The sequence below is a fragment of the Salmonella sp. SAL4457 genome (assembly GCF_046548235.1).
GTDB classification, from domain to species: domain Bacteria; phylum Pseudomonadota; class Gammaproteobacteria; order Enterobacterales; family Enterobacteriaceae; genus Salmonella; species Salmonella enterica.
Genome location: NZ_JBGDZO010000003.1, coordinates 343,686 through 401,356, shown reverse-complemented (window position 1 = coordinate 401,356; position 57,671 = coordinate 343,686). Strand labels below are relative to the sequence as shown.

Annotated in this window: 51 protein-coding genes and 2 pseudogenes (2 of these 53 cut by a window edge); 40 read left to right on the top strand and 13 right to left on the bottom strand. The window is 53.2% G+C overall.

Going from position 1 to position 57,671, the window contains the following annotated elements:
- The 6 genes and pseudogenes from ACLJNW_RS13060 to foxA all read left to right on the top strand — a co-directional run.
- Nucleotides 1-895, top strand: partial view of a cytochrome ubiquinol oxidase subunit I gene (locus ACLJNW_RS13060; RefSeq protein ID WP_000393711.1) — the 3' portion only. It extends 509 nt beyond the left edge of the window; only the last 895 of its 1,404 coding nucleotides appear in the window; its start codon lies beyond the left edge, outside the window; the stop codon is at nt 893-895.
- Nucleotides 892-1,902 carry a cytochrome d ubiquinol oxidase subunit II gene (gene cydB, locus ACLJNW_RS13055; protein ID WP_000151049.1) on the top strand — a complete coding sequence of 337 codons (1,011 nt, stop codon included), beginning with the start codon at nt 892-894 and terminating at the stop codon, nt 1,900-1,902. Before ACLJNW_RS13060 ends, cydB begins: the two co-directional genes overlap by 4 nt.
- Nucleotides 1,848-2,033 carry a DUF2474 domain-containing protein gene (locus tag ACLJNW_RS13050; protein WP_305954967.1) on the top strand — a complete coding sequence of 62 codons (186 nt, stop codon included), beginning with the start codon at nt 1,848-1,850 and terminating at the stop codon, nt 2,031-2,033. Before cydB ends, ACLJNW_RS13050 begins: the two co-directional genes overlap by 55 nt.
- A pseudogene (locus ACLJNW_RS13045) lies at nt 1,952-2,144 on the top strand (hypothetical protein). Before ACLJNW_RS13050 ends, ACLJNW_RS13045 begins: the two are co-directional and overlap by 82 nt.
- Before the next feature lie 95 nt (nt 2,145-2,239).
- Entirely contained in the window at nt 2,240-3,244 is a 1,005-nt protein-coding gene (gene foxR / locus ACLJNW_RS13040) for a ferrioxamine uptake transcriptional regulator FoxR (protein ID WP_000074605.1), read from the top strand.
- Between the two features lie 145 nt (nt 3,245-3,389).
- A complete protein-coding gene (gene foxA, locus ACLJNW_RS13035; protein WP_001127725.1) occupies nt 3,390-5,498 on the top strand; it encodes a ferrioxamine B receptor FoxA in 2,109 nt (702 codons plus the stop codon).
- Between the two features lie 40 nt (nt 5,499-5,538).
- On the opposite strand, the gene ACLJNW_RS13030 is transcribed toward foxA, so the two are convergent.
- Entirely contained in the window at nt 5,539-6,171 is a 633-nt protein-coding gene (locus tag ACLJNW_RS13030; RefSeq protein ID WP_000433131.1) for a LysE family transporter, read from the bottom strand.
- 231 nt (nt 6,172-6,402) lie between these two features.
- On the opposite strand from ACLJNW_RS13030, the gene yahO reads away from it, so the two are divergent.
- Nucleotides 6,403-6,678: a DUF1471 family periplasmic protein YahO gene (gene yahO, locus ACLJNW_RS13025; RefSeq protein ID WP_000848026.1), complete on the top strand. Its 276-nt coding sequence runs from the start codon at nt 6,403-6,405 to the stop codon at nt 6,676-6,678.
- A gap of 135 nt (nt 6,679-6,813) precedes the next feature.
- Here the strand turns inward: yahO and prpR are convergent, their stop codons facing one another.
- The gene (gene prpR, locus ACLJNW_RS13020) at nt 6,814-8,439 is read right to left on the bottom strand and encodes a propionate catabolism operon regulatory protein PrpR (RefSeq protein WP_000205278.1); all 1,626 of its coding nucleotides are present in this window, start codon (nt 8,437-8,439) and stop codon (nt 6,814-6,816) included.
- Nucleotides 8,440-8,704: 265 nt separating this feature from the next.
- Between prpR and prpB the strand changes: the two genes are divergently transcribed.
- From prpB to prpE, 4 genes are all read left to right on the top strand, one after another.
- On the top strand, nt 8,705-9,592 hold the full coding sequence (prpB, locus tag ACLJNW_RS13015) for a methylisocitrate lyase (RefSeq protein WP_000052224.1): 888 nt from the start codon (nt 8,705-8,707) through the stop codon (nt 9,590-9,592).
- 122 nt (nt 9,593-9,714) lie between these two features.
- Entirely contained in the window at nt 9,715-10,884 is a 1,170-nt protein-coding gene (prpC, locus tag ACLJNW_RS13010) for a 2-methylcitrate synthase (RefSeq protein WP_023222809.1), read from the top strand.
- A gap of 37 nt (nt 10,885-10,921) precedes the next feature.
- Entirely contained in the window at nt 10,922-12,373 is a 1,452-nt protein-coding gene (locus tag ACLJNW_RS13005; RefSeq protein ID WP_023256699.1) for a bifunctional 2-methylcitrate dehydratase/aconitate hydratase, read from the top strand.
- Between the two features lie 40 nt (nt 12,374-12,413).
- Nucleotides 12,414-14,300, top strand: coding sequence for a propionate--CoA ligase (prpE, locus tag ACLJNW_RS13000; protein WP_001616265.1), 1,887 nt, complete (start codon nt 12,414-12,416; stop codon nt 14,298-14,300).
- Between the two features lie 103 nt (nt 14,301-14,403).
- On the opposite strand, the gene hemB is transcribed toward prpE, so the two are convergent.
- Nucleotides 14,404-15,378 (bottom strand): porphobilinogen synthase, encoded by a 975-nt coding sequence (gene hemB, locus ACLJNW_RS12995; RefSeq protein ID WP_000130728.1) that lies wholly within the window; start codon nt 15,376-15,378, stop codon nt 14,404-14,406.
- A 512-nt stretch (nt 15,379-15,890) separates the two neighbouring features.
- On the opposite strand from hemB, the pseudogene ehaB reads away from it, so the two are divergent.
- Together ehaB and iprA are read left to right on the top strand one after the other, a co-directional pair.
- Nucleotides 15,891-18,905 (top strand): annotated as a pseudogene (gene ehaB / locus ACLJNW_RS12990) (autotransporter adhesin EhaB).
- An 85-nt stretch (nt 18,906-18,990) separates the two neighbouring features.
- A complete protein-coding gene (iprA, locus tag ACLJNW_RS12985) occupies nt 18,991-19,614 on the top strand; it encodes a hydrogen peroxide resistance inhibitor IprA (protein WP_000950242.1) in 624 nt (207 codons plus the stop codon).
- 44 nt (nt 19,615-19,658) lie between these two features.
- Here the strand turns inward: iprA and ampH are convergent, their stop codons facing one another.
- Complete coding sequence (ampH, locus tag ACLJNW_RS12980; protein WP_000830783.1) at nt 19,659-20,816, bottom strand: D-alanyl-D-alanine-carboxypeptidase/endopeptidase AmpH; 1,158 nt, start codon at nt 20,814-20,816, stop codon at nt 19,659-19,661.
- A 346-nt stretch (nt 20,817-21,162) separates the two neighbouring features.
- Here ampH and sbmA point away from each other — a divergent pair, with 346 nt between their 5' ends.
- A complete protein-coding gene (gene sbmA, locus ACLJNW_RS12975; protein ID WP_000477023.1) occupies nt 21,163-22,383 on the top strand; it encodes a peptide antibiotic transporter SbmA in 1,221 nt (406 codons plus the stop codon).
- Between the two features lie 14 nt (nt 22,384-22,397).
- A complete protein-coding gene (yaiW, locus tag ACLJNW_RS12970; RefSeq protein ID WP_001271416.1) occupies nt 22,398-23,492 on the top strand; it encodes a surface-exposed outer membrane lipoprotein YaiW in 1,095 nt (364 codons plus the stop codon).
- Between the two features lie 37 nt (nt 23,493-23,529).
- Here the strand turns inward: yaiW and ACLJNW_RS12965 are convergent, their stop codons facing one another.
- The gene (locus ACLJNW_RS12965) at nt 23,530-23,838 is read right to left on the bottom strand and encodes a YaiY family protein (RefSeq protein ID WP_000763139.1); all 309 of its coding nucleotides are present in this window, start codon (nt 23,836-23,838) and stop codon (nt 23,530-23,532) included.
- A gap of 267 nt (nt 23,839-24,105) precedes the next feature.
- Between ACLJNW_RS12965 and ACLJNW_RS12960 the strand changes: the two genes are divergently transcribed.
- Nucleotides 24,106-24,321: a DUF2754 family protein gene (locus ACLJNW_RS12960; RefSeq protein ID WP_001239240.1), complete on the top strand. Its 216-nt coding sequence runs from the start codon at nt 24,106-24,108 to the stop codon at nt 24,319-24,321.
- A 25-nt stretch (nt 24,322-24,346) separates the two neighbouring features.
- On the opposite strand, the gene ddlA is transcribed toward ACLJNW_RS12960, so the two are convergent.
- Nucleotides 24,347-25,441: a D-alanine--D-alanine ligase gene (ddlA, locus tag ACLJNW_RS12955; protein ID WP_024154474.1), complete on the bottom strand. Its 1,095-nt coding sequence runs from the start codon at nt 25,439-25,441 to the stop codon at nt 24,347-24,349.
- 77 nt (nt 25,442-25,518) lie between these two features.
- On the opposite strand from ddlA, the gene ACLJNW_RS12950 reads away from it, so the two are divergent.
- The 5 genes from ACLJNW_RS12950 (at nt 25,519) to adrA (ending at nt 30,041) form a co-directional block, all read left to right on the top strand.
- On the top strand, nt 25,519-26,232 hold the full coding sequence (locus ACLJNW_RS12950; protein WP_000480794.1) for an extensin family protein: 714 nt from the start codon (nt 25,519-25,521) through the stop codon (nt 26,230-26,232).
- 168 nt (nt 26,233-26,400) lie between these two features.
- Complete coding sequence (locus tag ACLJNW_RS12945; protein WP_000446768.1) at nt 26,401-27,612, top strand: multidrug efflux MFS transporter; 1,212 nt, start codon at nt 26,401-26,403, stop codon at nt 27,610-27,612.
- Nucleotides 27,613-27,908: 296 nt separating this feature from the next.
- Nucleotides 27,909-28,169: an anti-adapter protein IraP gene (gene iraP / locus ACLJNW_RS12940; protein ID WP_001518423.1), complete on the top strand. Its 261-nt coding sequence runs from the start codon at nt 27,909-27,911 to the stop codon at nt 28,167-28,169.
- Between the two features lie 347 nt (nt 28,170-28,516).
- On the top strand, nt 28,517-28,837 hold the full coding sequence (gene psiF, locus ACLJNW_RS12935) for a phosphate starvation-inducible protein PsiF (RefSeq protein ID WP_000705165.1): 321 nt from the start codon (nt 28,517-28,519) through the stop codon (nt 28,835-28,837).
- A 91-nt stretch (nt 28,838-28,928) separates the two neighbouring features.
- Nucleotides 28,929-30,041: a diguanylate cyclase AdrA gene (gene adrA / locus ACLJNW_RS12930; protein WP_024154475.1), complete on the top strand. Its 1,113-nt coding sequence runs from the start codon at nt 28,929-28,931 to the stop codon at nt 30,039-30,041.
- Nucleotides 30,042-30,055: 14 nt separating this feature from the next.
- Here the strand turns inward: adrA and proC are convergent, their stop codons facing one another.
- The gene (gene proC / locus ACLJNW_RS12925; RefSeq protein WP_000412195.1) at nt 30,056-30,865 is read right to left on the bottom strand and encodes a pyrroline-5-carboxylate reductase; all 810 of its coding nucleotides are present in this window, start codon (nt 30,863-30,865) and stop codon (nt 30,056-30,058) included.
- 139 nt (nt 30,866-31,004) lie between these two features.
- On the opposite strand from proC, the gene ACLJNW_RS12920 reads away from it, so the two are divergent.
- The 5 genes from ACLJNW_RS12920 to ppnP all read left to right on the top strand — a co-directional run bounded on the left by ACLJNW_RS12920 (nt 31,005) and on the right by ppnP (nt 33,691).
- Nucleotides 31,005-31,460, top strand: coding sequence for a YaiI/YqxD family protein (locus ACLJNW_RS12920; RefSeq protein ID WP_000158137.1), 456 nt, complete (start codon nt 31,005-31,007; stop codon nt 31,458-31,460).
- Between the two features lie 184 nt (nt 31,461-31,644).
- Complete coding sequence (gene aroL, locus ACLJNW_RS12915) at nt 31,645-32,190, top strand: shikimate kinase AroL (RefSeq protein ID WP_000983565.1); 546 nt, start codon at nt 31,645-31,647, stop codon at nt 32,188-32,190.
- Between the two features lie 26 nt (nt 32,191-32,216).
- Nucleotides 32,217-32,408: a protein YaiA gene (yaiA, locus tag ACLJNW_RS12910; RefSeq protein ID WP_001143161.1), complete on the top strand. Its 192-nt coding sequence runs from the start codon at nt 32,217-32,219 to the stop codon at nt 32,406-32,408.
- A gap of 250 nt (nt 32,409-32,658) precedes the next feature.
- Nucleotides 32,659-33,336 (top strand): AroM family protein, encoded by a 678-nt coding sequence (locus tag ACLJNW_RS12905; protein WP_001276437.1) that lies wholly within the window; start codon nt 32,659-32,661, stop codon nt 33,334-33,336.
- Nucleotides 33,337-33,406: 70 nt separating this feature from the next.
- Nucleotides 33,407-33,691 (top strand): pyrimidine/purine nucleoside phosphorylase, encoded by a 285-nt coding sequence (gene ppnP, locus ACLJNW_RS12900; RefSeq protein ID WP_000941953.1) that lies wholly within the window; start codon nt 33,407-33,409, stop codon nt 33,689-33,691.
- A 37-nt stretch (nt 33,692-33,728) separates the two neighbouring features.
- Here ppnP and rdgC read toward each other — a convergent pair whose 3' ends face one another.
- Nucleotides 33,729-34,640 carry a recombination-associated protein RdgC gene (gene rdgC, locus ACLJNW_RS12895; protein WP_000964305.1) on the bottom strand — a complete coding sequence of 304 codons (912 nt, stop codon included), beginning with the start codon at nt 34,638-34,640 and terminating at the stop codon, nt 33,729-33,731.
- A gap of 125 nt (nt 34,641-34,765) precedes the next feature.
- On the opposite strand from rdgC, the gene mak reads away from it, so the two are divergent.
- On the top strand, nt 34,766-35,674 hold the full coding sequence (mak, locus tag ACLJNW_RS12890) for a fructokinase (protein WP_001219277.1): 909 nt from the start codon (nt 34,766-34,768) through the stop codon (nt 35,672-35,674).
- Nucleotides 35,675-35,693: 19 nt separating this feature from the next.
- Here the strand turns inward: mak and araJ are convergent, their stop codons facing one another.
- The 3 genes from araJ to sbcD form a co-directional block, all read right to left on the bottom strand.
- Entirely contained in the window at nt 35,694-36,866 is a 1,173-nt protein-coding gene (araJ, locus tag ACLJNW_RS12885) for an MFS transporter AraJ (RefSeq protein ID WP_024154476.1), read from the bottom strand.
- Between the two features lie 172 nt (nt 36,867-37,038).
- Nucleotides 37,039-40,179 carry an exonuclease subunit SbcC gene (gene sbcC / locus ACLJNW_RS12880; protein ID WP_058663537.1) on the bottom strand — a complete coding sequence of 1,047 codons (3,141 nt, stop codon included), beginning with the start codon at nt 40,177-40,179 and terminating at the stop codon, nt 37,039-37,041.
- Entirely contained in the window at nt 40,176-41,378 is a 1,203-nt protein-coding gene (sbcD, locus tag ACLJNW_RS12875) for an exonuclease subunit SbcD (protein ID WP_001221261.1), read from the bottom strand. The genes sbcC and sbcD overlap by 4 nt, the downstream gene beginning before the upstream one ends.
- 214 nt (nt 41,379-41,592) lie before the next feature.
- Here sbcD and phoB point away from each other — a divergent pair, with 214 nt between their 5' ends.
- From phoB to malZ, 5 genes are all read left to right on the top strand, one after another.
- Nucleotides 41,593-42,282 (top strand): phosphate response regulator transcription factor PhoB, encoded by a 690-nt coding sequence (gene phoB / locus ACLJNW_RS12870; RefSeq protein WP_000113921.1) that lies wholly within the window; start codon nt 41,593-41,595, stop codon nt 42,280-42,282.
- A 69-nt stretch (nt 42,283-42,351) separates the two neighbouring features.
- Nucleotides 42,352-43,647: a phosphate regulon sensor histidine kinase PhoR gene (gene phoR / locus ACLJNW_RS12865; protein WP_000893645.1), complete on the top strand. Its 1,296-nt coding sequence runs from the start codon at nt 42,352-42,354 to the stop codon at nt 43,645-43,647.
- Nucleotides 43,648-44,055: 408 nt separating this feature from the next.
- Nucleotides 44,056-45,375 carry a branched-chain amino acid transporter carrier protein BrnQ gene (gene brnQ / locus ACLJNW_RS12860; RefSeq protein ID WP_000149625.1) on the top strand — a complete coding sequence of 440 codons (1,320 nt, stop codon included), beginning with the start codon at nt 44,056-44,058 and terminating at the stop codon, nt 45,373-45,375.
- A gap of 74 nt (nt 45,376-45,449) precedes the next feature.
- Complete coding sequence (proY, locus tag ACLJNW_RS12855) at nt 45,450-46,820, top strand: proline-specific permease ProY (RefSeq protein WP_001555879.1); 1,371 nt, start codon at nt 45,450-45,452, stop codon at nt 46,818-46,820.
- Between the two features lie 161 nt (nt 46,821-46,981).
- Complete coding sequence (gene malZ / locus ACLJNW_RS12850; RefSeq protein WP_000930727.1) at nt 46,982-48,799, top strand: maltodextrin glucosidase; 1,818 nt, start codon at nt 46,982-46,984, stop codon at nt 48,797-48,799.
- 71 nt (nt 48,800-48,870) lie between these two features.
- On the opposite strand, the gene ACLJNW_RS12845 is transcribed toward malZ, so the two are convergent.
- Together ACLJNW_RS12845 and acpH are read right to left on the bottom strand one after the other, a co-directional pair.
- Nucleotides 48,871-49,473 (bottom strand): peroxiredoxin, encoded by a 603-nt coding sequence (locus ACLJNW_RS12845; RefSeq protein ID WP_000244731.1) that lies wholly within the window; start codon nt 49,471-49,473, stop codon nt 48,871-48,873.
- A gap of 209 nt (nt 49,474-49,682) precedes the next feature.
- Nucleotides 49,683-50,264, bottom strand: coding sequence for an ACP phosphodiesterase (gene acpH / locus ACLJNW_RS12840; RefSeq protein ID WP_001009858.1), 582 nt, complete (start codon nt 50,262-50,264; stop codon nt 49,683-49,685).
- 93 nt (nt 50,265-50,357) lie between these two features.
- Here acpH and queA point away from each other — a divergent pair, with 93 nt between their 5' ends.
- The 8 genes from queA to yajD all read left to right on the top strand — a co-directional run.
- Nucleotides 50,358-51,422, top strand: a complete 1,065-nt coding sequence (queA, locus tag ACLJNW_RS12835) for a tRNA preQ1(34) S-adenosylmethionine ribosyltransferase-isomerase QueA (protein WP_001266530.1) — start codon at nt 50,358-50,360, stop codon at nt 51,420-51,422.
- A 196-nt stretch (nt 51,423-51,618) separates the two neighbouring features.
- Complete coding sequence (gene tgt, locus ACLJNW_RS12830) at nt 51,619-52,746, top strand: tRNA guanosine(34) transglycosylase Tgt (protein ID WP_000667305.1); 1,128 nt, start codon at nt 51,619-51,621, stop codon at nt 52,744-52,746.
- A 22-nt stretch (nt 52,747-52,768) separates the two neighbouring features.
- A complete protein-coding gene (gene yajC / locus ACLJNW_RS12825; protein ID WP_000007628.1) occupies nt 52,769-53,101 on the top strand; it encodes a preprotein translocase subunit YajC in 333 nt (110 codons plus the stop codon).
- A 27-nt stretch (nt 53,102-53,128) separates the two neighbouring features.
- Nucleotides 53,129-54,976, top strand: coding sequence for a protein translocase subunit SecD (gene secD, locus ACLJNW_RS12820; protein ID WP_000934811.1), 1,848 nt, complete (start codon nt 53,129-53,131; stop codon nt 54,974-54,976).
- Nucleotides 54,977-54,986: 10 nt separating this feature from the next.
- Complete coding sequence (gene secF / locus ACLJNW_RS12815) at nt 54,987-55,958, top strand: protein translocase subunit SecF (RefSeq protein ID WP_000046629.1); 972 nt, start codon at nt 54,987-54,989, stop codon at nt 55,956-55,958.
- A 147-nt stretch (nt 55,959-56,105) separates the two neighbouring features.
- Complete coding sequence (locus ACLJNW_RS12810) at nt 56,106-56,471, top strand: VOC family protein (protein ID WP_000793035.1); 366 nt, start codon at nt 56,106-56,108, stop codon at nt 56,469-56,471.
- A gap of 25 nt (nt 56,472-56,496) precedes the next feature.
- Nucleotides 56,497-57,189 carry a helix-turn-helix transcriptional regulator gene (locus ACLJNW_RS12805; RefSeq protein WP_000198318.1) on the top strand — a complete coding sequence of 231 codons (693 nt, stop codon included), beginning with the start codon at nt 56,497-56,499 and terminating at the stop codon, nt 57,187-57,189.
- Between the two features lie 169 nt (nt 57,190-57,358).
- Nucleotides 57,359-57,671: the 5' portion of an HNH nuclease YajD gene (gene yajD, locus ACLJNW_RS12800; RefSeq protein ID WP_024154478.1), read on the top strand. It continues 35 nt past the right edge of the window; only the first 313 of its 348 coding nucleotides appear in the window; it begins with the start codon at nt 57,359-57,361; its stop codon lies off the right edge, out of view.

The window sequence follows — 57,671 nt, the reverse complement described above, 5'->3', positions numbered from 1 at the left end:
GTTCGCGGTGATTTTCAACCCGTCGTTCCCGTATCGCCTGTTGCATATGTCCGTTGCGGCGTTTTTAAGTAGCGCGATGTTTGTCGGCGCGTCCGCTGCCTGGCATTTACTGAAAGGTAACGATACGCCGGCTATCCGCCGTATGTTCTCGATGGCGTTATGGATGGCGGTCGTGGTGGCGCCCGTTCAGGCATTGATTGGCGATATGCACGGCCTTAACACCCTGAAGCATCAGCCGGTCAAAATCGCCGCGATTGAGGGGCACTGGGAAAATACGCCCGGCGAGCCAACGCCGCTTACGCTGGTAGGCTGGCCGGATATGGAGGCGGAACGGACCCGCTATGCGCTTGAGATCCCGGCGTTGGGCAGTCTGATCCTGACGCATAGCCTGGACAAACAGGTGCCTGCGCTAAAAGATTATCCCAAAGAGGATCGCCCCAACTCTACCGTGGTGTTCTGGTCTTTCCGTCTGATGGTGGGCATGGGCGTACTGATGATCTTCCTGGGGCTGGCCAGCCTGTGGCTACGCTACCGACGCCGCCTGTATCATTCGCGGCCCTTTATGCACTTTGCGCTGTGGATGGGGCCGTCCGGGCTTATCGCCATCCTTGCCGGATGGGTGACGACTGAAGTAGGACGTCAGCCGTGGGTGGTCTATGGCCTGCTGCGAACGCGTGATGCGGTTTCCGCGCACAGCACCTTGCAGATGAGCATCAGTTTGCTGGCCTTCTTTGTGGTCTATTCCCTGGTCTTTGGGGTTGGCTATATTTATATGATTCGCCTTATCCAGAAAGGGCCGCAGCCGGCGGAGACACCGACCGCTGAAACCGATGGCAGACCCGCGCGTCCTATCTCTGCCGTGGGAGAATCGCTTGAGCAGGAGAAACGCGAATGACCATCGATCTTCCGGTTATCTGGTTTGCTATTATCGTGTTCGCCACGCTGATGTATATCGTAATGGATGGGTTCGATCTGGGCGTCGGTATCCTGTTTCCGTTTATTCGCGATAAACACGATCGCGATGTTATGGTGAACTCGGTCGCGCCGGTATGGGACGGGAACGAAACCTGGCTGGTGCTGGGCGGGGCCGGGCTTTTTGGCGCGTTCCCGTTGGCTTATGCCGTCATCACCGACGCGCTGACTATCCCGCTGGTGGTTATGCTGCTTGGTCTTATCTTTCGCGGCGTCGCTTTTGAATTCCGTTTTAAAGCCACCGAGTCGCATCGCGCGTTCTGGGATAAATCCTTTATCGTCGGGTCAATCCTGGCGACCTTTGCCCAGGGGGTTGTGGTGGGGGCGGTGGTGAGCGGTTTTCAGGTGGAAGGGCGAACCTTTAGCGGTTCGCAGCTTGACTGGCTGACGCCGTTTAACCTGTTCTGCGGCGTCGGTCTGGTCGTCACCTATGCGCTGCTGGGCGCTACCTGGCTGATTATGAAAAGCGAAGATCCACTGCATAGCCGGATGTGCGCGCTGTCGCGCCCGTTGTTGATCGTCTTGTTGTTGGTGATGGGAGGCGTCAGCGTGTGGACGCCGCTCACCCACGACGACATCGCCGGGCGCTGGTTCACGCTGCCCAATTTATACTACTTCCTGCCGGTGCCTGTGCTGGTGTTGGCTTTTAGCGTCTGGCTATGGCGCAGCGTGAAAAAACCAGAATCCCATGCGCGTCCATTTATTCTCACGCTAGGGTTGATTTTTCTGGGGTTCAGCGGGTTAGGCATCAGTATTTGGCCGAATATTATTCCACCGGATATTTCGCTGTATGCCGCCGCCGCGCCGCCGCAAAGTCAAAGCTTTATGCTGGTTGGGGCGCTGATAATCATCCCGATTATTCTGGCTTATACCTTCTGGAGCTACTACGTCTTCCGTGGAAAAGTGCGACATGGAGAGGGATATCACTGATGGTTAAAGTGAAAAAATGGTCGCGGCGAGTCGTATGGATGGTCGCGATATGGTGCGCCAGCGTGCTTCTGCTGGCGGGCGTCGGAATGTTGTTCAGACTGCTCATGACCTCCGCAGGATTTCGCTCCTGACTGATATCCCCCGGACGCGCTTTCGTCGCTGGCGAAAGCGCGTTTTTATCGACAGATCGGCGTTTATCGATCACCTTTGCTCGCCTTATCTCTCCCCTCAATAGCGGTTGATAATTATTCTCATCTTTATTGTCGTTCCCGGGCCGCAGTGATATGGTTACACAGTGGCTAACGCTCTGGTATAACGCAGATAAACGGTATTGATAATGTCTCCGATCTCCTGTCACTCTTCCGCCGCCCCGGCGATGAAAAAGATCTTTTCCGTCAGCGACTTCATCGCGTTTGGCGAGCGTTATGGCATTGATTACCGCTTCCCTGCGTTACCGCAGTATACGCAGAGTAGTCCCGTACTTCATGGCGATATCGAAGAGATAGCGCTTCCCGGCGGGATTTGCATTACACGCTCGGATGTTCACGTGTTACAACCTTATGAAACCACCTCTCGCCATAGCAGTCCGCTGTATATGCTGGTGGTGTTGGAAGGTAACGTCGCGCTGGCTGTCAATGAGCAGACCTTTTTGTTGAGCGCGGGGATGGCGTTTTGCTCGCAACTGAGTGAGCAGCAGACGATACGCGCCCATCACGGCGCAGACAGTAAATTGCGCACCTTGTCGCTGGGAATGTACCCGGACGGCGGATGGCGGGAGCGTTTGCCTGTCTCGCTGGCAGACGAGTGGGAAAATAGCGCAACCTCGGCGAGGGTCTGGCAGGTGCCGGAGTTTCTGCTTTCGGGGCTACGTTATGCGCAGCAGCCCGGACCTCATGCGGCGTCACGCCAGTTAATGCTGGAAGGCATCATGCTGCAATTGCTGGGCTATGCGCTAAATCTATGTCAGCCGGCAACGCAAAAACGCGGGCTTCCCGTCACCGGTGAATACCAGCGGCTGGAGCTCATTCGGCGTTTACTGGAGCAGACGCCGGAAAAAGCCTACACGCTGAACGAACTGGCGCGTCGGGCGGCAATGAGTCCAAGTAGCCTGCGGTGCAAGTTTCGCCATGCCTATGGGTGTACCGTGTTTGATTATCTGCGCGATTGCCGCCTGGCGCGCGCGCGTCGTTATCTGATGGAGGGATACAGCGTGCAGCAGGCCGCCTGGATGTCAGGCTATCAACATGCCACTAACTTTGCGACGGCATTCCGTCGGCGTTATGGCTGCTCGCCCGGCGAGCTGCGTGACGCGTCTCTTACGGCGTCCCGCCACTGTGCGTAACGCGCCCCGCCAGAGCGGTAATATCCGCCGCTAACCCGGTTTTCTGCCGCTTTGGGTGATTTTTTATCATTGCGCATAGGCAATCTGGCGTTACGCATAGTGGTCCGTCATCTCTAAAAGGTAATAATTCTTATTTACAATAAAGATGCCTTTGGAGATGTTCATGTTTGCGACAACGCGTATGGCGCTATTGATAGGCGGAGCTATCGGCGGCGCGACTTTTCCTCTTTTTGCCCAGGAAACCACAAAAAATGATACCGTCATTGTCACCTCGCCCGTTCAGAGTGGCGCGACCAAGCTGGCGACGCCAGATATTGAAACGCCGCAGTCGGTATCCATTATTACCCGCCAGCAGTTTGAAGAGCAGGGCGCAACCAGCGTGCGTCAGGCGGTCAGCTACACCCCAGGCGTATACAGTAACCAGATAGGCGCCTCTAACCGCTTTGATTACATCGTATTGCGTGGTTTTTCGGACGGTAGTCTGGATAACGTCTATCTCGACGGGTTAAAAATGATGGGCGACACCAATTCGCACAGTTCGTTGGTGGTTGACCCCTGGTTTCTGGAAGATATCGAGGTGGTACGCGGCCCGGCGTCCGTTCTGTATGGACGTTCATCGCCAGGCGGCATTGTCGCGCTGACGTCGCGAAAACCGGCGTTTGATGCCGGAGGAGAAGTGAAGCTGTTTGCCGGCAATAACAACCAGCGCGGGGCGGCTTTTGATGTGACCGGCCCACTGGATGACAATGAACGTGTGGCGGCGCGTCTTAGCGGCATGACACGTTACGCCGATTCGCAGTTTACCCCCTTGAAAGAGGAACGTTATGCGCTGATGCCGAGCCTGACCTGGCGAATTACCGATCGGACGCGTCTTGATCTTATGGCCTATCTGCACCGTGATCCGGAAGGCGGTAGCCACTCCGGACTGCCTTATCAAGGCACGGTTGTACCTTATAACGGCGGAAAAATTTCTAACACTTTCTTTGAAGGTGAAGATGACTACGACAAATACGATCGCCGTGAAAATATGGTGGGTTATAACATTGAGCATCTGTTCGATAACGGCTGGTCGGTACGGCAAAAATTGCGCTATTTGCATACCAAAGTGACGTTGAATCAGGTCTATGCCGCAGGTTGGTTGAATGAAACGGCGCTGAATCGCGGCTATTCCGGCTCCGGGGAGAAAATGTCGGCTATCGCGCTGGATAATCAGCTCGACGGCAGCGTGGATACCGGGGCGATTAATCATCGTCTGCTGGTGGGGATCGATTATCAGGATCGCAGTAACCATACTACTGGCTATTATGGCGCGTTTCCGCCGATTGACGCTTTCAACCCTGTTTATGGCGCTCAGCCGGATTACATTACGTTGTATAGCCGTGAAAAACATAAGCTGCGGCAGACCGGATACTATTTACAGGATCAGATGTCATGGGATCGCTGGCGCTTTACGTTGGGCGGTCGTTACGATCGGGTCAGCGTGTCTAACATCGACAAACTTCATGATTCACGCAGCGATCTCGATAAAAACAACGTCAGTACCCGTGCTGCGTTGCTTTATCTGTTCGACAATGGCGTCGCCCCCTATCTCAGTTATTCTACCGCGTTTACGCCGACCAGCTTCGCCGACGAAAACGGCAATGTGCTGGAACCGATGAAAGGCAAGCAGTGGGAGGCGGGGGTAAAATACGAACCGCCGGGGGGGAATAGCCAGTTTAGCGCCGCCGTGTATCGTATTAATCAGACCAATATCGCGACCAAAGAAGAACCTACCGATCCGTACCGCTCGATTGGTGAAATTGAGTCTAAAGGGGTTGAACTGGAGGCCATTAGCCATTTGTCGGATAGCGTCCGTTTGCAGGCGGCGTATACCTATACTGATATCCGTTATAAGAAAAGTAGCCCGCAAGAACAGGGTAAGCGCGCGGTTTATGCTCCACGGAACCAGGCCAGCGCCTGGCTAAGCTACGATGTGAAAAGCGGTCTGTTAGAGGGGCTGACTTTGGGCTCCGGCATCCGGTACGTCAACGGCGTGACCAGCGATCGCCTGAATACCCACACATTGCCGTCCTATACACTGGTCGATATGGTGGTAGGGTATGATTTATCCAGCATTGGGTTAAATGGCTTGAGCGCCCAGCTCAACGTAAATAACCTGACGGACAAACGCTATGTCGCTGCCTGTAATTCGCTCTCTTATTGTTATTTTGGCGCCGAGCGTAGCATTGTAGGCAGCGTGTCATGGGCGTTTTGATAACGCTTATCGTCCGGTAGCAAAGGCTACCGGACAAACATTAGCGGTGCGTCACGCCTTCATAGAGAAGTCTGAGCGCAAACATCCCGATAATGGCGCCGATAACACGGCTGGCAATGCGCTGTATTCGTCCATAAGCGCGGCGGACTGCGGGGAGCGAAAAGGCCTGGCTGAGAAAAATACGCCAGATAACGGATGACAGCACAATTCCGGCCCAGGCCATTAACCTTGCCCATGTGGGCGTTTCTGCGCTAAGCGTTACGGAAAAAATACTGATAAAAAACAGTACGGTTTGCGGATTGGATAAATCGGTCATTAATCCCCGGCGAAAGAAAATTGTCCACGGGGCGGCAATCGGCGTCTGGAGCGTGCTCATTTGCGGCGTCGCCTGGTGGCGAATACTGTTCCAGGCGAACCATAATAAATAGGCGCCGCCGACAATTTTGATAAGAGAAAATACCGCTTCGCATTGCGTAATGAGCGTCGCCAGACCGAAAAGCCCCAGCCCGGAATAAAAGGCGTCTCCCGTGGCGACGCCCAGGCCGGTGATGACTCCCGCCCGGCGTCCTGATGCGAGGCTGGTTTGCACCACCACAAACAGATTCGCGCCGGGATTAAAAAAGGTTAACACAAACAGACTGACGGTAAGCACAACGGCATGAAACGGCTCCATAGACAACTCTTCCCATAGCCTCAAGAAATAACGTTCATCTTATTAATAGTCAAACCAGATGATTGCGAGTGAGATCACAAAGCAGGGGCGTTTTAATCCGCGTTGTTACGCCGACAGAGCGGGGGCTGACTGGATTTTTCCAGCAATCTACACTACTTATTTAATCAGTCCGAACGGCCTTTTTGTTCTGATAAAGCGATGATGGCGTAATAATAAAACGAGGGTTTTGCTATGAAAACTGGCTACAAGGTTATGCTTGGCGCATTAGCGTTTGTCGTGACAAACGTTTATGCCGCAGAAATCATGAAAAAAACGGACTTTGATAAAGTCGCCTCCGAATACACGAAAATTGGCACGATTTCCACCACCGGGGAAATGTCGCCGCTGGACGCCAGAGAAGATTTAATCAAAAAGGCGGATGAAAAAGGGGCGGATGTGGTGGTGCTGACGTCCGGGCAGACAGAAAATAAAATTCATGGTACGGCTGATATTTATAAAAAGAAATAAAAGCATTGCATCATAAAAATACCCGCCTGGGTTTCCGGCGGGTATATTTATTCCTGGCAACCGGCATCCGTTTTGCCGGATGACGGCCTGCAGTAAACGTAGCGCCATCAGGCATTCAGGACGCTGTCATTTGTCTTAATTATCCGACTGGTCTTTGGCACCAGCTTTTAAACGACGCCACAGAGTGGTGCGGCTAATCCCCAGATAACGCGCCGCGGCGGTCTTATCGCCCTTAAAGCGCGCCAGTACATCCTGTAACGCGTTCGCATCCACGGTTGAAGGCGTCAGTTCTGCTGTGTTCACCATAAGCTCAGGTAATAACTGCCGCATAAATTGCCTGTCCAGCGTTGGCGCGGGATCGACGCTTAAAAAAAGCGCCAGGCGCTCCATCATATTACGCAGTTCGCGAATATTACCGGGCCAGCGCCAGGCCAGCAAAAGCGGCTGACACTGTGTCAATCCATGACGTATCGATTCGGTAAACGGAATTTCCATCGCCGCCAGCGACTGTTTTAAAAAGCTTTCCGCCAGCGGCAAAATATCAGCCTGCCGCTCGCGCAAAGGAGGAAGCGTCAGACGCAGAATACTCAGGCGATAAAAGAGATCGGGGCGAAAACGTCCTTGCATTATCTCCCGATCCAGATCGCAATGCGTAGCGCTGATCACCCGGACATCCACCGGGATCGGCTGGTGTCCGCCGACGCGAGTGACGGCTTTTTCCTCCAGTACGCGCAAAAGTCGGGTTTGTAACGGCAAGGGCATTTCGCCGATTTCATCCAGAAACAGCGTGCCGCCGTGTGCGATTTCAAACAGCCCCGCCCGGCCTCCTCGTCGTGAACCGGTAAACGCGCCCTCTTCATAACCAAACAGTTCCGCTTCCAGCAACGACTCGGTAATCGCGCCGCAATTGACGGCGACAAAGGGAGGGGATGGCTTATTCTGACGGTGAGGCTGGCGGTGAAAGAACGTCTGGTGAATCGCCTGCGCCGCCAGCTCTTTTCCGGTCCCTGTTTCCCCCTGAATCAGCACTGCCGCACGGGAGCGGGCATAGAGCGTAATCGTCTGGCGGAGCTGCTCCATTTGCGGCGACTGGCCGCGTATATCGCCCAGTTCATACCGGGTTTGTAATCCCTTGCCGGATGGGTAATCCACGCGCTGGCGCCGTGTCAGACGGGTCATATCCAGCGCATCATGAAAAGCCTGACGAACGGTCGCCGCGGAATAAATAAAGATGGCGGTCATTCCTGCCTCTTCCGCCAGATCGGTAATTAATCCCGCGCCGACGACGGCCTCAATACCGTTGGCCTTAAGTTCGTTAATTTGCCCGCGCGCGTCCTCTTCGGTGACATAGCTTCGCTGTTCAAGACGGAGGTGAAACGTTTTCTGAAAGGCAAGTAAAGCCGGAATGGTCTCCTGATAGGTCACGATACCGATAGACGAGGTGAGCTTTCCCGCTTTCGCCAGCGCCTGTAATACATCGAATCCGCTGGGCTTGATGAGGATCACCGGTATTGACAGGCGACTTTTTAAATAGGCCCCGTTCGAACCCGCCGCGATAATCGCGTCGCAGCGCTCGGTCGCCAGTTTTTTGCGAATGTAGGTCACCGCCTTTTCAAAGCCGAGTTGAATAGGCGTGATGGTCGCCAGATGATCGAATTCCAGGCTGATATCCCGAAACAGTTCGAACAGACGCGTTACGGAGACCGTCCAGATCACCGGTTTATCGCTATTATCGCGCGGAGCGCTGTGAGCAGTCGTCATCGCAGTAGGTTCATCTTTAAGGGGCGATTTTTTGTTTTAAACGTGTTTCATAAATGTTGCAATGAAACAGGGTGATTCGTTTCATGAAACGTTAGCTGACACGTTTTTCTTTTCCCTTAATCGCGCTTATTCATAACAGGCATTACTGTAATTACCTGTTTTTAAATCTCATTGTATTTAATTTTCTTGCTGCCTCTTTGCCTGGCATAGCCTTTGCTTTGGTGAATACATCTTGAATAACAATTTACTAACATGAGGACGAGATATGTCTTTACATTCGCCGGGGCAGGCATTTCGCGCCGCGCTCGCTAAAGAGAATCCATTACAAATTGTCGGCGCTATTAATGCCAACCATGCTCTGTTGGCCCAACGGGCCGGGTATCAGGCTATCTATCTTTCTGGCGGCGGCGTAGCGGCGGGCTCGCTCGGACTGCCGGATCTGGGGATTTCGACGCTGGATGATGTGTTAACCGATATCCGGCGCATCACGGATGTTTGTCCGCTGCCGCTGTTGGTGGATGCGGATATTGGCTTTGGCTCCTCCGCCTTTAATGTCGCGCGGACGGTAAAGTCCATAGCCAAAGCGGGCGCCGCCGCGCTGCATATTGAAGACCAGGTTGGCGCTAAGCGCTGTGGACACCGTCCAAACAAAGCGATCGTCTCGAAAGAGGAGATGGTAGACCGAATTCGGGCGGCAGTGGATGCGCGCACCGATCCGAACTTTGTGATCATGGCGCGTACCGATGCGCTGGCGGTGGAAGGGCTGGAGGCGGCTCTCGATCGTGCGCAGGCTTACGTGGACGCGGGGGCTGACATGCTGTTCCCGGAGGCGATCACCGAACTGTCGATGTACCGCCGGTTCGCCGACGTGGCGCAGGTGCCGATCCTCGCCAACATCACTGAGTTTGGCGCGACGCCGCTGTTTACGACCGACGAGTTGCGCAGCGCACACGTGGCGATGGCGCTCTATCCGCTGTCGGCGTTTCGCGCCATGAACCGCGCCGCAGAAAAAGTCTATACCGTGCTGCGCCAGGAAGGGACGCAAAAGAACGTGATCGACATCATGCAGACCCGTAACGAGCTGTACGAAAGCATCAATTACTACCAGTTCGAAGAGAAGCTGGACGCGCTGTACAGGAATAAAAAATCGTAGCCTGTAGGCCTGATAAGGCGAAGGCGCCATCAGGCAATGCCGGATGGCACTACGTTTAACCCGCCTACGGTACGGCCTACACGCCTCAATACCCTACACATTACAATAATGACGAGGACAATATGACAGACACGACGATCCTGCAAAACAACACGCATGTCATTAAGCCTAAAAAATCGGTCGCGCTTTCCGGCGTACCTGCCGGAAATACCGCTCTGTGTACCGTGGGAAAAAGCGGTAACGATCTGCACTATCGCGGTTACGACATTCTCGATCTGGCGGAGCACTGCGAATTTGAAGAAGTCGCGCATTTACTGATCCACGGAAAATTACCGACCCGCGACGAGCTGAACGCGTATAAAAGCAAATTAAAAGCGCTGCGCGGATTACCCGCCAATGTCCGTACCGTTCTGGAAGCGTTACCGGCGGCCTCGCACCCGATGGACGTGATGCGTACCGGCGTTTCCGCGCTGGGCTGCACCCTGCCGGAAAAAGAGGGACATACCGTCTCCGGCGCGCGCGATATTGCCGATAAGCTGTTGGCCTCGCTCAGCTCTATCCTTCTTTACTGGTATCACTACAGCCACAACGGCGAACGTATTCAGCCGGAAACCGACGATGATTCCATCGGCGGCCATTTCCTGCATCTGCTGCACGGTGAAAAGCCAACCCAAAGCTGGGAAAAGGCGATGCATATTTCGCTGGTGCTGTATGCCGAGCATGAGTTCAACGCCTCGACGTTTACCAGCCGGGTGATTGCCGGGACCGGCTCGGATGTCTACTCCGCGATTATCGGCGCGATTGGCGCGCTGCGCGGCCCGAAACACGGCGGGGCGAATGAGGTGTCGCTGGAAATTCAACAGCGTTATGAAACGCCGGACGAGGCAGAGGCGGATATCCGTAAACGCGTGGAAAACAAAGAGGTGGTGATTGGCTTTGGACATCCGGTTTACACCATCGCCGACCCGCGCCATCAGGTGATCAAACGGGTGGCGAAACAGCTTTCAGAAGAAGGCGGCTCGCTGAAGATGTACCACATCGCCGACCGTCTGGAAACGGTGATGTGGGAGACCAAAAAGATGTTCCCGAATCTCGACTGGTTTTCGGCGGTCTCCTACAACATGATGGGCGTCCCTACCGAAATGTTCACCCCGCTGTTTGTCATCGCCCGCGTTACCGGCTGGGCGGCGCACATTATTGAACAGCGTCAGGACAACAAAATTATTCGCCCCTCTGCCAACTATACCGGGCCGGAAGATCGTCCGTTTGTGCCGATCGAAAAGCGTTGCTAATTAAAACCTCTAAATATAAAAACAGGAGTTGTACCCTATGTCCGCACATATTTCGAACGTTCGCCCAGACTTTGACCGTGAAATCGTTGATATCGTTGATTACGTTATGAATTACGAGATCACCTCAAAGGTGGCGTACGACACCGCGCATTATTGCCTGCTCGACACGCTCGGTTGTGGTCTGGAAGCGCTGGAATACCCGGCCTGTAAAAAATTGCTTGGGCCGATCGTGCCAGGCACGGTGGTGCCCAACGGCGCACGCGTGCCGGGCACCCAGTTCCAGCTCGATCCTGTACAGGCAGCTTTTAACATTGGCGCGATGATCCGCTGGCTCGATTTTAACGATACCTGGCTTGCCGCCGAGTGGGGCCATCCTTCTGATAACCTCGGCGGTATTCTGGCGACGGCTGACTGGCTGTCACGCAACGCCGTCGCCGCCGGCAAAGCGCCGCTGACCATGAAACAGGTATTGAGCGGGATGATCAAAGCCCATGAAATTCAGGGCTGCATCGCGCTGGAAAACGCCTTCAACCGTGTCGGACTTGACCATGTGTTGCTGGTCAAAGTGGCCTCGACCGCGGTGGTCGCTGAAATGCTGGGGCTGACGCGCGATGAGATCCTCAACGCGGTATCGTTGGCGTGGGTGGATGGGCAGTCGTTGCGCACTTATCGTCATGCGCCGAATACCGGTACGCGCAAATCCTGGGCGGCGGGCGATGCGACTTCGCGCGCGGTACGTTTGGCGCTGATGGCGAAAACCGGCGAGATGGGCTATCCCTCGGCGCTCACGGCCAAAACATGGGGCTTCTACGACGTTTCATTCAAAGGTGAAACGTTCCGTTTCCAGCGTCCTTACGGCTCCTACGTGATGGAAAACGTGCTGTTCAAAATTTCTTTCCCGGCAGAATTCCACTCGCAAACCGCCGTCGAAGCGGCGATGACGCTGTATGAGCAGATGCAGGCCGCGGGTAAAACGGCAGCGGATATCGAGAAAGTGACCATCCGTACCCACGAAGCCTGTCTTCGCATTATCGATAAAAAAGGCCCGCTCAATAACCCGGCGGACCGCGATCACTGTATCCAGTATATGGTCGCCGTGCCGTTGCTGTTCGGACGGTTAACCGCGGCGGATTATGAAGACGAGGTGGCGCAGGACAAGCGTATTGACGCCCTGCGCGAGAAAATCGTGTGTTATGAGGACCCGGCTTTTACCGCCGACTATCACGACCCGGAAAAACGTGCTATCGGCAATGCGATCACCGTGGAGTTTACTGATGGCTCACGCTTTGGCGAGGTTGTCGTGGAGTATCCGATTGGTCATGCGCGTCGCCGCGCCGACGGTATTCCGAAGCTTATCGAAAAATTTAAAATTAACCTGGCGCGTCAGTTCCCGACTCGCCAGCAGCAACGCATTCTGGATGTCTCCCTGGACAGAGCCCGCCTGGAGCAGATGCCGGTTAACGAATACCTCGATTTATATGTCATCTGAACCAGCCAGCAGTAAGGCGTAAGTTCAACAGGAGAGCGTGATGTCTTTTAGCGAATTTTATCAGCGTTCCATTAACGAACCGGAGGCGTTCTGGGCCGAGCAGGCCCGGCGTATCGACTGGCGACAGCCGTTTACGCAGACGCTGGATCATAGCCGTCCACCGTTTGCCCGCTGGTTTTGCGGCGGCACCACTAACTTATGTCATAACGCCGTCGACCGCTGGCTGGATAAACAGCCGGAGGCGCTGGCGCTGATTGCCGTCTCATCAGAGACCGATGAAGAGCGCACATTTACCTTCAGCCAGTTGCATGATGAAGTCAACATTGTGGCCGCCATGTTGCTGTCGCTGGGCGTGCAGCGTGGCGATCGCGTATTGGTCTATATGCCGATGATTGCCGAAGCGCAGATAACCCTGCTGGCCTGTGCGCGCATTGGCGCGATCCATTCGGTGGTCTTTGGCGGTTTTGCCTCGCACAGCGTGGCGGCGCGCATTGACGATGCCAGACCGGCGCTGATTGTGTCGGCGGATGCCGGAGCGCGGGGCGGTAAAATCCTGCCGTATAAAAAGCTGCTTGATGACGCTATTGCGCAGGCGCAGCATCAGCCGAAACACGTTCTGCTGGTGGACAGAGGGCTGGCGAAAATGGCGTGGGTGGATGGGCGCGATCTGGATTTTGCCACGTTGCGCCAGCAGCATCTCGGCGCGAGCGTGCCGGTGGCGTGGCTGGAATCCAATGAAACCTCGTGCATTCTTTACACCTCCGGCACTACCGGCAAACCGAAAGGCGTCCAGCGCGACGTCGGCGGTTATGCGGTGGCGCTGGCAACCTCGATGGACACCATTTTTGGCGGCAAGGCGGGCGGCGTATTCTTTTGCGCATCGGATATCGGCTGGGTCGTCGGCCACTCCTATATCGTTTACGCGCCGCTGCTGGCAGGCATGGCGACGATTGTTTACGAAGGACTGCCGACGTACCCGGATTGCGGGGTCTGGTGGAAAATTGTCGAGAAATACCAGGTTAACCGGATGTTTTCCGCCCCGACCGCGATTCGCGTGCTGAAAAAATTCCCGACGGCGCAAATCCGCAATCACGATCTCTCCTCGCTGGAGGCGCTTTATCTGGCCGGTGAGCCGCTGGACGAGCCGACGGCCAGTTGGGTGACGGAGACGCTGGGCGTACCGGTCATCGACAATTATTGGCAGACGGAGTCCGGCTGGCCGATCATGGCGCTGGCCCGCGCGCTGGACGACAGGCCGTCGCGTCTGGGAAGTCCCGGCGTGCCGATGTACGGTTATAACGTCCAGCTACTCAATGAAGTCACCGGCGAACCCTGCGGCATAAATGAAAAGGGGATGCTGGTGATTGAAGGGCCGCTGCCGCCGGGCTGTATTCAGACTATTTGGGGCGACGATGCGCGTTTTGTGAAGACTTACTGGTCGCTGTTTAACCGTCAGGTTTATGCCACCTTCGACTGGGGAATCCGCGACGCCGAGGGGTATTACTTTATTCTGGGCCGTACCGATGATGTGATTAATATTGCGGGTCATCGGCTGGGGACGCGAGAAATAGAAGAAAGTATCTCCAGCTACCCGAACGTAGCGGAAGTGGCGGTAGTGGGGATAAAAGACGCTCTGAAAGGGCAGGTAGCGGTGGCGTTTGTCATTCCGAAGCAGAGCGATACGCTGGCGGATCGCGAGGCGGCGCGCGACGAGGAAAACGCGATCATGGCGCTGGTGGACAACCAGATCGGTCACTTTGGTCGTCCGGCGCATGTCTGGTTTGTTTCGCAGCTTCCCAAAACGCGTTCCGGAAAGATGCTTCGCCGCACGATCCAGGCGATCTGCGAAGGCCGCGATCCGGGCGATCTGACAACCATTGACGATCCCGCGTCGTTGCAGCAAATTCGCCAGGCGATCGAAGAATAGCCGTAAGCCGGATAAGCCGCGTTCGGCAACGGGTTAGACTCAGCGACTGAATAGTGGGGTGTAAAGTCGGGAAAGGGCGGCAGCGCGCCGCCCTGTAACAGAATTAACGCAGAATATTTTTCTCAGCCAGATCCAGTGCGAAGTAGCTGAAAATCAAATCGGCGCCGGCGCGTTTAATCGAGCCCAGACTTTCCAGCACGACCTTTTCTTCATCGATGGCGCCAGCCATAGCAGCAAATTTAATCATGGCATATTCACCGCTCACCTGGTAAGCGCCAAGCGGCAACTCTGTGCGTTCGCGGATTTCACGCAGCACGTCCAGATACGCGCCGGCCGGTTTCACCATTAAGCAATCCGCGCCCTGGGCTTCGTCGAGCAGTGATTCGCGAATCGCTTCACGGCGGTTCATCGGATTCATTTGATACGTCTTGCGGTCGCCTTTTAACGCGGTACCCGCTGCTTCACGGAAGGGGCCGTAGAAAGAAGAGGCGAACTTAGTGGAGTAGGACATTATTGCCGTATCGGTAAAACCGGCGGCATCCAGCGCCTGGCGGATAGCCTGGACTTGTCCATCCATGGCCGCGGAGGGCGCAATAAAATCTGCTCCAGCCGCCGCCGCGACAACGGCCTGCTTGCCGAGGTTGGCCAGCGTCGCATCGTTATCCACACCGTGTTCGCACAACACGCCGCAGTGGCCGTGCGAGGTGTATTCGCAGAAGCAGGTGTCGGACATGACGATCATCTCCGGCACGGTTTGCTTACAGATGCGGGACATTCTTGCCACCAGGCCGTCTTCTTTCCAGGTATCGCTGCCGGTGTCATCAGTATGGTGAGAAATGCCGAAGGTCATAACGGAACGAATGCCAGCATTTGCGATACGTTCAATCTCTCGCGCCAGCTGCTTTTCCGGGATACGCATTACGCCGGGCATGGCATCAATAGCTTTGTAATCGTCGAGTTCTTCTTCAACAAAGATCGGCAACACCAGGTCGTTCAGGCTAAGTGTTGTCTCTTCAAACATAGCGCGCAGCGCAGCGGATTTGCGCAGGCGGCGAGGGCGATGGATAAGGTCTGTCATGGTCTGCCTGATGTTTGTGGAATCGAAGGCCCAGTATACCTGAATCTGCAGGCAGATGTTTTACGAAAACGGTCCTTAACGTAGCAGGCGCAGCCCCGGCTGCGGCAGAACATGGCGCTTCTTTTATATACCGAAGATTAATACCTCAGGCACTATATCATTTTAAATAAGAATTAGTTTTACGTTGTTTTTAGTTTTATTTCATCGTCATTTAAGTAAATGAGGGTTTTAACATTATTCATGTTTATTTTGTTTTTCTTTAATCCATATTTATATTATATGTATTTTGTTTTTTTGTTTTCTTGTAAGGTCATGAAAAAGAATGCTTTTCAATTATAAAACTTCCTTTTATTACGTCTTTTTAATTCATGTCCGAATCCGGACTGAGGATAAAGAATAATTGAACCTTTTAGCAATGACGCCGCATAATCCTTCTTGCTAAACATCTGTATGTTTTTATGCATTGATAATTGATGGATCAACTATATTACGTCCCTGAGGAGGGATGACAAATGCACTCCTGGAAAAAGAAACTTGTAGTCTCACAATTAGCATTGGCTTGCACTCTGGCAATCACTTCTCAGGCGAATGCTACTACTAATGATATTTCTGGTACCACTTACAATACGTTTCATCACTACAACGATGCGACCTACGCTGATGACGTTTATTATGATGGCTATGTAGGTTGGAACAACTACGCAACTGATAGTTACTATAACGGTGACATTTATCCTGTAATCAATAACGCGCGAGTTAATGGCGTTATTTCTACCTACTATCTGGATGATGGCGTTACTACCAATACTAATGCGAATAGCCTGACAATTAAAAACAGTACTATTCACGGTATGATTACCTCCGCGTGTCTTGAGGGTACCGATTGCGTAAATCGTGACACCGGGTATGTATATGATCGTCTGGCGTTGACCGTTGATAACTCTACTATTGATGACAACTACGAGCATTATACCTATAACGGTACCTATACCGATGGTACTGCGGATACACATGTTGTTGATGTTTATGGCATGGGTACCGCGATTACACTGGATCAGGAAGTTGATCTGTCTATTGTAAATAATTCTCATGTTGCTGGTATTACCCTGACTCAGGGTTACGAATGGGAAGATATCGACGATAACACCGTTAGCACTGGCGTAAACAGTAGTGAAGTATTTAATAACACAATCAATGTTGTTGATTCTACCGTAACCTCTGGTTCATTGTCTGATGAAGGTACTTCCGGCTGGTTTGGTAATACTAATAACGCTAGCGATTACAGTGGTTCTTATACTGCTGATGACATTGCGATTGCGGCAATTGCACACCCATATGCTGATAATGCAATGCAGACGACGGTCAACCTCAGCAACTCCACGCTGATGGGCGATGTTGTATTCTCCAGCAATTTCGATGAAAACTTCTTCCCGAATGGAGCGGATAGCTATCGTGATACTGATGCTGACCGCGACACGAACGGTTGAGATGGCACTGACCGTATGGATGTTACCCTGAATAATGGTAGCAAATGGGTTGGTGCAGCAATGTCTGTACATATGACAGACACTGGTACTGATGCCGATGGAGACGGTGTTTTTGAATATACTGTAGATACTAACGGCGACGGTATTCTTGATGCCACATCTCCGGATGGAGTTTACGATTCTTATGCTGTAGGTACCGAGGCAACTGCAACTCTGATCGATATCGCAGCTAATAGTCTGTGGCCATTATCAACTGTAGGTGTTGATAACATTTATACTGACTACAGTGAGTATAACCATATCGTTGGTAACGAAGTTTATCAGAGCGGCCTGTTTAACGTGACCCTGAATACCGGATCACAGTGGGACACTACTAAAACTTCTCTGATTGATACGCTGAGTATCAATAGTGGTTCTGTTGTCAATGTTGCTGATTCTACTCTGGTTTCTGACACTATCGGCCTGACTGGTGGTTCTGCTCTGAACATCAATGAAGATGGTCATGTTGCAACTGATACCCTGTCTATCGATAACAGTACCGTTACGATTGCTGATGATGTTTCTGCTGGCTGGAGCGTAAATGATGCTGCCCTGTACGCAAACACTATCAACGTAACCAATAATGGTGTACTGGATGTTGGTAATAGCGCTTCTAATGCGCTGCAGGTTGATACTCTGAACCTGACCAGCTACACCGATGCTAACGGTTATGTGAACGCTGGTGTCTTCAACATCGAAAGTAACCGTTTCGTACTGGATGCTGACCTGACTAACGATCGTACTAACGACACGACTAAGTCTAACTACGGTTATGGCGTGATTGCGATGAACTCTGATGGTCATTTGACCATTAACGGTAACGGCGATACTTACGATACCGACCAGACGGAAGCAGGTCAGGATGAAGTTGATAACGTTGGTGACAATGTTGCAGCTGCCACCGGTAACTATAAAGTGCGTATCGACAACGCCACTGGCGCGGGTTCTGTTGCGGATTATAAAGGTAATGAGCTGATCTATGTTAACGATAAGAACAGCACCGCGACCTTCTCTGCAGCAAACAAAGCTGACCTGGGTGCTTACACCTATCAGGCTAAGCAGGAAGGCAACACTGTCGTGCTGGAACAGATGGAACTGACCGACTACGCTAACATGGCGCTGAGCATTCCTTCTGCGAACACCAATATCTGGAACCTGGAACAAGACACCGTTGGTACTCGTCTGACCAACGCTCGTCATGGCCTGGCGGATAACGGCGGCGCATGGGTAAGCTACTTCGGCGGTAACTTCAACGGCGACAACGGCACCATTAACTACGATCAGGATGTTAATGGCATCATGGTCGGTGTTGATACCAAAGTTGACGGTAACAACGCTAAGTGGATCGTTGGTGCGGCAGCAGGCTTCGCGAAAGGCGATCTGAGCGATCGTACCGGTCAGGTGGATCAGGACAGCCAGTCTGCCTACATCTACTCTTCCGCTCGTTTCGCAAACAACATCTTTGTTGATGGTAACTTGAGCTACTCTCACTTCAACAACGATTTGTCTGCTAACATGAGCGACGGTACTTACGTTGACGGCAACACCTCTTCTGACGCCTGGGGCTTCGGCTTGAAACTGGGTTATGATCTGAAGCTGGGTGATGCAGGCTACGTAACGCCTTACGGCAGCGTATCCGGTCTGTTCCAGTCTGGCGACGACTACCAGCTGAGCAACGACATGAAAGTTGACGGTCAGTCTTACGACAGCATGCGTTATGAACTCGGTGTAGATGCAGGTTATACCTTCACTTACAGCGAAGATCAGGCGTTGACCCCGTACTTCAAACTGGCTTACGTTTACGACGACTCCAACAACGATGCTGACGTAAACGGCGACTCTATCGACAACGGCGTAGAAGGTTCTGCGGTACGTGTTGGTCTGGGTACTCAGTTCAGCTTCACGAAGAACTTCAGCGCCTACACCGATGCTAACTACCTCGGCGGCGGTGATGTTGATCAAGACTGGTCTGCAAACGTTGGTGTTAAATATACCTGGTAATCATTTTCTCTCAGGAGAAATAAAGGTAATTTAAACTGAAAAATGCCCGTCAAGGACTTGACGGGCATTATTGCAAGGAATGCATATGTTATCTTTAAGCAAGCCACTACAGGAATTCTACAGACTCGATAAATGCCTTTCTAAGCATGGTACGCGTTTCGAGTTTGTTAATGATAAAGAGATTATCTGTTCACCTGATGAAAGTAATACCCATACCTTTGTTATTTTAGAGGGGGTTGTTTCGTTAGTTCGGGGTGATAAAGTTCTTATTGGTATTGTGCAGGCCCCCTTTATTTTCGGCTTAGCCGATGGTGTGGCGAAAAAAGAGGCACAATATAAATTAATTGCGGAGAGCGGTTGCATCGGTTATCGCCTCTCATCATCACAAACTCTTGCCATCATTGAGCAAAACCAACTGTGGCGTGAAGCCTTCTGTTGGATAGTATGGAAAAGTCAGGTACTGGAACTTCGTGACAAGCAGCTCATTGGTAATAATTCCTACGACCAAATTCGTGCGACATTAATGACAATGATTGAGTGGGATGAAGAACTTCGCTCACGTATTGGTGTTATGAATTATATTCATCAACGAACGCGCGTATCGCGATCGGTGGTGGCGGAAGTTCTCGCGGCCCTGCGTAAGGGTAATTACATTGAAATGAATAAAGGCAAACTGATCAGTATTAACCGTTTGCCCTCCGAATATTAACAAGAATGTTGCGCCTCGTCTGATATAGCGCGAGGCGCGACGACTCAGGATGCAGGAATAGCAATCGGTTTATTGCCGCTTAGCTCAGTAACCAAATCGTTAATCCCGTCGCTCATATTGGTAAAACGCGTGAGGGGGGAACGGGTTACGACCACAAAAGCGCCAATATTATATTGCGGGATCATCGCCATATAGGTAATAAAACCGCCGCCGCCTCCTGTTTTCTGGATAATGCCAGGACGTCCGTCTTTTGGCGCCATATAGACCCAACCCAGACCGAGCGCGTCGGCTTTACCCGGTACGTCCATCCCGATGATTTTCTTTAACTGTGTGCGCTGATAAATCAACGTTTGCATACGATCGGCCTGTTGGCTACGGTGATAGAAATCTGACGACAGATACTGTTGCATCCAGCGCATCATATCTCCTGGCGTAGAATAGACCCCGCCGCTGCCAATGGCTGCCAGCGTATTATTACAGGGGCTTGCGCCTTTTTCTGCCACCATCAGACGCTTACACTGATCGGGAGAGGGGGTAAACGTGGTGTCTTTCATTCCCAGCGGGCGGGTAATCTTTTCTTCAAACAGTTGCGTATAAGGTTTGCCGGAGGCGGTCGCCAGCGCGTCGGCTAACAGGTCGAACGCCAGATTGGAATAGGCCGCCTGTGAACCGGGCGCGACTTTTAACGTTGCTGTGGAGAGCCAGCTCCAGCGTTGTTCGCGGGTTGGCCAGACAAATACCGGACGATGCGCCGCGCCGCCGGGCTGTTCTCGCGGAAGCGCACTGGTATGGGTCGCTAAGTTGACCAACGTAATCGGCGTGCCTTGATACGTCGGGACATGCGCGCCGGGAGGCGCATATTTGCTGAGAGGATCGTTTAATTTTACCGTTCCCTGATCGAGCAATTTTACCAACATTTCACTGGTCATGAGCTTGGTGAGAGAAGCGATACGAATGACCGAATCAAGCTGTGGACGAACATTATTGCCCGGTCTGGTGTCACCGAAACTACGAAACACGCGTTGATTGCCGTCGATCACCACCAGCGCCATGCCCGTGGCGCCGCTACCATAAAAGATATGCTCGGCATAACGATCAACGATATCAGAGGCAAAAACCGGATCGGCAATCGGCTGAGCCGCCTGGACAGAAGTAAGTGATGCCGCAAACAGCATGGCAGTAAAAAGCAGACTACGTTTCAACGGTGATGTCCATAAGTGAAATAACGGTGGTTATGCGTATTTATACTACCCGGCGGCACATTGCAAAACGTTAAAGAGAAAAAAGTGGGTGAAAAAACGTAACGGCGGGTTTTCGTGATGGAGAATGTTTACTTTTGTGATAGAGCGCTTGTGATAACCTGATAGCGTCAGCGTGCCTGCTGTGTATGAAACTCGTCGAAACAATTCTGTTGAGCAGAAATGCGAACTAAGCGTCACAACGTAGGTCACAATGCCTGGTTTAGCCCTTTCATTTGCGTGGGCATGGCGTGCTATTGCCGCCGTCACAGCAGCCGTAATAAAGATAAGAAGTTAGCAGGAGAGCATGATGTTTAAATCTTTTTTCCCAAAGCCAGGGCCGTTTTTCATGTCGGCGTTTGTTTGGGCGCTGATCGCCGTCATTTTCTGGCAGGCGGGAGGAGGAGATTGGGTGGCGCGACTTGTAGGGGCATCCGATGAAGTGCCTATCAGCGCAGCGCGCTTTTGGTCGCTGGACTATCTGATTTTTTATGCTTATTACCTGATTTGCGTGGGATTATTTGCAACGTTCTGGTTCATCTATAGCCCGCACCGCTGGCAGTACTGGTCGATACTTGGCACCTCGCTCATTATTTTTGTCACCTGGTTTTTGGTGGAGGTTGGCGTCGCGGTTAACGCCTGGTACGCGCCGTTCTATGATTTGATTCAAACGGCGCTCAGCTCGCCGCACAAGGTCACTCTTGGTCAATTTTATCATGAAGTGGGAGTGTTTCTCGGTATTGCGCTTATCGCCGTAGTGATCGGCGTGCTGAACAACTTCTTTGTCAGCCACTATGTATTTCGCTGGCGTACCGCAATGAATGAGCACTATATGGCGCACTGGCAGTACCTGCGCCATATCGAAGGGGCCGCCCAGCGTGTGCAGGAAGACACCATGCGTTTTGCCTCTACACTGGAGAATATGGGCGTGAGTTTTATCAATGCCATCATGACGCTCATCGCCTTTCTGCCGGTGTTAGTCACCCTGTCAGCGCATGTGCCGGATTTACCCATCGTAGGACATATCCCTTACGGCCTGGTCATTGCCGCCATAGTCTGGTCATTAATGGGGACGGGCCTGCTGGCGGTCGTCGGGATCAAATTGCCGGGGCTGGAATTTAAAAATCAGCGAGTGGAAGCAGCTTATCGTAAGGAGCTGGTCTACGGTGAAGATGACGCCAGCCGCGCCACGCCGCCCACCGTCCGTGAACTGTTTAGCGCGGTGCGCCATAACTACTTCCGTCTCTACTTTCACTATATGTATTTCAACATCGCGCGCATTCTCTATTTGCAGGTCGATAACGTTTTCGGTTTGTTCCTGCTGTTTCCTTCCATTGTTGCCGGTACGATTACGCTGGGTCTGATGACGCAAATCACCAACGTGTTTGGCCAGGTGCGCGGTTCGTTCCAGTATTTGATTAACTCCTGGACGACGCTGGTGGAGCTGATGTCTATTTATAAACGTTTACGTAGCTTTGAACGTCAGTTGGATGGTCAGCCAGTTCAGGAAGTGACCCACTCTTTTAGCTAACAGAAGGAAACGTTATGTCGGCGGCGTCCCGTCTTTATCCTCTGCCTTTTCTGGCGGTTGCCATATTGGCTGGCTGTAGTAGTCAATCCGGGCAGCCGGTGAGCAAGGGCGAGAAGCCTGTCGACGTGGCAAGCGTAGTTCGTCAGAAAATGCCGGCCAGTGTCAAAGACAGAGAGGCCTGGGCGAAAGATATCGCGACAACGTTTAAGAGCCAGGGGCTGGCGCCGACGGTAGAAAATATCTGTTCGGTGCTGGCTGTCGCCCAGCAGGAGTCCGGTTATCAGGCGGATCCTGTCGTGCCGGGGCTAAGTAAAATCGCCTGGCAGGAGATTGATCGCCGCGCTGAACGACTACACATCCCGCTGTTTCTGGTGCACACCGCGCTGAAAATTAACTCCCCCAACGGCAAGAGCTATAGCGAACGGCTGGACACGGTAAAAACCGAAAAACAGCTTAGCGCTATTTTTGACGATTTTATCAATATGGTTCCTATGGGGCAGACGCTATTTGGCGCATATAACCCGGTGCATACGGGCGGCCCGATGCAGGTCAGCATTGCCTTTGCCGAACAGCACGCGAAAGGCTATCCGTGGAAGATGACGGGTACGGTACGTCAGGAGGTCTTTACGCGCCGTGGCGGGTTGTGGTTTGGAACCTACCATTTGCTGAATTACCCGGCGAACTACAGCGCGCCTGTTTTCCGCTTCGCCGACTTCAACGCGGGATGGTACGCCAGCCGTAACGCTGCGTTCCAGAATGCCGTCAGTAAAGCCAGTGGGGTAAAACTGGCGCTGGATGGCGATCTGATTCGTTATAACAGCAAGGAACCGGGCAAAACAGAGTTAGCGGTGCGCAAACTGGCAGGGCAGTTGGGAATGAGTGAGCGTGAAATTCGCAGCCAACTGGAGAAAGGCGATAGCCTGGCGTTTGAAAAAACGGCGCTCTACAAGAAAGTCTATAAACTGGCCGAGGCCAAAACGGGCAAGACGCTTGCGCGGGAAATGTTGCCCGGTATTCAACTGGAAAGTCCGAAGATCACGCGTAAGCTGACGACCGCCTGGTTTGCTAAACGAGTTGATGAGCGGCGGGCGCGGTGTATGGGGCGATAAATTTCGCGCTGGGATATTTTCTCCAGCGCGCTAAGGTTTATTGGTGACGGTGACGCCAGCGTAAAAACGCGGCGATAACGGCAAAAATGAGGCAGCCCGTGAGGAAGGGCACCAGGCCAAAAATCGTCCCGACGCCCAGCCCAATCTCTACCCGCGGTCGACCTGTATCCTGTACCTGCATCAGATGCTCATAGATGCCCGGCGCATGAACCAGCAGGTTTAAGAGTTGCGCTCCGGCCCAGAAGCAAAACAGTACAAATATGGCGTAAGCAATATTTCCGGGCGTAGAGGAGGTTTCTCGATGCTTCCCGCTGAACAGCGATTTTGAGAGAGTGAAATCAGCCATAAAGACCTCCAGGATGATCGGCTACGATCTGGCGTTATGCCATCGGCTTACTGTGAAGTCTGACAGGTCATTGTGTTTGTCAATATCAGAATCATGGTAATTTCACATACGGAATGTATCCATCGCGTAAATTTTTGTTAGTTGTCACAAAACGATCACTTTTATCAAAATCAATTAACATTTAAGAAATTCCGTATCCCCCACAGACTCGCCCGCCAGAAGTATGCAAAAATACGTTTTTGTTGCTGTTAATACGTCGGAGTCGTTATGCGTTTGCCTGTAAAAATTCGTCGTGACTGGCACTACTATGCCTTCTCTATTGGCCTTATCTTTATTTTGAATGGCGTCGTAGGATTGCTGGGTTTTGAGGCGAAAGGATGGCAAACCTATGGTGTTGGGCTGGTAACGTGGATTATTAGCTTCTGGCTGGCGGGGTTCATCATTCGCCGGCGCGAAGATGACGAGGTAAAAGACGCCCGATAAACGTTGCGCTATCGGGCGTGCGGTATTACATCGTGGTTTTTAAGGCGTTATTCGCCGTATGGCGTTCCAGCGCCAGCTCAATCAGGCGGCTGATCAAATCGGTATAGCCCAATCCGCTCGCCTGCCAGAGTTTTGGATACATACTGATATTGGTAAAACCTGGCAGCGTATTAATCTCGTTAATCACGACCTCATTGTCTGCCGTTAAGAAGACATCGACACGCGCCATACCCGCGCATCCCAGCGTCTGATAAGCCTGGATCGCAATCGCGCGAATCTTGTCATTCACCCCGGAAGGGAGCTGCGCAGGTACGACAACTTGTGCGCCGTTATCATCAATATACTTAGTATCGTAGGCGTAAAATTCGCTATTCAGTACGATTTCGCCGCAGGTGCTGGCCTGTGGGTTATCGTTACCTAATACGGCGCATTCGATCTCGCGCCCTTTGATCCCTTGCTCCACCACCACTTTATGATCGAATTCGAAAGCCAGCGCGACCGCCTGCTGATATTGCGATTCGTTAGCGACTTTACTGACGCCGACCGAAGAGCCCTGATTGGCGGGCTTAACGAACAGCGGCAGTCCCAGACGGGATTCAACCTCGGCAAAACTAAACGCGTGACGATTCGTTCGGGTGAGTGTAATAAACGGGGCGATATTCAGTCCTGCATCGCGTAGCAGTCGTTTGGCGACGTCTTTATCCATGCAGGCTGCGGAGCTCAGCACGTCTGAACCGACAAACGGTAAGTTTGCGACGCGTAGCATCCCCTGCAATGAGCCGTCTTCGCCCAGCGTACCGTGGACGATAGGAAAAATAACATCTACCGTCGGTAGCGGCTGCCCGTTCTGGGCGTTAATCAATTGGTGTTGGTGTTTGCCAGGCACCTGGGCCAGACTGATTGCCGAAGGACGTAGCGCGATATGTGCCGGATCGTCTGCATTCTGCAAATAATTTTCCGCATCGTTAACATGCCATTGTCCCGCCTTATCTATCCCTAACAGCACCACGTCGAAGCGGGTTTTATCGATCGCATCAACGATATTTTTCGCTGATTGCAAAGACACTTCATGTTCCGCCGACTTACCGCCAAATACTATTCCTACCCGCAATTTCGCCATCTTAAAAACCCATTCCATCGAATGCAAAGCGTATACATTACCACGACAAAACGCGGGTTTCGCGGGGTTCTGCCATAATGTTTATGGGATGTGAGAACGGAGGCCGCGTGAGAGGTAAGGGTTTTCTGATTATTGTGCTGTTGGGCGGTATTGGCGGGCTGGGATATCGTTATCTTCCCTCTTATTATAATCCTTTTGCTCCGCTACAACTTGCCGATCCGCCAGGCTGGATCACTACCTTCAAACTACAGCGCCTGACGCCGTCGCAGTGCCGGGAGCTGTTGACGGCGGCCAATCAACAGGGATTAATTTCATCACAACCTGTTGCGGATAGCGCTGGTGAATGTCCCTTGTCCCATGTTGTGCGCGTCAGAGATTTTGGCCAGGTCAAACTGAGCAGCAGTTTTTTAGCCTCCTGCCCGTTGGCGCTGCGCTCCGCGCTGTTTGTCGAACAGCAGGCAAAACCTTTAACAGAAACGTGGATGAAGCGCCGCCTGACCCGCATCGAACATCTGGGTAGCTATGCCTGCCGTAATATTTATCACCGCCCGGATGCGCGTCGCAGTGAACATGCCAGCGCAGAAGCGCTGGATGTCAGCGGGTTTCAGCTATCAGATGGCCGAAAAATCACTGTTCTGCGCGGCTGGGGGCGTCAGGAGACGGGGCCCTGGTTACGCGCTATGTTAAACGCCAGTTGCCATTATTATGGCAATGGGCTCGGGCCTGACTATAACGCTGCGCATGCTAACCATTTTCATCTTGGAATGCGGGGCTACGGCGTGTGTCGTTAAAGCATAAACGTCTGCCTTGCGCGGCTATATAATGTGACATGTTTCACAAAAATGATGAACGGGGAGACAAAATAGCAAAGTGTGACGTATCGCACCTCTGGAACCACTAGGAAAAAGAGAACTTGCTAAGCTAACGCGTATTTTCAGCTACTTACCGTTACGAGTCTTATGGAATCCTGGAAAGTTAATCTAATTTCCGTTTGGTTTGGATGTTTTTTTACCGGGCTGGCAATCAGCCAAATCCTGCCATTCTTACCCCTTTATATTTCCCAGCTTGGCGTCTCTTCCCATGAAGCGTTATCAATGTGGTCCGGGTTAACGTTTAGCATCACGTTTCTTATTTCCGCCATTGTGTCGCCGATGTGGGGCAGTCTCGCCGATCGTAAAGGGCGTAAACTGATGCTATTGCGCGCGTCGCTCGGGATGGCGATAGCTATTCTACTGCAGGCATTTGCGACCCATGTCTGGCAACTTTTCCTGCTGCGCGGAATCATGGGGTTAACGTCAGGCTATATCCCCAATGCCATGGCGCTGGTAGCCTCTCAGGTACCACGCGAACGTAGCGGCTGGGCGCTCAGTACGCTTTCTACCGCGCAGATCAGCGGCGTTATCGGCGGGCCGTTAATGGGCGGCTTTGTCGCGGATCATATCGGGCTGCGGGCGGTATTTCTGATTACCGCCATGCTGTTGGTGGTGAGCTTTCTGGTCACGCTATTTTTAATTAAAGAAGGCGTGCGTCCGGTCATCAAGAAAAGCGAACGCCTGAGCGGTAAAGCCGTTTTTGCGTCGTTACCTTATCCTGCGCTGGTGATCAGTTTGTTTTTTACCACGATGGTCATTCAACTCTGTAATGGTTCCATCAGTCCAATCCTGGCGCTGTTTATCAAATCAATGATGCCGGACAGTAATAACATCGCCTTTCTTAGCGGGTTAATTGCCTCGGTGCCCGGTATCTCTGCGCTTATCTCCGCGCCTCGCCTGGGAAAACTTGGCGACAGAATCGGCACGGAAAGAATTCTGATGGCCACGCTTATCTGCGCAGTGCTGCTTTTCTTCGCGATGTCCTGGGTCACCACGCCGTTCCAGCTGGGGCTGTTACGTTTCTTGTTAGGCTTTGCCGATGGCGCGATGTTACCCGCCGTACAAACGTTATTGGTGAAATACTCCAGCGATCAAATTACCGGACGTATTTTTGGCTACAACCAGTCATTTATGTACCTGGGCAACGTGGTTGGGCCGTTGATGGGCGCGACGGTATCGGCGATGGCCGGTTTCCGCTGGGTTTTTATCGCTACGGCGGCGATCGTGTTGATCAATATCGGGCAACTGACCCTGGCGTTACGTCGTCGGCGTAACGCGCAAAAAGCGAAAGGCCAATAGCGGTGCATCGTAACGGCGCTTCTGCCGTTACGATATGGTTTAAATTAAAAGATATATTCTTTATCCGTGAAGTTTTTCTATAGATGGCATAACCTTAAATTATGATATAGCGTGATTATTGTTTTTTGATGGTTTATTATCGTCTCGTTTTCGGTCTGAGAAACGTTTCGCTGCGGCGACAGTGATAATTATTTGTGTAAAGTTCTTCCTGTATCATAAAAATAGTACTTTCAGCCTCTAGGCAGTGGTTCTTCATAGTGATAACGTCACCCTGGAACTAATAAGGAAATATGGTCATGAAAAATCTCATAGCAGAGTTGTTGCTTAAGCTAGCCCAAAAAGAAGAAGAGTCGAAAGAACTGGTTGCTCAGGTAGAAGCGTTAGAGATTATCGTCACAGCAATGTTACGTAACATGGCGCAAAACGAGCAGGAGATGTTGATACGTCAGGTAGAGGGGGCACTTGAAGGCGTAAAGCCGGATGCCAGCGTTCCTGATCACGATACGGAATTGCTGCGCCAATATGTAAAAAAGTTGCTGAGACACCCCCGGCACTAATCGTATTTAAAACAACACAGTTGTTATAACGTTACTTTTATGAAATAACATAGCCGCTTCGTTTTTATTTTGCTCTGTATTAACCAGAAGAAAATAAAAACGAAGCGGCTATGGTAATAACAGTGTAACGTTATGCGTTGTTCTTCTGCATCCTGCGTGACTGTGGATAATCGAGTTGCACATTAGCCTACGGTTTGTCAATCAATAAAACATATATTGCTAACGGTAAGTAATACTTTTACTGCCGGGTGGTATTTTTGCCAGTAACAGCCAGACTTATATAAAGTCCTTGGGATATTTCCCAAAGGGACAACGTGTAATGCGTACACTGACAAAAGGATGGTGCTATGAAAATAACATTACTGGTGACTTTACTTTTTGGCCTGGTCTTTTTAACCGCCGTCGGCGCAACCGAGAAACCGTTAACGCCGCAACAGCAGCGCATGACGACCTGTAATCAGCAGGCGACAGCGCAAGCGTTGAAAGGCGATGCGCGTAAAACCTACCTTAGCGACTGCCTGAAAAACAGCCAGTCAGCCCCTGGCGAGAAAAGCCTGACGCCGCAACAGCAGAAAATGCGTGAATGCAATGTTCAGGCGACGGAACAATCACTGAAAGGCGATGACCGTAGCAAGTTTATGAGCGCCTGCCTGAAAAAAGCGGCGTAGTGCTATCGGGTGAGCCCTGAAAAACACTCACCCGAAATTTCATACTCCCTCCATGCGCTCTGTTTCTATAATTTGGGAAAATTGTTTCTAAATGTTCCCAAAAATAATGAATGAAGAAAATTTTTACCGAAAAGCGGTTGAACAGGCGGTAGCGCCGCCTGACCCTCCTGATGATCGTCAGCGCTCCGGGTTGCGCTTCGCCCGGCGCATCAGGCTACCGCGTGCGGTGGGGTTAGGGGGGATGTTTTTACCGGTGGCCGCCGTGTTAGTGTCGCAACCTGTCTTTGGCGGCTGGTGGCTATTGCTGGTCGGCTGGTCTTTTGTCTGGCCGCATCTGGCGTGGCAGTGGGCGGCGAAAGCCCTTGATCCGCTACGCCAGGAAATTTACAACCTGAAAGTGGATGCGATCCTCTCCGGCATGTGGATCGCGCTGATGGGCGTCAATATGTTGCCTGCCGCCGCGCTGTTTATGATGATGAGCATGAATCTGATGGGCGCTGGCGGGCGGCGCTTATTCACTGTCGGAATGGGCCTTTTGCTGGCGTCATGTCTGGTGACGTTGCAGCTTACCGGGCTACCTGTCGCGATGCGAAGCTCGTCGCTGGAAGTCACGCTCTCTTTGCCCGTCATTATGTTGTATCCGCTTCTGTTCGCCTGGGTAAGCTATCAAACGGCCATTAAATTAGCGGAACATAAGCGACGCTTGCAGGCGATGAGCTCGCGGGATGGCATGACCGGCGTCTATAACCGACGCCACTGGGAAATTTTATTACGTAATGAATTCGATCACAGCCGACGCCACCATCGGGAGGCGACATTGTTGATTATCGACATCGATCATTTTAAGAGCATTAACGACACCTGGGGACATGATGTTGGGGATGAGGCTATTATCGCCCTGACGCGTCAATTACAGATAACGCTACGCGGGAGTGATATTATCGGGCGCTTTGGCGGCGACGAATTTGCGGTGATTATGTGCGGAACGCCGGCAGACAGCGCGATTACCGCCATGTCGCGAGTGCATGAACGGCTAAATACCTTACGCTTGCCGGGCGCGCCGCAGGTCATGTTACGTATCAGCGTGGGCGTGGCGCCGTTAACGCCACAAATCGGTCATTATCGGGAATGGCTAAAGTCTGCGGATATGGCGCTTTACAAAGCAAAGAATGCCGGACGTAACCGCACCGAAGTGGCGGCATGACGTCCAGCCGGGCTTCAGGATTTACTGAGCGCCTCTGATTTTTCCATACACTTCGTCATCGCTTCTATTACCGCAGCGCGGAAGCCACGTTCTTCCAGAACGCGTACGGCTTCAATCGTCGTTCCGCCAGGCGAGCACACCATATCTTTCAGTTCGCCGGGATGCTTTCCGGTTTCGAGTACCATTTTCGCCGATCCCATGACGGCCTGCGCGGCGAATTTATAAGCCTGAGCGCGAGGCATACCGCCAAGAACTGCTGCGTCCGCCATCGCCTCGATAAACATAAAGACATAGGCCGGCGAAGATCCGCTCACGCCAACCACCGGATGGATCATCGGCTCAGCAATCACTTCCGCCCCGCCAAAGCAGCGGAAAATATTCAGCACATCAGCCGTATCTTCCGGTGTGACCAGCGCGTTGGGCGTGACGGAGGTCATTCCTGCGTTGACCAGCGACGGCGTATTCGGCATAGCGCGAATGATTTTACGGTCGTGTCCCAGCGCGCGCGCAAGCTGATCAAGCGTTACGCCTGCGGCGATAGAGACCACCAGCGAGTCTTTGTTCAGGCTGGAGGAGATTTCACTGAGCACTTTCACCATAATGCCCGGTTTTACCGCGCCGAAAACGATATCCGCGACCTGAGCGACCTCCTGCGCGCTTTGCGCCGCATTAATGCCGTACTGGTCATGCAGGGCGGCAACTTTATCGGGGGAGGGGGTGTAGACCCAGATCTGACCGGGAAGTACCTGACCGCTGGCAATCAGTCCGCCAAGAATAGCCTTGCCCATATTACCGCAGCCAATAAAACCGATTTTCTTCTCCATCTCGTCACTCCCTATGTTTGTGTGTTATGGGGAATGGTTAGCTTAACGCGGATTGAAAACGGGCAGAAGGAGAAACAGCACTTTGATGAAAGGCAAAAGCGCGAGACAATAAAAGATTGTATACCGTACGGGAGACATTATGACCATCTGGGTGGATGCGGATGCGTGTCCGAATGTCATTAAAGAAATTTTGTACCGCGCCGCCGAGCGGATGCAGTTGCCGCTTATTCTGGTTGCCAATCAGGCCTTGCGCGTGCCGCCTTCGCGTTTTATCCGCACGCTTCGCGTGGCCGCCGGGTTTGACGTGGCGGATAACGAAATCGTGCGTCAATGCGAAGCGGGCGATCTGGTGATTACCGCGGATATTCCGCTGGCGGCTGAAGTGCTGGAAAAAGGCGCTGCGGCTCTTAATCCCCGGGGAGAACGCTATAGCGACGCCACGATTCGCGAACGTCTGACGATGCGTGACTTTATGGACACGCTACGCGCCAGCGGCGTACAAACGGGGGGGCCAAACACTCTCTCGCCGCGCGATCGTCAGCATTTTGCCGCCGAGCTGGATAAGTGGTGGCTGGAAAGCCAGCGTAAAAAATAAATCCTGTAATGAAAAATTTACAGTTTATTCATTTCTGATTCTTGCTATAGTACTAATATTGTGACTTTAGTACCTTTGTGTAAATTATTATTTACATTTATGCGTTGTACTAGTTAGATGATATGATTATAACATTGCTGATATCAAATCCTGCGTATGCGCAGTTCCTGGGGGAACGCCTGCTATGATGCAACCTCTTTATCTTGTTGGCCCGCGGGGCTGTGGGAAAACCACCATCGGTATGGCGCTGGCGCAGGCAACCGGTTTTCGGTTTGCAGATACCGACCGCTGGCTGCAATCGCACGTGCAGATGAGCGTCGCTGATATCGTTGAAAAAGAAGGCTGGGGAGGGTTCCGCGCCCGGGAAACCGCGGCCCTGGAGGCGGTAAGCGCGCCTTCGACTGTCGTGGCGACGGGAGGCGGTATTATTCTCACGGATTATAACCGACGTTATATGCACCGTGTTGGCGTAGTGATTTATCTGTGCGCGCCGGTATCCACGCTGGTTAATCGGCTTGAGGCTGAACCTGAAGCGGATCTGCGCCCGACCCTCACCGGCAAGCCGTTGAGCGAAGAGGTTCGGGAAGTGCTTGAGCAGCGTGACGCGTTGTATCGCGAAACGGCGCATTACATTATTGACGCGACGAAAGCGCCGGCCCAGGTCGTTTCTGAAATTATTGCGGCGCTGCCGCCGTCGACGCAACGGTTACAGGGAGATGTCTATACTTAACGCTCACCCAGAATAAAGGAAACGCTATGCCAACCAGACCACCTTATCCGCGGGAAGCTTATATCGTCACCATTGAAAAAGGCACGCCGGGCCAGACGGTGACGTGGTATCAGCTACGGGCTGACCATCCGAAACCTGATTCGCTCATCAGCGAGCATCCGACCGCAGAAGAAGCGATGGATGCGAAAAAACGTTACGAAGATCCGGATAAATCATAGACGCATGAACCACTCGGAAGGGATTCTGAGTACCCCTAAATTGTATCTCCATCACATTCTTGAAACATTTATACTGGCAACTAAAACCGTAAATTAAGCGATAACAATACAATATTGGAGTTATTTGGAATCTTTACACAATACGTTGCTCATCTGCTGCTACGCTTTCTGAGATTTGTAGGGCAGGTAGCGCGGTGAGCGTGTGAATATTTGCCCGGGAATTACGACGAAGTAATAAGGTGGAATAAAAATGAGTGCGTCGTTGGCAATCCTCACAATCGGCGTTGTGCCAATGAGCGAAGTGTTACCGCTTCTGACGGAATACATCGACGAACAACACATCACCCATCATAGCCTGCTGGGAAAAATGAGCCGGGAAGACGTTATGGCGGATTACGCTGTAGAGCCTGGCGACGATCCGCTTTTGACGTTGCTGAATGATAACCAGATAGCCCATGTTTCCCGCCAGAAAGTGGAGCGAGATTTACAGAGCGTTGTCGAGGTGCTGGATAATCAGGGTTACGATGTCATTATACTGATGAGCACCGCGGCGATTAAAAGTATGGCAGCCCGTAATTCTATTTTGCTTGAACCGCTGCGTATTATTCCACCGCTTGTCGCCTCTATTGTGGATGGGCACCAGGTGGGCGTGATTGTGCCTGTTGCAGAACTTCTGGCGGCCCAGGAGAAAAAATGGCAGGTATTGCAAATGCCGCCGGTGTATTCGCTGGCGAATCCGGTTCACGGTTCTGAGCAACAGTTAATTGATGCCGGGCAGGCGCTACTGGATCAAGGCGCGGACGTCATTATGCTGGATTGTCTGGGGTTTCATCAGCGTCATCGGGATATTTTACAGCAGGCGCTGGATGTGCCGGTTTTACTCTCTAATGTTTTGATTGCGCGGTTAGCTTCAGAACTGCTTGTCTAATTTTACGTGACAGGCCGAACGTCAGGACTCTATATTGGGTGTTAATTTAATAATGAGACGGGGCCTGATTATGCTACAAAGCAATGAATACTTTTCCGGGAAAGTGAAGTCTATTGGATTTACCAGCAGTAGCACCGGCCGGGCCAGCGTTGGTGTGATGGCGGAAGGGGAGTATACCTTTGGCACCGCCGAACCCGAAGAGATGACGGTTGTGAGCGGCGCGTTGAAGGTACTGTTGCCGGGAACTGTCGAATGGAAAGTGTATACAGCCGGTGAGGTGTTTAACGTGCCTGGCCACAGCGAGTTTCATCTACAGGTCGCTGAGCCCACCTCGTATCTGTGCCGCTATTTGTAACGGTGAGTCCCCTCTCCGGCGGAGAGGGACCCTCTGGTTAGCGCTGCGCTTCGCCGCCTAATCCTTCCACCAGGCTTTGAATCAGCGCCGCCAGCTCGCCGGTCATCAGGATAAAGTCCGCATCAAAACGTTGGGCAAAATCTTCCCGGTCGATATCTTCGTTCTGATCGCGCAGCTCATCGCAGAATTTCAGACGCTTAATGGAGCCGTCGTCGCACATGACGAATTGAATACGCTGCTGCCAGTCGAGCGCCAGCTTCGTGACCACTTTACCCGCTTCAATATGAACGGCGATCTCGTCGCTGACCAGATCCTGCTTTTTCGCGCGGATCACGCCGCCATCTTCCAGCATCGCTTTCAATTCGGCTTCGTCCAGCAACTGGAAACCCTGAGCGACCGTACCGGAGCGCACCCACTCGGTGAGCGTCAGCTCAATCGGATTTTCCAGCGCCAGCGGGACGACCGGCAGCGAGCCAAGACTTTTACGCAGTAGCGCCAAAGTATCTTCCGCTTTTTTCGCGCTGGCGCAGTCAACCATAATCAGGCCGTTAACGGTATCAATCCACATCATTGTCTGACTGAAGCGGCTAAACGCGCGCGGCAGCAACGAATGCAACACTTCATCCTTCAGGGAATCTTTTTCCGTCTTCTTCAGCTTGCGTCCCTGATCGGCTTCCAGTTTCTGGATTTTCGCCTCCAGAGCCTGTTTGATCACTGGCGATGGCAGGATTTTCTCTTCTTTGCGCGCGCAAATAATAATTTGGCCATTGGCGGTGTGCGTTAACGCATCGCTGTGAGAGCCCATCGGCGGAACCCAGCCCATTTTGGCCATATCCTGGCTACCGCATGGGGTAAACGTCATTGAGGCGAGCTGTTTCTCCATCTCTTCGGCGCGTAATGTAATATCGCGGCTAAGACGGTAAACCATTAAATTTTTGAACCACAGCATGATAATTTCCACGGCCTTGTCGTTAAATCCAGGCGGTATAGTAACGAATTGTCGGCAGGCTTGCATTGCCAATCAGAACGGTGAATTCTACCCTGTTGATATTCCCAAAAAATGAGGAGCGGTATGTGCGTATTGGTATCGATTTAGGCGGCACAAAAACGGAAGTCATTGCGCTTGATGATGCAGGAGAGCAGCGGTTTCGCCATCGTCTGCCTACGCCGCGGGAGGATTATCAGCAAACGATAGAAACCATCGCTACGCTGGTCGACATGGCGGAACAGGCGACCGGCCAGACCGGTAGCGTTGGCATTGGCATTCCCGGTTCTCTCTCGCCTTACACCGGCGTGGTGAAAAACGCTAACTCTACGTGGCTTAACGGCCAGCCGTTCGATAGCGATGTGAGCCGTCGTCTGAAGCGTGAAGTGCGGTTAGCCAACGATGCCAATTGCCTGGCGGTATCAGAGGCGGTAGATGGCGCGGCGGCGGGGGCGCAAACGGTATTTGCGGTGATTATCGGTACCGGGTGCGGCGCGGGCGTAGCGCTAAATGGCCGGGCGCACATCGGCGGCAACGGTACGGCAGGCGAATGGGGCCACAATCCGTTGCCGTGGATGGATGACGATGAGTTGCGTTACCGCGAAGAAATTCCCTGTTATTGCGGTAAACAAGGCTGTATCGAAACCTTTATTTCCGGTACGGGATTTGCCACGGATTACCAGCGTTTGAGCGGTAACGCGCTAAAAGGCGATGAGATTATTCGTCTGGTCGACGCGCAGGACGCCGTGGCGGAACTGGCGTTAAGCCGTTATGAGCTGCGGCTGGCGAAAGCATTATCTCATGTCGTGAATATTCTGGATCCGGATGTCATTGTGCTGGGCGGCGGTATGAGCAATGTTGAGCGCCTGTACAAGACGGTTCCGTCGCTGATGAAATCGTTTGTTTTTGGCGGCGAGTGCGAGACGCCGGTACGTAAGGCGCGGCATGGCGATTCGAGCGGCGTGCGCGGCGCGGCTTGGCTGTGGCCGCTGGCGTAACGTTTTTAGCCGGATGGCGTCATCCGGCAACCGGCGTGACCGATGGCTGCTTGTGTTTTAGACGTCCGTATACCAGCAACGACGACATGGCGGAAAACGAGAGCAGGGCGGCGGGAAGCGCCACATAGTGGTACGCAAAACCTAGTGTCAGCATCAGCCCGCCGCACCAGGCGCCAATCGCGCTACCGAGATTAAACGCGATTTGCCCTCCCGCCGCGCCCAGCAGTTCGCCGCCTTTGGCGTTTTGCAGCAGCAGGATTTGCAGCGGCGCAGAGAGCGCAAACAGACCAGCGCAGCAGATAAACGCGAAAGTCAGCGATGCCGTTTTGTATTCGCTGAAGAAAAAGAGCGCCATGAGAGAGAGCACGATAACGAGGTCAGTCACTACCGCGATGCGCAGCGGAGTATATCTGCCGGAGAGTTTGCCGCTTAACAGATTGCCTAACACCATCCCCAGCCCGACCAGCATCATAATAAACGTCATGCTCGTCTCCGAAAAACCGGAGATGTACATCATAAATGGCTTGATATAGCTGAACCAGGCAAAAACGCCCGCATTGCCGAACATCGTGGCGGCGAAAATGAGCCACGGCGCAGGACTACGCAAGAAGTGGAACTGCTCGCGCAGGCTGCCTTGGGCTTTGTCGCGAATATCCGGCACCCAGAAGAAAATCGCGGTGAGCACGGCAATGTTGAAAACCGCGATCAATAAAAAGGTGTAGCGCCAGCTAAATTCCTGGCTCAGGTAAGTGCCGAACGGAATGCCCACCAGATTCGCCACCGTCATCCCTGAAACCATACCCGCGACGGCGGCGGTGACTTTCCCGGGGCGGATAATCTTTGACAGGACAATGGCGCCGACGCCAAAAAAGGCGCCGTGCGGAAAGCCGGAAACCAGTCTGCCGACGGCGAGCATCAGATATGACGAGGAAAAGGTAAATATGGCATTGCCCATCACGCACAGCGTGACCAGAAACAGCAGTATATGTTTAAGCGAAAAGCGGCTGGAAAAGAGCGCCATAACAGGCGCGCCCAGCACGACGCCGAAGGCGTAAAACGAGATCATATGCCCGGCGGCGGGAATTGTTATCCCGACATCGCGTGCCAGCTCCGTCAGCACGCCCATAATGCCAAACTCGGCCATCCCCAGTCCGAACGTACCCAGCGCCAAAGAAAAAATAACTTTTTTCATACCACCTGCCGAAAATAAAGGCGCATGTTGCGCGCTGTGGCTGTGAATTGTCACAGCCAATCAACGTATAGCTTGCGGATAAGCGCGAGGTAATACCATTCCTTATCCGTCTTTGTGTATTCATTATTATGCTATGTCATGACGGTATGCTGTGCGCAGGATGACACTCGCGTTACTCCACAGCAAACGCTTTGTCCAGTTTGCTATAACCAAGCCCATTGATTTTTTTCACTTTTATCTGCACGGGGATACGTTCTTTCATGGCTTCCACGTGGCTAATCACACCGATGGTCTTCCCGCTGGCATTCAGCGCGTCGAGCGCATCCAGCGCGGCGTCCAGCGTTTCGCTATCAAGCGTGCCGAAGCCTTCGTCGAGGAACAAAGAATCAATGCGCGTTTTATGGCTGACCAAATCTGATAACGCCAGCGCCAGCGCCAGGCTGACCAGGAAACTTTCGCCGCCTGATAACGTTCGCGTATCGCGCACGGCGTCGGCCTGCCAGGTATCGACAACCTCCAGTTCCAGCGCGTCGCTGGCTTTGCGCTGCAATAAATAGCGGCCATGCAGGCGGGTGAGCTGATGATTCGCCAGCCAGACCAGATTATCCAGCGTCAGTCCCTGGGCGAATTTGCGGAACTTATCACCTTCTTTAGAGCCGATCAGCGCATTGAGATAGCCCCAGTCTTCCACTTGCTGAGAGGCTTGCTTCATTTCCGCCATCAGCGCGCGTTGGCGCTGCCGATTATCTGCATCCTGTTTAATTTGCTGGCGGATTTCCCCTTGGCGTGTTGTGTTCTCGCGCAGTTGTTGCGCCAACTGCGCCAGCCGCTGCACGAGCTGCTCCGCCGTACACGTTGGGTCCAGACCGGCGGGCGGCTGTTGCTGATGGTCAGCCAGCGCCTGCGCGGACTGCGCGCTTAACGCCTTCGCTTGTTGTAGCTGACTTTCCAGCGTTTGTTGTTGTTTTTCCAGACGGGTCACGGTCTCTTCATCCAGCAACGCCGCCAGGAACGTTGCCTGGCTGTCAAACGGGCTATTTTTTAACGCCGCATCAAAGTGCGCTATCGCCTCGGCGGCGCGCTGCTGTTCCTGCGTCGTCTGTTCCTGCAGGGTTTGCAACTGGCTTTGTAATGACACGCACTCATCATGCGCCTGCCGCCAGTTATCCAGCGGCACGTCGTCGTCGGAATCCGCGGTATCCGTTTGCGGTAGCGTCTCCAGCAACGGGGCAAGCCTGTCGATCTGCGTTTGCAAATCCGCGAACTCAGTCTGACGCTGTTGCCATATTTTCGCTTCGTCGGCGCGCTCATTCAGCCACGAAGCCTCGTCTTCTGGCGCAGGAAGGGAAAGCGTATACTGCGCCAAATCAGCCGTCAGCGACGCCTGACGCTGCGCAATCTGCGCGGTAAAGCGCGCTACCTGTTCAGTATGCGCCGCGATTTGCGTTTGTAGAGCATGACGCTGGCTGAGCTGATCCAACTGTTGCTCATGCTCTTCCGCGGCGGTCAGCCAGCCCGCGAGGTCTTCTTGCGGCTGGAGCTGAACGCCCAGCGTAGCGCACAGCGTTTGCCATTCCTCAGTAAGCGCTTGCTCCTCCTGCAACAACGACTGCGCCTCGCTTTCATCCCGCTGTAATTGTTGCGTTAAGGCATCTAACTGTCCTCGCAGCGCCGCGCCTTCTTCCGCCAGCGTTTTGACCTCTTTTTCCAGCGCGTCGCGGCGGGTTTGATTCGCGCTCAGTTCCAGCGCCTGATAGGCGGCGATGGCGGGGTGCGTCGTCGAGCCGCAAAGCGGACACGGCTGGCCGGACTGTAAGTGCGCCCGCTGGCTTTCCAGATCTTTGATGCGCGCCTCCTGCTCGCAAATAGTGCGAACGTCCGCAAGCTCCTGCGCTTTAGTCTTATAACTCAAACGCTTATCCGCCAGACGTTGGGTGTATTGCGCCTGCTCCTGATGATGACGCGCGATAGCTGCCTGTAGCTGCGCCTGACGCTTTTGTTTCGGGAGAATTTGCCCCTGAAGCGCGGCGAGACGATGGCGTAGCGGACGCTGCCGGGTATGCAATGCTCTGGCTTCCGCCAGCGCCTGTGGCGTGAGGTCGAGCGTGAGCGGCGGTAGCGCATCACGCTGACGCGTATCGCTCAGCAACTGCTGTTGCCATTGGCTCAGTTGCGCCCGATCGTGGGATTGTTGTGTTAATAATGCTCGCCACCCCGCCAGTTCGCTGCGCCAGACGCGGATGCCGTCATGTTCCGCCAGCCATGTCTTCAACCGCTGCCCTGTGGCGTTCAGTTGCGTGAATTGTCGATGCGCGCAGGCGCGGATACGCTGGCGCAGGCGATACGCGCTTTGTAAGCGAGCATTCACTTCATCACTGTGCTGGCGAACACGCTCAACGGCGCGGGTTTGTTCCTGAATGCGCTCCCAATGCGGGCGCAACTGGCGAGCAGGTTGCGCCAGAGTCAACGCCGCGAGCTGCGGCTGCGCTTTTTCTAGCGCCTCTTGCGCCGCGTACAGCGCCTGCTGCCGGGCGTGTAATTCAGTGTGGAGCTCGTTTTTTCGGGTCAGCCAGTGAAGGTGCTGCTGCTGTCCCTGCTGGTCGGCCAGCAGGCGTTTCTCTTCGTCAGTAAGCGCCTGCAAACTGGCTTCCAGTTGCTGTAACTGTTCGTCCGCCAATAGGGCGACGCCGCTGGCCTGCGCTTGTAACTTTTCCAGTTCGAGACGGGCTGCTTTATGTTTTTCAAATACCTGTGCGGAGATCTGCCCGTAAATCTCAGTGCCGGTGAGCTCCTCCAGAAGCTCTGCGCGCTCTTTCGCTTTGGCGTTAAGAAAGGCGGCGAACTGCCCCTGTGATAACAACATCGAACGGGTGAAGCGCCCGTAGTCCAGCCCGGTCAACGTGGCGATCATCTCCAGTTTATCCTTTACCTTATCGGCAAAGATCTTTCCGTCTGAACACCGTGCCAGCTCTACGCGTGGGGCCTGGAGATTGCCGTCAGGCTGATTTCGGGCTCGGTTCTGGCTCCAGAACGCGCGCCAGGCTTCGCCTTTTACCTCAAACTCCACTTCGGCCAGACATTCCGCTGTATCGCGCGTCATCAAATCGTTTTGCGATTGCGATACCGTATTCAGGCGCGGCGTTTCGTGGTACAGCGCCAGGCAGATGGCGTCAAGCAAGGTGGTTTTTCCCGCGCCGGTCGGGCCGGTAATGGCGAATAACCCGTTACTGGCAAACGGTTCGGCGGTAAAGTCGACCTTCCATTCTCCTTTCAGCGAGTTCAGGTTTTTCAGACGCAAACTGAGAATTTTCATGCCTCATGCTCCTCATTCAACGCGTAGAGCGTGCTGGAAAAGAGCTGATTCAGGCGCTCGCGCTGCGGGGGATCTAACGCTTCCAGCGCCAGACGCCGCGCAAAAACCTCCTCCACGCTAAGCTCGCTTAATGTTTCCCGCCGCTCGTTCGCCAGCGAGCGCTCGCGCTGTTCGCGGCTACGGCGCACCAGTAATACCTCTACGGGGAGTGACTCCGTTAATGTCTGTATTCTGCGTTGGATATCGTGCAGATAATCATCGGTGGTGATTTCAATATCCAGCCAGACGGGGGGCGATTGCTCAACGCCGCGCCACTGCTCAAGCTGTTCGGTAATTGACGCCAGGTCGCCTTTTAAAACCGCCAGCGGTTGAGTCACGGGGACAGCCAGACTTTCGGTACTTTGCCATTTCCCCTGCTCGAAGGTCACCAGATGCACGCATTTGCTTTTGCCGCACTCATCAAAGCTGAGGGCGATGGGTGAGCCGCAATAGCGGATATGCTCCGTGCCGCCGACACATTGCGCGCGGTGAATGTGTCCCAATGCGATATAATCCGCGGGGGGGAAATGCTGCGCCGGAAAGGCATCCAGCGTACCGATATAAATGTCGCGAACCGCATCGCTTTTGCTGGCGCCGACGGTGGTTAAATGTCCCGTCGCGATAACCGGCAGCTTTCGTTCGCCGCGTAGCTGGCACGCTTCCTGATACTGCTGTTGATAATAATCGGCAATCGCATGAAGAAGTTGCTGCTGTTTCTCGCTGCCGGATAATCCCGCCTGACTGGTAATAATGTCGCGCGGGCGCAAAAAGGGAATGGGGCACAGTACGGCGCCCGGAGACCCGTCGCGACGATGAAGTAGCCGCGGCGCATAGCCCGCGCTGGCGATCACGGTTGTATTGAGAAACGCCAGAATGTCGCGCGATTCGTTTAGCGTGGCGACGGAATCATGATTACCGGCCAGCACCACCAGATGACAGCCCGTTTGCTGTAAATTAACGACGAAACGGTTATAAAGTTCTCGGGCATAGCTTGGAGGCGAACCGGTATCAAAAATATCGCCAGCGACAATAATGGCATCCACCTGATGGGCCTGCGCGGTCTCCAGCAGCCAGTCCAGAAAAGCCTGATGCTCCGCGGCGCGGCTTTTACTGTAGAAATTTTGTCCCAGATGCCAGTCAGAGGTGTGGAGGATGCGCATAATTGTTCCATGCAAAAAAAGCGTGAACGGGATTATACACGTCATCCCTTCCATTTTTGGGCGCAATTTACCGCCGGTACACGGTAATGCATGGTTTCACCGGTGTCATAAATCATCAACATGCTGTCAATGCCGCCTTTTTTTTTCATAAATCTGTCATAAATCTGACGCATAATGGCGCGGCATTGATAACTAACGACTAACAGGGCAAATTATGGCGAGACGTATTCTGGTCGTAGAAGATGAGGCGCCGATCCGTGAAATGGTGTGCTTCGTGCTCGAACAAAATGGCTTTCAGCCCGTAGAAGCCGAAGATTATGACAGTGCGGTGAATAAACTTAATGAACCCTGGCCGGATCTCATCCTTCTTGACTGGATGTTGCCCGGCGGGTCAGGGTTACAGTTTATTAAACATCTCAAACGTGAAGCCATGACCCGGGATATTCCTGTGGTTATGCTGACCGCAAGAGGTGAGGAAGAAGATCGTGTGCGCGGGCTGGAAACCGGCGCTGACGATTACATTACCAAGCCGTTTTCCCCCAAGGAGTTGGTGGCGCGCATTAAAGCCGTTATGCGGCGCATCTCGCCGATGGCGGTCGAAGAGGTGATCGAGATGCAGGGACTGAGCCTTGATCCCGGCTCTCACCGCGTGATGACCGGCGACAGCCCGCTGGATATGGGGCCGACCGAATTTAAATTACTCCATTTCTTTATGACGCACCCGGAACGGGTTTACAGTCGCGAGCAGCTACTCAATCATGTCTGGGGCACCAATGTGTACGTTGAAGACCGGACGGTCGACGTGCATATTCGCCGTTTGCGTAAGGCGCTGGAGCACAGCGGCCACGACCGGATGGTGCAAACGGTACGCGGGACAGGGTATCGTTTTTCGACCCGCTTTTAATGCCTTTTCCGCCAGTAGAACACAGGTTTCTGGCGGAGAAGGCTTTCCATTCTTGAGGGAGTATGACGCGTGCTGGAACGGCTGTCATGGAAAAGGCTGGTGCTGGAGCTGGTGCTCTGTTGCATCCCCGCGCTTATCCTTAGCGCTTTTTTTGGTTATCTGCCGTGGTTTTTACTGGCGGCGGTGACGGGACTGCTTGTCTGGCATTTCTGGAATTTGTTACGCCTCTCCTGGTGGCTTTGGGTCGACAGAAGTATGACGCCGCCGCCGGGACGGGGAAGTTGGGAACCGCTGTTATACGGTTTACACCAGATGCAGTTGCGAAATAAGAAGCGTCGCCGCGAGCTGGGGAACCTGATTAAACGTTTTCGCAGTGGCGCGGAGTCGCTGCCTGATGCCGTGGTACTGACCACAGAAGAGGGCGGCATTTTTTGGTGTAACGGTTTGGCGCAACAGATACTGGGGCTACGCTGGCCGGATGACAACGGGCAGAATATTCTCAATCTACTGCGTTATCCGGAGTTTACCCAGTATTTAAAAACGCGTGATTTCACCCGTCCGCTTCATTTGGTGCTCAATACCGGGCGGCACCTGGAGATCCGCGTCATGCCTTATACCGATAAACAACTCCTGATGGTGGCGCGCGATGTGACGCAAATGCATCAGCTTGAAGGCGCCAGACGTAACTTTTTCGCCAACGTTAGCCATGAGTTGCGTACGCCCTTGACGGTATTGCAAGGCTATCTGGAAATGATGCAGGAACAGGCGCTGGAAGGGGCGACGCGAGAGAAAGCGCTGCATACGATGCGCGAGCAAACGTATCGTATGGAAGGGCTGGTAAAACAACTGCTTACGCTGTCTAAAATTGAGGCGGCCCCGGCGCTGTTATTAAATGAAAAAGTGGATGTACCGATGATGCTGCGGGTCGTGGAGCGTGAAGCGCAGACGCTCAGCCAGCAGAAACATACCTTTACGTTTGAGGTCGACGATAGTCTTAGCGTTCTGGGCAACGAAGAGCAGCTACGTAGCGCGATCTCAAACCTGGTGTATAACGCGGTAAACCATACGCCGGCGGGAACGCATATTACGGTGAGCTGGCGACGTGTCGCGCATGGCGCTGAGTTTTGCATTCAAGATAACGGTCCGGGGATTGCTGCCGAGCATATTCCTCGTCTGACCGAACGCTTCTACCGTGTCGATAAAGCGCGTTCGCGGCAAACGGGCGGCAGCGGCCTGGGATTGGCGATTGTGAAACATGCGTTGAATCACCATGAAAGCCGCCTTGAAATCGACAGTTCGCCTGGCAAAGGAACGCGATTTAGCTTTGTGCTGCCGGAACGTTTAATTGCCAAAAATAGCGATTAATTGCCTTTCGTAAGTATAACTTTCCATAAGCCAGCGGATGCTGGCTTATTTTCTTTGCAGTTAAGACGGGCTCGTTGAAACATTCAACGTTTGGTGGTTTTTTGTTCGCATGATTAGCCATAACTTTTTCATGAGAATGGTGTTTTATTCTGGTTGTAAATTTCATATCGCTATATTCATCTGGTTTTTAGATCCCACCTTGCTTTAAAACGTTATAAGCGTTTAAATTGCGCTTCAGGTGCTGTCATTACGACTGCATTTGCGCGGTAAATCGAAAAACAATTCTTCGCCGCATCGGTCCGGGAGCTTTTCCCGCTGAAATTGATAAAAAACGCCGCTTTATAATCCTCCGGGAAAGGCAAAAATTTTAATGTTTACAACATCACCATCCACAGGCAGTAAGACTTTATGACCCATCAGTTAAAATCGCGCGATATCATCGCCCTGGGCTTTATGACATTTGCGCTGTTCGTTGGCGCAGGCAATATTATCTTTCCTCCTATGGTCGGTTTGCAGGCGGGTGAACACGTCTGGACAGCCGCTATTGGCTTTCTGATTACCGCCGTAGGGCTACCGGTTCTTACTGTTGTGGCGCTGGCGAAAGTCGGCGGCGGCGTAGACAGCCTCAGTACGCCGATTGGTAAAGTGGCGGGACTCCTGCTGGCGACCGTTTGCTATCTGGCCGTCGGGCCGTTATTTGCGACGCCGCGTACCGCGACGGTGTCGTTTGAGGTCGGTATCGCTCCGTTGACTGGCGATTCTGCAATGCCGTTGCTGATTTACAGCGTGGTCTATTTCGCTATCGTTATTCTGGTTTCCCTCTATCCGGGTAAGCTGCTGGATACGGTAGGGAATTTCCTGGCGCCGTTGAAAATTATTGCGCTGGTCATCCTGTCCGTCGCGGCTATCGTTTGGCCTGCCGGTCCAATCAGCAACGCCCTGGACGCTTATCAGAATGCGGCCTTTTCTAACGGATTTGTGAACGGCTATCTGACGATGGATACGCTGGGCGCGATGGTGTTTGGTATCGTTATTGTGAACGCGGCGCGTTCTCGCGGCGTGACCGAAGCGCGCCTGTTGACGCGTTACACGGTCTGGGCCGGCCTGATGGCGGGCGTGGGGCTGACGCTGCTTTACCTTGCCTTGTTCCGCTTAGGTTCTGACAGCGCGACGCTGGTCGATCAGTCAGCGAACGGCGCGGCGATTCTTCATGCCTACGTTCAGCATACCTTTGGCGGCGCGGGAAGCTTCCTGCTGGCGGCGCTGATCTTTATCGCGTGTCTGGTGACGGCGGTGGGGCTGACCTGCGCCTGCGCTGAGTTTTTCGCGCAGTATATTCCGCTGTCTTACCGCACGCTGGTCTTTATTCTCGGCGGCTTCTCTATGGTGGTGTCAAACCTCGGACTGAGCCATCTGATTCAAATCTCCATTCCGGTGCTGACGGCTATCTATCCGCCGTGTATCGCACTGGTTGTATTAAGTTTTACCCGCTCATGGTGGCATAATTCCACCCGTATCATCGCGCCGGCCATGTTTATCAGTCTGCTTTTTGGTATCCTTGACGGCATCAAAGCATCTGCCTTCGGCGATATGCTGCCAGCCTGGAGTCAGCGTTTGCCGCTGGCGGAACAGGGACTGGCTTGGTTGATGCCAACGGTGGTGATGGTGATCCTGGCGATTATCTGGGATCGCGCGGCGGGTCGGCAGGTGACCTCCAGCGCTCACTAAAATCGCTGACATATGTGTACACCACGGGGCTTAACGCCCCGTGGTTTTTTATTGTGTTGATAGGTCAGAAATTGATGGAAAGCAATAATAAGCTAAAGCGTGGGCTGAGCACCCGGCACATTCGCTTTATGGCATTAGGTTCGGCAATCGGCACCGGCCTGTTTTACGGCTCGGCGGACGCCATCAAAATGGCGGGGCCGAGCGTGCTGTTGGCCTATATTATTGGCGGGGTCGCGGCATATATCATTATGCGCGCATTGGGGGAAATGTCCGTTCACAACCCTGCCGCCAGCTCATTTTCGCGCTATGCGCAGGAAAACCTCGGCCCGCTTGCGGGCTACATTACCGGCTGGACCTACTGTTTTGAGATCCTGATCGTCGCCATTGCCGACGTGACCGCGTTCGGCATTTACATGGGAGTCTGGTTCCCCGCCGTGCCGCACTGGATTTGGGTACTTAGCGTGGTGCTGATCATTTGCGCCATCAACCTGATGAGCGTCAAGGTGTTCGGCGAGCTGGAGTTTTGGTTCTCCTTCTTCAAAGTCGCCACCATTATTATCATGATTGTCGCGGGTATCGGCATCATTGTGTGGGGAATTGGCAACGGCGGGCAGCCGACCGGCATTCATAACCTGTGGAGCAACGGCGGCTTCTTCAGCAATGGCTGGTTGGGAATGATCATGTCGCTGCAAATGGTGATGTTCGCTTACGGCGGGATTGAGATTATCGGTATCACCGCCGGGGAAGCGAAAGACCCGGAGAAATCCATTCCGCGCGCCATTAACTCAGTACCGATGCGTATCCTGGTATTTTATGTCGGCACGCTGTTCGTCATTATGTCTATCTATCCGTGGAATCAGGTCGGCACAAACGGCAGTCCATTTGTGCTGACGTTCCAGCATATGGGGATTACCTTTGCCGCCAGCATTCTGAACTTTGTGGTATTGACCGCCTCGCTTTCCGCTATCAACTCCGATGTGTTTGGCGTAGGCCGTATGCTGCATGGTATGGCGGAGCAGGGGAGCGCGCCGAAAGTCTTTGCTAAAACGTCACGCCGTGGTATTCCGTGGGTCACTGTGCTGGTGATGACGATTGCGCTGCTGTTTGCGGTTTACCTGAACTACATCATGCCGGAAAACGTCTTCCTGGTGATTGCTTCGCTGGCGACGTTTGCGACGGTATGGGTATGGATTATGATCCTGCTGTCGCAAATCGCCTTCCGTCGTCGTTTACCGCCGGAAGAGGTAAAAGCGCTGAAATTTAAGGTGCCGGGCGGTGTCGTAACGACGATAGCGGGTCTGATTTTCCTGGTCTTCATTATTGCGCTTATCGGCTACCATCCGGATACCCGCATCTCACTGTATGTGGGCTTCGCCTGGATAGTTCTGCTGTTGATTGGCTGGATATTTAAACGCCGTCGCGACCGTCAATTGGCGCAGGCGTAGTCGTTTTTCTCTGCCTTATCCGGTCTGCAGGCAACGGTAGACCGGATAAGCGGAGCCGCTTCTCCTCCTGGAGCCTCCTCCCCTAATAAACCCCTGGATGATGAGTTATCCTTTAAATCTCTGTGGCAAGGTGGCCCCATTTTCAGTAGAGGGGATACGAGATGTTGAATGCCTGGCACTTACCGGTTGCCCCATTTGTGAAGCAACATAACGATAAATTAACCATTACGCTGTGGCTGAGCGGAGAAAATCCGCCGTCTCGCGTGACGTTGCGCTCAGAATTCGATAATGAAGAAATCTCACTGGCGATGCGCAAACAGCGCCGCCAGCCGCAGCCGGGCGTGACGGCGTGGCGAGCGACGCTCAATATCGCGTTAGGGCAACCCCGTCGCCGTTACAGCTTTAAATTGCTTTGGCATGACCGCCAGCTTTGGTTTACGCCACAGGGATTTAGCCGTTTTCCGCCTGCGCGTCTGGAACAATTTGCGGTTGATGTGCCGGATAGCGGCCCGCAGTGGGTCGCCGATCAAATTTTTTATCAGATCTTCCCGGATCGTTTTGCCCGCAGCCAGTCTCGTGAAGCCGGGCAGGACCGGGTGTACTACCATCATGCCGCAGGTCAGGAGATTGTGCTGCGCGACTGGGACGATCCTTTAACCCCCCAGGCGGGCGGTTCCACCTTTTACGGCGGCTGTCTGAATGGCATTTGTGAGAAGCTGCCGTATCTGAAAAAACTGGGCGTCACAGCGCTATATCTGAATCCGGTATTTACCGCGCCGAGCGTCCATAAGTACGATACGGAAGATTATCGCCATGTCGATCCGCAATTTGGCGGCGATCGGGCGCTGCTACGCCTGCGGCGTAAAACCCAGGTGCAGGGCATGAGGCTGGTGCTGGATGGCGTGTTTAATCATAGCGGCGACTCGCATGTGTGGTTTGACAGGCATAACCGCAGCACTGGCGGCGCGTGCCATCACCCGGACTCGCCGTGGCGCGACTGGTACTCCTTTTCACCACAAGGCGTGGCGCTGGACTGGCTGGGTTATCCGAGCCTGCCGAAACTCGATTATCAATCAGAAACGCTGGTCGATGAGATCTATCGCGGTGAGGACAGTATCGTTCGTCACTGGCTAAAGGCTCCGTGGAATATGGACGGCTGGCGGCTGGATGTCGTACATATGCTGGGCGAGGCGGGCGGGGCGCGTCATAATTTGCAGCACGTCGCCGGTATTACCCGGGCGGCAAAAGAGGCGCAGCCCGAAGCCTATATTGTGGGGGAACATTTCGGCGATGCGCGGCAGTGGCTACAGGCCGATGCGGAAGATGCCGCCATGAATTATCGCGGCTTCACCTTCCCGCTATGGGGATTTCTCGCCAATACTGATATCGCTTACGAACCACAGCATATTGATGCCCGGACCTGTATCGCGTGGATGGATAACTACCGCGCCGGGCTGTCACATCAGCAACAACTGCGCATGTTTAATCAACTCGACAGCCATGATACTGCGCGCTTTAAAACTCTGCTGGGTAAAGACGCGGCGCGCCTGCCGCTGGCGGTGGTCTGGCTGTTTACCTGGCCCGGCGTGCCATGTATTTATTACGGCGATGAAGTCGGCGTGGACGGCGCAAATGACCCCATGTGCCGCAAACCGTTCCCATGGGATGAACGCAAGCAGGACGGCAACTTGCTGGCGCTGTACCAGCGTATGGCGAAACTGCGCCAGAGCAGTCTGGCGCTGCGTCGTGGCGGATGCCAGGCGCTGTATGCCGAAGGTGACGTAGTGGTATTCGTGCGAGTTTATCAGCAGCAGCGGGCGCTGGTGGCGATTAACCGGGGCGAGGCCTGTGAAGTGGCGCTGGAAGCGTTGCCGTTGCTGAACGTGGCCGGATGGCAATGTAAAACGGGAAGCGGTGATATCCGCGAGGGAAGACTTAGTTTACCCGCGATTTCCGCGACGGTATGGATGAATCGTTGAGGCGAGGTGGTTCGTAACACCTTACGCATAAAAAAGGCTCGCATTCGCGAGCCTTTTATCAATGCACTGACTTACAGGCTGGAAATGTTCTCAGCCAGGTATTTAGCCACGCCGTCCGGAGAGGCGTTCATGCCTTCTTTGCCTTTTTCCCACTGCGCCGGGCAGACATCACCGTGCTCTTCGTGGAACTGCAGCGCGTCGACCATACGCAGCATTTCGTCGATATTACGACCCAGCGGCAGATCGTTTACGACCTGGTGGCGAACAATACCGTTAGCGTCAATCAGGAAAGAGCCGCGCAGCGCAACGCCTTCGTCCGGGTGTTCGATACCGTAAGCTTTCTGAATTTCACGCTTCACGTCGGCGACCATTGCGTATTTCACCGGGCCAATGCCGCCTTTATCGACAGGGGTGTTACGCCATGCGTTGTGAACGAACTCAGAGTCGAAAGAAACGCCGACCACTTCAACGCCGCGCTTCTGGAATTCTTCATAACGTTTATCAAAGGCGATCAGCTCAGACGGGCAAACAAAAGTGAAGTCCATCGGCCAGAAGAACAGAACGGTCGTTTTACCATTGGTGTGCTGTTTGAAGTTGAATTTATCAACAATCTCACCGCTACCCAGTACCGCCGCAGCGGTGAAATCCGGGGCCTGACGAGTAACCAGTACCATAATAATTCTCCTGCAATATTAAGGGTTTTAGAACGCAACGCGGGCAGTATAGGGAGGGCGAAGCGACAAAACAATGCGGTCTTGACAATCAATGAGACAGCTTTTGCCTATCGATCGGGTCATTATAAATCGTAATGATGACCCTTTTATGACAGCGAACGATCTTTCTGCCAACGGCGGATCTGACGCACGCCCTCGCTATCAGGCCGTCACAGCGCTTTGCGGGCGGCCTGTGCCATCATACGCGGATAAAAATGCCAGAAGCGCTCTTCTAACGCGTCGTAGTGCGCGTCCAGATCGTACCAGGAATCACGCAAGGCATCCAGCCGGGGACGGCGATTCGCCATGCCATTCAGCACGTTTTGAATGAAATCCATATCGCGATACCGCTCTAACCATTTTTCTGACCAAAGATAATCATTCAGGTTGACAAAGCGCGGCGGGGAGTCGGGCAGAATCGTCGCGACCTGCGCATGGGCGTAGCCGACAAACGCCTGAAGTGGAAAATCGGGAGAGATTTGCGTCCAGTGACGCGATAAAAAATGATCCCACATGACGTCCAGCGTAATGGGCGCCACGCGCCGCGTTTCATGGCGGAACCACTCTCGCGCCTCACGAACTTCCGGCAGGTTGTCGGTCATGACGTCAATACGCCGATGCATATAAATACCCTCTACCACGTCAGGAGGATAATGCGTTGCCGGGTTACCGCGGACAAAATCGGCCAGAAGATTACCGGAAAGCGAGCTGTCGGCAAGGTGCGCCAGATGCAGGTGAGCAAGAAAATTCATTATTGATTCTCTGTCCAAAAAGCGGGTAACGGTTGCAGCGGGAACGCCCCGGCACTAGACTACCCGCCTCTTATTTTAGTCTGAGTCAGAGTCATGCGCGTTACCGATTTTTCCTTTGAACTACCCGAATCCCTGATTGCCCACTACCCACAGCCGGAACGCAGTCGCTGCCGTTTGCTGTCATTAGAGGGGCCGACGGGCGCGCTGACGCACGGTACTTTCACCGATCTGCTCGATAAGCTCAACCCTGGCGATTTGCTGGTCTTCAATAATACCCGCGTGATCCCGGCGCGGCTCTTTGGCCGTAAAGCCAGCGGCGGCAAGATAGAAGTGCTGGTCGAACGTATGCTCGATGATAAACGCATCCTGGCGCATATTCGCGCTTCTAAAGCGCCAAAACCGGGTACGGAACTGCTGCTGGGCGACGACGAAAGTATTCACGCGACCATGACCGCGCGTCACGGCGCTCTGTTTGAAGTTGAGTTTAATGACCCGCGTCCGGTGCTGGATATTCTTAACGCCATCGGCCATATGCCGTTGCCGCCGTATATCGACCGTCCGGACGAGGACGCCGACCGCGAACTGTACCAGACGGTCTACAGTGAAAAACCGGGCGCCGTCGCCGCGCCGACCGCGGGGCTGCACTTTGATGAGCCGCTGCTGGCGGCGCTTCGTGAGAAAGGTGTCGAAATGGCGTTTGTTACGCTACACGTAGGCGCGGGCACTTTCCAGCCGGTGCGTGTCGATACCATTGAAGATCACATCATGCACTCCGAATATGCTGAGGTGCCGCAAGAGGTGGTCGACGCGGTGCTGGCGGCGAAAGCGCGCGGCAACCGCGTGATTGCTGTCGGCACCACCTCGGTACGCTCGCTGGAAAGCGCGGCGCAGGCGGCAAAAAGCGATTTGATAGAGCCGTTCTTCGGCGATACGCAAATCTTTATTTATCCAGGTTATCAATACAAAGTGATTGATGCGCTGATCACCAACTTCCATCTGCCGGAATCGACGTTGATTATGCTGGTTTCCGCATTTGCCGGTTATCAACACACCATGAATGCCTATAAGACTGCGGTAGAACAAAAATATCGCTTTTTTAGCTACGGGGACGCGATGTTTATCACGTACAATCCGCAGGCTATTTCTGAGCGTCCGTAAGAAGGCTATCTCACTTGCCATTTTGACGCCGGGCAGTGCTCGCCATCCTCACGTACTGCGTGTACGCTCCGGTGGCTGTGCGCTGGTCGACCCCAAACTGGCTGCGCCGATGACGTCTTCGGGAATTTATTAGCTATGGAATCATTCCGTAGCGAGTCGTTAAACGTCGGACTGTTTTTCTGACGCAGGAGTGATAATGAAATTTGAGTTAGATACCACCGATGGTCGTGCGCGTCGCGGTCGTCTGGTGTTTGATCGTGGCGTAGTGGAAACGCCAGCCTTTATGCCTGTGGGTACTTACGGTACCGTGAAAGGCATGACGCCGGAAGAAGTGGAAGCGACCGGCGCGCAGATTATTCTCGGCAACACTTTCCACCTGTGGCTGCGCCCGGGTCAGGAAATCATGAAGCTGCATGGCGATCTGCACGATTTTATGCAGTGGAAAGGGCCGATTCTCACCGATTCCGGCGGCTTCCAGGTCTTCAGCCTCGGCGATATTCGTAAGATTACCGAGCAAGGCGTGCACTTCCGTAACCCGATCAACGGCGATCCGATTTTCCTCGATCCGGAAAAGTCGATGGAGATCCAGTACGATCTCGGTTCCGATATCGTGATGATCTTTGATGAATGTACGCCGTACCCGGCAGACTGGGACTATGCTAAACGCTCGATGGAGATGTCGTTGCGTTGGGCGAAGCGTAGCCGCGACCGTTTTGATAGCCTTGGCAATAAGAATGCGCTTTTTGGCATCATTCAGGGCAGCGTTTACGAAGATTTACGCGATATCTCGGTGAAAGGTCTGGTAGAGATTGGCTTTGATGGCTACGCTGTCGGCGGTTTGGCTGTCGGTGAGCCGAAAGCAGATATGCACCGCATTCTGGAGCACGTTTGCCCGCAGATCCCGGCTGACAAACCGCGTTACCTGATGGGCGTGGGTAAACCGGAAGATCTGGTGGAAGGGGTGCGTCGCGGTATTGATATGTTTGACTGTGTCATGCCAACGCGAAATGCCCGTAATGGTCATCTGTTTGTGACCGACGGCGTGGTGAAGATTCGTAATGCAAAGCATAAAAGCGACACCAGCCCGCTTGACGCCGAGTGCGATTGCTACACCTGTCGCAATTATTCACGCGCTTACTTGCATCATCTCGACCGTTGCAACGAAATATTAGGTGCGCGTCTCAATACCATTCATAACTTGCGTTACTACCAGCGTTTGATGGCGGGTTTACGCAAGGCTATTGAAGAGGGTAAATTAGAGAGCTTCGTAACCGAGTTTTACCAACGTCAGGGGCGACCCGTTCCACCTTTGAACGTTGATTAATTTTAATAATGAGGGAATTTGAATGAGCTTTTTTATTTCTGATGCGGTAGCGGCAACAGGTGCTCCAGCGCAGGGCAGCCCGATGTCTCTGATTTTAATGCTGGTGGTGTTTGGTCTGATTTTCTATTTCATGATCCTGCGCCCGCAGCAGAAGCGCACCAAAGAGCACAAAAAGCTGATGGACTCCATTGCGAAAGGTGATGAAGTTCTGACGAATGGCGGTCTGGTCGGTCGAGTGACCAAAGTAGCGGAAGCCGGCTACATTGCCATCGCGCTGAATGACACCACGGAAGTGGTTATCAAACGTGACTTCGTAGCTGCCGTTCTGCCGAAAGGCACCATGAAGGCGCTGTAATATTTCGTTTTCCCAAAGGGAACTGCCGTGTTAAACCGTTATCCTTTGTGGAAGTACATCATGCTGGTCGTCGTGATTATCGTCGGCCTGCTTTACGCACTTCCCAACCTGTATGGTGAGGATCCGGCTGTTCAAATCACTGGCGTGCGCGGCGTCGCCGCCAGTGAGCAAACGCTGATCCAGGTCCAGAAAACGTTACAAGAAGAAAAAATTCCCGCTAAGTCTGTGGCACTGGAAGAGGGCGCTATTCTTGCGCGCTTCGACACCACCGATACCCAGCTACGCGCCCGTGAAGCGCTGATGAGCGTGCTGGGGGATAAATATGTCGTGGCGCTTAACCTTGCGCCGGCTACGCCGCGCTGGTTGGCGGCTATTCACGCCGATCCGATGAAGCTCGGTCTTGATCTGCGCGGCGGCGTTCACTTCCTGATGGAAGTGGATATGGATACCGCGTTAGGTAAACTCCAGGAACAAAATATCGATAGCCTGCGCAGCGATCTGCGTGAAAAAGGCATTCCTTATACCACCGTTCGTAAAGAAAATAATTATGGGTTGAGCATCACGTTCCGTGACAGCAAAGCGCGTGATGAGGCGATCGCCTATCTGACGCCGCGTCATCGTGACCTGGTGATTTCCAGCCAGAGCGGTAATCAACTTCGCGCGGTAATGACCGATGCGCGCCTGAGCGAAGCGCGTGAATACGCCGTTCAGCAGAACATTAATATTCTGCGTAACCGTGTTAACCAACTGGGCGTCGCGGAGCCTGTCGTACAACGCCAGGGCGCAGACCGTATTGTGGTTGAGCTGCCGGGTATCCAGGATACCGCTCGCGCGAAAGAAATTCTCGGCGCGACCGCGACGCTGGAATTCCGTCTGGTGAATACCAACGTTGACCAGGCCGCCGCTGCTGCCGGGCGCGTACCGGGTGATTCCGAAGTGAAACAGACCCGCGAAGGTCAGCCGGTGGTATTGTACAAACGCGTGATCCTCACCGGCGACCATATCACCGACTCGACGTCCAGCCAGGATGAATATAACCAACCGCAGGTTAACATCTCGCTGGATAGCGCAGGCGGCAATATCATGTCTAACTTCACTAAGGACAATATCGGCAAACCGATGGCGACCCTGTTTGTGGAGTATAAAGACAGCGGTAAGAAAGACGCTAACGGTCGCGCCGTACTGGTGAAACAGGAAGAAGTGATTAACATTGCCAACATCCAGTCCCGGCTGGGTAACAGCTTCCGTATTACCGGTATCAGCAACCCGAACGAAGCGCGTCAGCTCTCGTTGTTGCTGCGTGCGGGCGCCCTGATTGCGCCGATTCAGATCGTTGAAGAGCGCACCATTGGCCCGACTCTGGGTATGCAGAACATCAAGCAGGGCCTGGAAGCCTGTCTGGCCGGTCTGGTGGTCTCCATCCTGTTCATGATCTTCTTCTATAAGAAGTTTGGTCTGATTGCGACCAGCGCGTTAGTGGCTAACCTGGTGTTGATTGTCGGTATCATGTCGCTGTTGCCGGGGGCAACGCTCAGTATGCCGGGGATTGCGGGTATCGTGTTAACCCTTGCGGTGGCGGTCGACGCCAACGTTCTGATTAACGAACGTATCAAAGAAGAGTTGAGTAATGGCCGCACGGTACAGCAGGCGATAAACGAAGGCTATGCCGGCGCGTTCAGTTCCATCTTCGATGCGAACATCACGACGCTGATTAAAGTCATCATTCTGTATGCTGTCGGTACCGGGGCAATTAAAGGGTTCGCGATTACGACCGGTATCGGTGTGGCGACGTCGATGTTTACCGCGATTATCGGTACGCGTGCTATCGTAAACCTGCTATATGGCGGCAAGCGCGTCACTAAGCTGTCAATCTGAGGAGTGCGATGTGGCACAGGAATACACTGTTGAACAACTAAACCACGGCCGTAAAGTCTATGACTTTATGCGCTGGGACTTCTGGGCATTCGGCATCTCCGGGCTGTTGCTGATCGCGGCCATTGTCATTATGGGCGTACGCGGGTTTAACTGGGGGCTGGATTTCACCGGTGGTACGGTAATTGAAATCACGCTGGAAAAACCGGCTGAAATGGACGTGATGCGCGAAGCGCTGCAAAAAGCGGGCTATGAAGAGCCGCAGTTGCAGAACTTTGGCAGCAGTCACGACATTATGGTGCGTATGCCGCCAACCGAAGGTGAAACCGGCGGTCAGGTACTGGGTAGCAAAGTGGTGACGATCATTAATGAAGCCACCAACCAGAATGCGGCCGTGAAGCGTATTGAATTCGTGGGGCCAAGCGTGGGCGCCGATCTGGCGCAAACCGGCGCTATGGCGCTGCTGGTGGCGTTGATCTCTATCCTCGTTTATGTCGGTTTCCGCTTTGAGTGGCGACTGGCGGCAGGGGTGGTCATCGCGCTGGCGCACGACGTGATCATTACGCTGGGGATACTGTCGCTTTTCCATATCGAGATTGACCTGACCATTGTGGCATCGTTGATGTCGGTGATCGGTTACTCGCTGAATGACAGTATCGTGGTCTCTGACCGTATTCGTGAAAACTTCCGCAAAATCCGTCGCGGGACGCCTTACGAAATCTTTAACGTGTCGCTGACCCAGACGCTACACCGTACGTTGATTACCTCCGGTACGACGTTAGTGGTAATTCTGATGCTGTACCTCTTCGGCGGTCCGGTACTGGAAGGCTTCTCGCTGACGATGCTGATCGGTGTCTCTATTGGTACGGCATCTTCTATCTATGTCGCATCGGCGCTGGCGCTGAAACTCGGTATGAAGCGCGAGCATATGCTGCAGCAGAAAGTCGAAAAAGAAGGGGCGGATCAGCCGTCCATTCTGCCGTAAACACGTATTTAAGTGTTATCTGAATCCCGGTCATGCGATCGGGATTTTTTTATTTATGTACCATGACGATAAACATTACTGACAGTATGCTGTCAGGAGCCCTGTCATACACTCCTCATGAATTTACCCACACTCGCAGGAGGATGTATGAAAAACTTGATTAACTGGTTTGAAATTCCAGTTACTGATATGGCGCGTGCAATCGCCTTTTATGAGCAAGTGATGCAGATATCGTTACGTCGGGAAACCATGGATGGGGCGGACCTGGCCGTATTCCCGTATGCTGAACCCGGACCCGGCGGAGCGCTGATAAAGCAGGATGATGTCGCTCCAGTTGCGCAGGGAGTCGTTATTTATCTGCATACCGCCGATTTGTTAGCCTCGATTGAACGTGTCGTCCTTGCCGGTGGCAAGTGTGTTCTGGAACCCATGGTTCCCGGAGATGACATTGGAACCATCGCGTTGTTTATTGACAGCGAAGGCAACCGAATAGGTTTACATCAACCTGCGTGATATTTGCTAAATGTAGAGAGTCAATATGACCAGACGCGCTGACCGTTTGTTTCAGATCGTGCAAATTTTGCGGGGTAGACGACTGACGACGGCAGCGCTGTTGGCACAGCGGCTTGCGGTTTCTGAACGGACGATTTATCGCGATATTCGCGATCTGTCGTTATCCGGTGTGCCTGTCGAAGGTGAAGCGGGGAGCGGATACCGTTTAATGGCAGGTTTTGATCTGCCACCCTTGATGCTTACCCATCGTGAATCGGAAGCACTGATGGTGGCTATACGGTTATTGAAAACCTGGGGCGGCGATTCGCTATCACGCGAGCTTGAATCCGCCCAGGAAAAAGTGTTGGCCATTTTGCCGGAAGAGAGCCGCCGTAAAGCGGAGCAGACACGGATTTACGCTCCGGATTTGGGTACATCTCCACATTCGCGCAGCGCGTTTGATCTTATCCATCAGGCCGTTTCGGCGCAGCAGGTGTTGGCGCTACATTATCGTGATGAAGCGGGGCATCTCTCTTCGCGGGATATACAACCGCTGGGATTGTTTTTCTGGGGAGAGCACTGGCTGCTGGTTGCCTGGTGTGAGAGACGGGAAGACTATCGGTGTTTTCGCCTCGATCGCTGTTTACAAATTACTCCGCTTAACCGGCGATTTCGTGAAACAATCGACCGTTCTTTGCGTGATTTTTTGCGAAAAGTCGAGCACGAAAAAATGCCGTAAGATGTGATAGCGATACCTCTAACGCTTGTAAAACGGGTTGATTGGTCATCAGTTTGCCTGAAATAGCCTTGCTTACCTGGATATATAAGTTGCACAGAATCATTGCTAAAAGCCCGGCTTCGCGGGAAACTGGGCATAACCCTTTGTATTATTCAGGTACCTGTTAATTATGGCTATCATCCCAAAAAACTACGCGCGCCTGGAAAGCGGCTATCGTGAAAAAGCGCTGAAGCTGTTTCCGTGGGTGTGCGGACGTTGTTCCCGTGAGTTTGTGTATTCAAATCTGCGTGAGCTGACGGTGCATCATATCGATCATGACCACACCAATAACCCGGAAGACGGCAGCAACTGGGAGCTATTGTGCATCTACTGCCACGATCATGAGCATTCTAAATATACCGAAGCCGATCAGTACGGTTCGACGGTCATTGCCGGGGAAGATGCGCAAAAAGATGTCGGCGAGGCGACTTATAACCCGTTTG

Bases quoted from the DNA above. Each gene is read 5' to 3' on its own strand.
- yahO (WP_000848026.1), top strand. From the start codon at position 6,403: ATGAAAACTGGCTACAAGGTTATGCTTGGCGCATTAGCGTTTGTCGTG.
- psiF (WP_000705165.1), top strand. From the start codon at position 28,517: ATGAAAATAACATTACTGGTGACTTTACTTTTTGGCCTGGTCTTTTTA.
- foxR (WP_000074605.1), top strand. From the start codon at position 2,240: ATGTCTCCGATCTCCTGTCACTCTTCCGCCGCCCCGGCGATGAAAAAG.
- iraP (WP_001518423.1), top strand. From the start codon at position 27,909: ATGAAAAATCTCATAGCAGAGTTGTTGCTTAAGCTAGCCCAAAAAGAA.
- ACLJNW_RS12810 (WP_000793035.1), top strand. From the start codon at position 56,106: ATGAAAAACTTGATTAACTGGTTTGAAATTCCAGTTACTGATATGGCG.
- prpB (WP_000052224.1), top strand. From the start codon at position 8,705: ATGTCTTTACATTCGCCGGGGCAGGCATTTCGCGCCGCGCTCGCTAAA.
- ddlA (WP_024154474.1), bottom strand. From the start codon at position 25,441: ATGGCGAAATTGCGGGTAGGAATAGTATTTGGCGGTAAGTCGGCGGAA.
- ACLJNW_RS12845 (WP_000244731.1), bottom strand. From the start codon at position 49,473: ATGGTACTGGTTACTCGTCAGGCCCCGGATTTCACCGCTGCGGCGGTA.
- prpC (WP_023222809.1), top strand. From the start codon at position 9,715: ATGACAGACACGACGATCCTGCAAAACAACACGCATGTCATTAAGCCT.
- yaiA (WP_001143161.1), top strand. From the start codon at position 32,217: ATGCCAACCAGACCACCTTATCCGCGGGAAGCTTATATCGTCACCATT.
- phoB (WP_000113921.1), top strand. From the start codon at position 41,593: ATGGCGAGACGTATTCTGGTCGTAGAAGATGAGGCGCCGATCCGTGAA.
- sbcD (WP_001221261.1), bottom strand. From the start codon at position 41,378: ATGCGCATCCTCCACACCTCTGACTGGCATCTGGGACAAAATTTCTAC.
- tgt (WP_000667305.1), top strand. From the start codon at position 51,619: ATGAAATTTGAGTTAGATACCACCGATGGTCGTGCGCGTCGCGGTCGT.
- malZ (WP_000930727.1), top strand. From the start codon at position 46,982: ATGTTGAATGCCTGGCACTTACCGGTTGCCCCATTTGTGAAGCAACAT.
- hemB (WP_000130728.1), bottom strand. From the start codon at position 15,378: ATGACAGACCTTATCCATCGCCCTCGCCGCCTGCGCAAATCCGCTGCG.
- sbcC (WP_058663537.1), bottom strand. From the start codon at position 40,179: ATGAAAATTCTCAGTTTGCGTCTGAAAAACCTGAACTCGCTGAAAGGA.
- araJ (WP_024154476.1), bottom strand. From the start codon at position 36,866: ATGAAAAAAGTTATTTTTTCTTTGGCGCTGGGTACGTTCGGACTGGGG.
- sbmA (WP_000477023.1), top strand. From the start codon at position 21,163: ATGTTTAAATCTTTTTTCCCAAAGCCAGGGCCGTTTTTCATGTCGGCG.
- yaiW (WP_001271416.1), top strand. From the start codon at position 22,398: ATGTCGGCGGCGTCCCGTCTTTATCCTCTGCCTTTTCTGGCGGTTGCC.
- ACLJNW_RS12920 (WP_000158137.1), top strand. From the start codon at position 31,005: ATGACCATCTGGGTGGATGCGGATGCGTGTCCGAATGTCATTAAAGAA.
- foxA (WP_001127725.1), top strand. From the start codon at position 3,390: ATGCCTTTGGAGATGTTCATGTTTGCGACAACGCGTATGGCGCTATTG.
- rdgC (WP_000964305.1), bottom strand. From the start codon at position 34,640: ATGCTGTGGTTCAAAAATTTAATGGTTTACCGTCTTAGCCGCGATATT.
- yajC (WP_000007628.1), top strand. From the start codon at position 52,769: ATGAGCTTTTTTATTTCTGATGCGGTAGCGGCAACAGGTGCTCCAGCG.
- ACLJNW_RS12950 (WP_000480794.1), top strand. From the start codon at position 25,519: ATGTTTATGGGATGTGAGAACGGAGGCCGCGTGAGAGGTAAGGGTTTT.
- iprA (WP_000950242.1), top strand. From the start codon at position 18,991: ATGTTATCTTTAAGCAAGCCACTACAGGAATTCTACAGACTCGATAAA.
- queA (WP_001266530.1), top strand. From the start codon at position 50,358: ATGCGCGTTACCGATTTTTCCTTTGAACTACCCGAATCCCTGATTGCC.
- ACLJNW_RS12965 (WP_000763139.1), bottom strand. From the start codon at position 23,838: ATGGCTGATTTCACTCTCTCAAAATCGCTGTTCAGCGGGAAGCATCGA.
- ppnP (WP_000941953.1), top strand. From the start codon at position 33,407: ATGCTACAAAGCAATGAATACTTTTCCGGGAAAGTGAAGTCTATTGGA.
- adrA (WP_024154475.1), top strand. From the start codon at position 28,929: ATGTTCCCAAAAATAATGAATGAAGAAAATTTTTACCGAAAAGCGGTT.
- ACLJNW_RS12905 (WP_001276437.1), top strand. From the start codon at position 32,659: ATGAGTGCGTCGTTGGCAATCCTCACAATCGGCGTTGTGCCAATGAGC.
- ACLJNW_RS13030 (WP_000433131.1), bottom strand. From the start codon at position 6,171: ATGGAGCCGTTTCATGCCGTTGTGCTTACCGTCAGTCTGTTTGTGTTA.
- ACLJNW_RS12805 (WP_000198318.1), top strand. From the start codon at position 56,497: ATGACCAGACGCGCTGACCGTTTGTTTCAGATCGTGCAAATTTTGCGG.
- proC (WP_000412195.1), bottom strand. From the start codon at position 30,865: ATGGAGAAGAAAATCGGTTTTATTGGCTGCGGTAATATGGGCAAGGCT.
- aroL (WP_000983565.1), top strand. From the start codon at position 31,645: ATGATGCAACCTCTTTATCTTGTTGGCCCGCGGGGCTGTGGGAAAACC.
- ACLJNW_RS13005 (WP_023256699.1), top strand. From the start codon at position 10,922: ATGTCCGCACATATTTCGAACGTTCGCCCAGACTTTGACCGTGAAATC.
- acpH (WP_001009858.1), bottom strand. From the start codon at position 50,264: ATGAATTTTCTTGCTCACCTGCATCTGGCGCACCTTGCCGACAGCTCG.
- ACLJNW_RS12945 (WP_000446768.1), top strand. From the start codon at position 26,401: ATGGAATCCTGGAAAGTTAATCTAATTTCCGTTTGGTTTGGATGTTTT.
- proY (WP_001555879.1), top strand. From the start codon at position 45,450: ATGGAAAGCAATAATAAGCTAAAGCGTGGGCTGAGCACCCGGCACATT.
- cydB (WP_000151049.1), top strand. From the start codon at position 892: ATGACCATCGATCTTCCGGTTATCTGGTTTGCTATTATCGTGTTCGCC.
- prpR (WP_000205278.1), bottom strand. From the start codon at position 8,439: ATGACGACTGCTCACAGCGCTCCGCGCGATAATAGCGATAAACCGGTG.
- brnQ (WP_000149625.1), top strand. From the start codon at position 44,056: ATGACCCATCAGTTAAAATCGCGCGATATCATCGCCCTGGGCTTTATG.
- prpE (WP_001616265.1), top strand. From the start codon at position 12,414: ATGTCTTTTAGCGAATTTTATCAGCGTTCCATTAACGAACCGGAGGCG.
- ACLJNW_RS12960 (WP_001239240.1), top strand. From the start codon at position 24,106: ATGCGTTTGCCTGTAAAAATTCGTCGTGACTGGCACTACTATGCCTTC.